The sequence below is a fragment of the Streptosporangium sp. NPDC050284 genome, assembly GCF_044459525.1.
Lineage (GTDB): Bacteria > Actinomycetota > Actinomycetes > Streptosporangiales > Streptosporangiaceae > Streptosporangium.
The window spans coordinates 1-56190 of record NZ_JBITIZ010000010.1 but is presented as its reverse complement, the minus strand read 5'-3'; the positions used below and the strand labels follow the sequence as shown (position 1 = coordinate 56190).

At 69.1% G+C, this 56190-nt stretch carries 56 protein-coding genes and 1 pseudogene (1 of these 57 only partly in view); 25 read left to right on the top strand and 32 right to left on the bottom strand.

The genetic code is table 11. The features are described 5' to 3' along the window. On the bottom strand, window positions 1-164 hold the 5' end (the start) of the coding sequence (locus tag ACIBH4_RS23240; protein WP_362515362.1) for a redox-sensing transcriptional repressor Rex. The gene continues 544 nt to the left of window position 1, outside the view; 164 of the gene's 708 nt are visible here — the first part of the coding sequence; the start codon lies at window positions 162-164; the stop codon falls past the left edge of the window. Between the two features lie 393 nt (window positions 165-557). Here ACIBH4_RS23240 and ACIBH4_RS23235 point away from each other — a divergent pair, with 393 nt between their 5' ends. Further along, on the top strand, window positions 558-806 hold the full coding sequence (locus tag ACIBH4_RS23235) for a glutaredoxin family protein (protein WP_362515365.1): 249 nt from the start codon (window positions 558-560) through the stop codon (window positions 804-806). A 248-nt stretch (window positions 807-1054) separates the two neighbouring features. Here ACIBH4_RS23235 and ACIBH4_RS23230 read toward each other — a convergent pair whose 3' ends face one another. Then, a complete protein-coding gene (locus tag ACIBH4_RS23230; RefSeq protein ID WP_362515369.1) occupies window positions 1055-2902 on the bottom strand; it encodes a hypothetical protein in 1848 nt (615 codons plus the stop codon). A 202-nt stretch (window positions 2903-3104) separates the two neighbouring features. Here ACIBH4_RS23230 and ACIBH4_RS23225 point away from each other — a divergent pair, with 202 nt between their 5' ends. The 3 genes from ACIBH4_RS23225 to ACIBH4_RS23215 all read left to right on the top strand — a co-directional run bounded on the left by ACIBH4_RS23225 (window position 3105) and on the right by ACIBH4_RS23215 (window position 5620). Continuing rightward, window positions 3105-3749: a sigma-70 family RNA polymerase sigma factor gene (locus tag ACIBH4_RS23225; RefSeq protein ID WP_362769159.1), complete on the top strand. Its 645-nt coding sequence runs from the start codon at window positions 3105-3107 to the stop codon at window positions 3747-3749. 252 nt (window positions 3750-4001) lie between these two features. Further along, complete coding sequence (locus ACIBH4_RS23220; protein ID WP_362515374.1) at window positions 4002-4589, top strand: DUF5667 domain-containing protein; 588 nt, start codon at window positions 4002-4004, stop codon at window positions 4587-4589. Between the two features lie 233 nt (window positions 4590-4822). Then, window positions 4823-5620, top strand: coding sequence for an HAD-IB family hydrolase (locus ACIBH4_RS23215; RefSeq protein ID WP_362515498.1), 798 nt, complete (start codon window positions 4823-4825; stop codon window positions 5618-5620). A gap of 55 nt (window positions 5621-5675) precedes the next feature. On the opposite strand, the gene ACIBH4_RS23210 is transcribed toward ACIBH4_RS23215, so the two are convergent. The 7 genes from ACIBH4_RS23210 to proC all read right to left on the bottom strand — a co-directional run bounded on the left by ACIBH4_RS23210 (window position 5676) and on the right by proC (window position 11571). Continuing rightward, complete coding sequence (locus ACIBH4_RS23210) at window positions 5676-6545, bottom strand: lysophospholipid acyltransferase family protein (RefSeq protein WP_362515377.1); 870 nt, start codon at window positions 6543-6545, stop codon at window positions 5676-5678. After that, window positions 6542-7567 carry an NAD-dependent epimerase/dehydratase family protein gene (locus ACIBH4_RS23205; protein WP_362515379.1) on the bottom strand — a complete coding sequence of 342 codons (1026 nt, stop codon included), beginning with the start codon at window positions 7565-7567 and terminating at the stop codon, window positions 6542-6544. Before ACIBH4_RS23205 ends, ACIBH4_RS23210 begins: the two co-directional genes overlap by 4 nt. Before the next feature lie 20 nt (window positions 7568-7587). After that, window positions 7588-7686 carry a 30S ribosomal protein bS22 gene (locus tag ACIBH4_RS23200; RefSeq protein ID WP_018654693.1) on the bottom strand — a complete coding sequence of 33 codons (99 nt, stop codon included), beginning with the start codon at window positions 7684-7686 and terminating at the stop codon, window positions 7588-7590. A 301-nt stretch (window positions 7687-7987) separates the two neighbouring features. Next, a complete protein-coding gene (locus tag ACIBH4_RS23195; RefSeq protein WP_012887307.1) occupies window positions 7988-8191 on the bottom strand; it encodes a helix-turn-helix domain-containing protein in 204 nt (67 codons plus the stop codon). Window positions 8192-8513: 322 nt separating this feature from the next. Then, on the bottom strand, window positions 8514-9308 hold the full coding sequence (locus ACIBH4_RS23190; RefSeq protein WP_362515383.1) for a phosphatase: 795 nt from the start codon (window positions 9306-9308) through the stop codon (window positions 8514-8516). Window positions 9309-9327: 19 nt separating this feature from the next. Then, entirely contained in the window at window positions 9328-10491 is a 1164-nt protein-coding gene (locus tag ACIBH4_RS23185) for an acetoin utilization protein AcuC (protein WP_362515386.1), read from the bottom strand. A gap of 285 nt (window positions 10492-10776) precedes the next feature. Further along, a complete protein-coding gene (gene proC, locus ACIBH4_RS23180; protein WP_362515389.1) occupies window positions 10777-11571 on the bottom strand; it encodes a pyrroline-5-carboxylate reductase in 795 nt (264 codons plus the stop codon). A 180-nt stretch (window positions 11572-11751) separates the two neighbouring features. Between proC and ACIBH4_RS23175 the strand changes: the two genes are divergently transcribed. From ACIBH4_RS23175 to ACIBH4_RS23145, 7 genes and pseudogenes are all read left to right on the top strand, one after another. Continuing rightward, complete coding sequence (locus ACIBH4_RS23175) at window positions 11752-12240, top strand: hypothetical protein (protein WP_362515393.1); 489 nt, start codon at window positions 11752-11754, stop codon at window positions 12238-12240. A gap of 418 nt (window positions 12241-12658) precedes the next feature. Next, window positions 12659-14530 carry a molecular chaperone DnaK gene (dnaK, locus tag ACIBH4_RS23170; protein WP_362515395.1) on the top strand — a complete coding sequence of 624 codons (1872 nt, stop codon included), beginning with the start codon at window positions 12659-12661 and terminating at the stop codon, window positions 14528-14530. Between the two features lie 28 nt (window positions 14531-14558). Next, window positions 14559-15176: a nucleotide exchange factor GrpE gene (gene grpE, locus ACIBH4_RS23165; protein ID WP_362515397.1), complete on the top strand. Its 618-nt coding sequence runs from the start codon at window positions 14559-14561 to the stop codon at window positions 15174-15176. A gap of 34 nt (window positions 15177-15210) precedes the next feature. Next, window positions 15211-16413 (top strand): molecular chaperone DnaJ, encoded by a 1203-nt coding sequence (gene dnaJ / locus ACIBH4_RS23160; RefSeq protein ID WP_362515399.1) that lies wholly within the window; start codon window positions 15211-15213, stop codon window positions 16411-16413. Between the two features lie 2 nt (window positions 16414-16415). Further along, window positions 16416-16668 (top strand): annotated as a pseudogene (locus ACIBH4_RS23155) (heat shock protein transcriptional repressor HspR); the annotation flags it as partial. A 226-nt stretch (window positions 16669-16894) separates the two neighbouring features. Next, a complete protein-coding gene (gene clpB, locus ACIBH4_RS23150) occupies window positions 16895-19477 on the top strand; it encodes an ATP-dependent chaperone ClpB (protein WP_362515401.1) in 2583 nt (860 codons plus the stop codon). A 213-nt stretch (window positions 19478-19690) separates the two neighbouring features. Then, the gene (locus tag ACIBH4_RS23145; RefSeq protein WP_362769162.1) at window positions 19691-21193 is read left to right on the top strand and encodes a hypothetical protein; all 1503 of its coding nucleotides are present in this window, start codon (window positions 19691-19693) and stop codon (window positions 21191-21193) included. Window positions 21194-21347: 154 nt separating this feature from the next. Here the strand turns inward: ACIBH4_RS23145 and ACIBH4_RS23140 are convergent, their stop codons facing one another. Then, window positions 21348-21887 (bottom strand): hypothetical protein, encoded by a 540-nt coding sequence (locus ACIBH4_RS23140; protein WP_362515406.1) that lies wholly within the window; start codon window positions 21885-21887, stop codon window positions 21348-21350. A gap of 169 nt (window positions 21888-22056) precedes the next feature. Here ACIBH4_RS23140 and ACIBH4_RS23135 point away from each other — a divergent pair, with 169 nt between their 5' ends. Next, window positions 22057-22761: a hypothetical protein gene (locus ACIBH4_RS23135; RefSeq protein ID WP_362515408.1), complete on the top strand. Its 705-nt coding sequence runs from the start codon at window positions 22057-22059 to the stop codon at window positions 22759-22761. A gap of 51 nt (window positions 22762-22812) precedes the next feature. Here ACIBH4_RS23135 and ACIBH4_RS23130 read toward each other — a convergent pair whose 3' ends face one another. The 5 genes from ACIBH4_RS23130 to ACIBH4_RS23110 all read right to left on the bottom strand — a co-directional run bounded on the left by ACIBH4_RS23130 (window position 22813) and on the right by ACIBH4_RS23110 (window position 26665). Then, on the bottom strand, window positions 22813-23451 hold the full coding sequence (locus tag ACIBH4_RS23130) for a TetR family transcriptional regulator (protein ID WP_362515501.1): 639 nt from the start codon (window positions 23449-23451) through the stop codon (window positions 22813-22815). Between the two features lie 258 nt (window positions 23452-23709). Further along, the gene (locus tag ACIBH4_RS23125; protein ID WP_362515410.1) at window positions 23710-24816 is read right to left on the bottom strand and encodes a CapA family protein; all 1107 of its coding nucleotides are present in this window, start codon (window positions 24814-24816) and stop codon (window positions 23710-23712) included. A gap of 282 nt (window positions 24817-25098) precedes the next feature. Next, window positions 25099-25281, bottom strand: coding sequence for a DUF397 domain-containing protein (locus tag ACIBH4_RS23120; protein ID WP_362515412.1), 183 nt, complete (start codon window positions 25279-25281; stop codon window positions 25099-25101). A 267-nt stretch (window positions 25282-25548) separates the two neighbouring features. Beyond that, window positions 25549-25755, bottom strand: a complete 207-nt coding sequence (locus ACIBH4_RS23115) for a DUF397 domain-containing protein (RefSeq protein WP_362515414.1) — start codon at window positions 25753-25755, stop codon at window positions 25549-25551. 49 nt (window positions 25756-25804) lie between these two features. After that, complete coding sequence (locus ACIBH4_RS23110) at window positions 25805-26665, bottom strand: helix-turn-helix transcriptional regulator (RefSeq protein WP_362515416.1); 861 nt, start codon at window positions 26663-26665, stop codon at window positions 25805-25807. 465 nt (window positions 26666-27130) lie between these two features. On the opposite strand from ACIBH4_RS23110, the gene ACIBH4_RS23105 reads away from it, so the two are divergent. The 5 genes from ACIBH4_RS23105 to ACIBH4_RS23085 all read left to right on the top strand — a co-directional run bounded on the left by ACIBH4_RS23105 (window position 27131) and on the right by ACIBH4_RS23085 (window position 32150). After that, window positions 27131-27391, top strand: coding sequence for a hypothetical protein (locus tag ACIBH4_RS23105; protein WP_362515419.1), 261 nt, complete (start codon window positions 27131-27133; stop codon window positions 27389-27391). Further along, window positions 27378-28187 (top strand): hypothetical protein, encoded by an 810-nt coding sequence (locus ACIBH4_RS23100; protein ID WP_362515421.1) that lies wholly within the window; start codon window positions 27378-27380, stop codon window positions 28185-28187. Before ACIBH4_RS23105 ends, ACIBH4_RS23100 begins: the two co-directional genes overlap by 14 nt. Before the next feature lie 174 nt (window positions 28188-28361). Further along, window positions 28362-30542: a molybdopterin-dependent oxidoreductase gene (locus ACIBH4_RS23095; protein ID WP_362769165.1), complete on the top strand. Its 2181-nt coding sequence runs from the start codon at window positions 28362-28364 to the stop codon at window positions 30540-30542. A gap of 101 nt (window positions 30543-30643) precedes the next feature. Next, window positions 30644-31198: an HD domain-containing protein gene (locus ACIBH4_RS23090; RefSeq protein ID WP_362769181.1), complete on the top strand. Its 555-nt coding sequence runs from the start codon at window positions 30644-30646 to the stop codon at window positions 31196-31198. Window positions 31199-31238: 40 nt separating this feature from the next. Then, window positions 31239-32150, top strand: a complete 912-nt coding sequence (locus tag ACIBH4_RS23085; RefSeq protein ID WP_362515426.1) for a Rieske 2Fe-2S domain-containing protein — start codon at window positions 31239-31241, stop codon at window positions 32148-32150. A gap of 170 nt (window positions 32151-32320) precedes the next feature. Here ACIBH4_RS23085 and ACIBH4_RS23080 read toward each other — a convergent pair whose 3' ends face one another. The 4 genes from ACIBH4_RS23080 to ACIBH4_RS23065 all read right to left on the bottom strand — a co-directional run bounded on the left by ACIBH4_RS23080 (window position 32321) and on the right by ACIBH4_RS23065 (window position 35276). Beyond that, window positions 32321-32548 (bottom strand): hypothetical protein, encoded by a 228-nt coding sequence (locus tag ACIBH4_RS23080; protein ID WP_329088968.1) that lies wholly within the window; start codon window positions 32546-32548, stop codon window positions 32321-32323. 30 nt (window positions 32549-32578) lie between these two features. Further along, complete coding sequence (locus ACIBH4_RS23075; RefSeq protein WP_362769184.1) at window positions 32579-33334, bottom strand: sulfite exporter TauE/SafE family protein; 756 nt, start codon at window positions 33332-33334, stop codon at window positions 32579-32581. Between the two features lie 77 nt (window positions 33335-33411). Next, window positions 33412-34368, bottom strand: coding sequence for an SPFH domain-containing protein (locus ACIBH4_RS23070; RefSeq protein WP_362515431.1), 957 nt, complete (start codon window positions 34366-34368; stop codon window positions 33412-33414). 113 nt (window positions 34369-34481) lie between these two features. Then, complete coding sequence (locus ACIBH4_RS23065) at window positions 34482-35276, bottom strand: ABC transporter ATP-binding protein (RefSeq protein ID WP_350942557.1); 795 nt, start codon at window positions 35274-35276, stop codon at window positions 34482-34484. A gap of 66 nt (window positions 35277-35342) precedes the next feature. Between ACIBH4_RS23065 and ACIBH4_RS23060 the strand changes: the two genes are divergently transcribed. Further along, complete coding sequence (locus ACIBH4_RS23060) at window positions 35343-36062, top strand: hypothetical protein (protein ID WP_362515433.1); 720 nt, start codon at window positions 35343-35345, stop codon at window positions 36060-36062. A gap of 23 nt (window positions 36063-36085) precedes the next feature. Here ACIBH4_RS23060 and ACIBH4_RS23055 read toward each other — a convergent pair whose 3' ends face one another. Both ACIBH4_RS23055 and ACIBH4_RS23050 read right to left on the bottom strand, forming a co-directional pair. After that, complete coding sequence (locus ACIBH4_RS23055) at window positions 36086-36736, bottom strand: response regulator transcription factor (RefSeq protein ID WP_362515505.1); 651 nt, start codon at window positions 36734-36736, stop codon at window positions 36086-36088. A 140-nt stretch (window positions 36737-36876) separates the two neighbouring features. Further along, window positions 36877-38007 carry a GAF domain-containing sensor histidine kinase gene (locus tag ACIBH4_RS23050; protein WP_362515435.1) on the bottom strand — a complete coding sequence of 377 codons (1131 nt, stop codon included), beginning with the start codon at window positions 38005-38007 and terminating at the stop codon, window positions 36877-36879. Between the two features lie 123 nt (window positions 38008-38130). On the opposite strand from ACIBH4_RS23050, the gene ACIBH4_RS23045 reads away from it, so the two are divergent. The 4 genes from ACIBH4_RS23045 (at window position 38131) to ACIBH4_RS23030 (ending at window position 41488) form a co-directional block, all read left to right on the top strand. Further along, a complete protein-coding gene (locus tag ACIBH4_RS23045; protein ID WP_362769167.1) occupies window positions 38131-38796 on the top strand; it encodes an SDR family NAD(P)-dependent oxidoreductase in 666 nt (221 codons plus the stop codon). 73 nt (window positions 38797-38869) lie between these two features. Continuing rightward, a complete protein-coding gene (locus ACIBH4_RS23040; protein ID WP_362769170.1) occupies window positions 38870-39934 on the top strand; it encodes an S-adenosylmethionine:tRNA ribosyltransferase-isomerase in 1065 nt (354 codons plus the stop codon). A gap of 85 nt (window positions 39935-40019) precedes the next feature. Then, window positions 40020-40559, top strand: a complete 540-nt coding sequence (locus ACIBH4_RS23035) for a hypothetical protein (RefSeq protein WP_362515444.1) — start codon at window positions 40020-40022, stop codon at window positions 40557-40559. Window positions 40560-40807: 248 nt separating this feature from the next. Next, a complete protein-coding gene (locus ACIBH4_RS23030; protein ID WP_362769173.1) occupies window positions 40808-41488 on the top strand; it encodes a response regulator transcription factor in 681 nt (226 codons plus the stop codon). Window positions 41489-41670: 182 nt separating this feature from the next. Here ACIBH4_RS23030 and ACIBH4_RS23025 read toward each other — a convergent pair whose 3' ends face one another. Then, a complete protein-coding gene (locus ACIBH4_RS23025) occupies window positions 41671-42540 on the bottom strand; it encodes a lysophospholipid acyltransferase family protein (protein WP_399172778.1) in 870 nt (289 codons plus the stop codon). Beyond that, a complete protein-coding gene (locus ACIBH4_RS23020; RefSeq protein ID WP_362515449.1) occupies window positions 42537-43382 on the bottom strand; it encodes a GNAT family N-acyltransferase in 846 nt (281 codons plus the stop codon). Before ACIBH4_RS23020 ends, ACIBH4_RS23025 begins: the two co-directional genes overlap by 4 nt. Before the next feature lie 116 nt (window positions 43383-43498). On the opposite strand from ACIBH4_RS23020, the gene serB reads away from it, so the two are divergent. Further along, window positions 43499-44722, top strand: a complete 1224-nt coding sequence (gene serB, locus ACIBH4_RS23015) for a phosphoserine phosphatase SerB (RefSeq protein ID WP_362515451.1) — start codon at window positions 43499-43501, stop codon at window positions 44720-44722. Window positions 44723-44840: 118 nt separating this feature from the next. Here the strand turns inward: serB and ACIBH4_RS23010 are convergent, their stop codons facing one another. From ACIBH4_RS23010 to ACIBH4_RS22995, 4 genes are all read right to left on the bottom strand, one after another. Next, on the bottom strand, window positions 44841-45314 hold the full coding sequence (locus ACIBH4_RS23010) for a histidine phosphatase family protein (RefSeq protein WP_362515454.1): 474 nt from the start codon (window positions 45312-45314) through the stop codon (window positions 44841-44843). A 180-nt stretch (window positions 45315-45494) separates the two neighbouring features. Then, a complete protein-coding gene (locus tag ACIBH4_RS23005) occupies window positions 45495-47825 on the bottom strand; it encodes a sodium-translocating pyrophosphatase (RefSeq protein WP_362515458.1) in 2331 nt (776 codons plus the stop codon). Between the two features lie 761 nt (window positions 47826-48586). After that, on the bottom strand, window positions 48587-49033 hold the full coding sequence (locus ACIBH4_RS23000) for an ATP-binding protein (protein WP_350942543.1): 447 nt from the start codon (window positions 49031-49033) through the stop codon (window positions 48587-48589). Window positions 49034-49035: 2 nt separating this feature from the next. Beyond that, window positions 49036-49386 (bottom strand): STAS domain-containing protein, encoded by a 351-nt coding sequence (locus tag ACIBH4_RS22995; protein WP_030916965.1) that lies wholly within the window; start codon window positions 49384-49386, stop codon window positions 49036-49038. Window positions 49387-49649: 263 nt separating this feature from the next. On the opposite strand from ACIBH4_RS22995, the gene ACIBH4_RS22990 reads away from it, so the two are divergent. After that, on the top strand, window positions 49650-52118 hold the full coding sequence (locus ACIBH4_RS22990) for a DEAD/DEAH box helicase (RefSeq protein ID WP_362769187.1): 2469 nt from the start codon (window positions 49650-49652) through the stop codon (window positions 52116-52118). 71 nt (window positions 52119-52189) lie between these two features. On the opposite strand, the gene ACIBH4_RS22985 is transcribed toward ACIBH4_RS22990, so the two are convergent. The 5 genes from ACIBH4_RS22985 to ACIBH4_RS22965 form a co-directional block, all read right to left on the bottom strand. Further along, window positions 52190-52573, bottom strand: coding sequence for an Rv3654c family TadE-like protein (locus ACIBH4_RS22985; protein ID WP_362515462.1), 384 nt, complete (start codon window positions 52571-52573; stop codon window positions 52190-52192). A 7-nt stretch (window positions 52574-52580) separates the two neighbouring features. After that, on the bottom strand, window positions 52581-52913 hold the full coding sequence (locus tag ACIBH4_RS22980) for a TadE family type IV pilus minor pilin (RefSeq protein WP_362515464.1): 333 nt from the start codon (window positions 52911-52913) through the stop codon (window positions 52581-52583). Window positions 52914-52972: 59 nt separating this feature from the next. Beyond that, complete coding sequence (locus ACIBH4_RS22975) at window positions 52973-53209, bottom strand: DUF4244 domain-containing protein (protein WP_362515467.1); 237 nt, start codon at window positions 53207-53209, stop codon at window positions 52973-52975. Window positions 53210-53859: 650 nt separating this feature from the next. After that, window positions 53860-54339, bottom strand: coding sequence for a hypothetical protein (locus tag ACIBH4_RS22970; protein WP_362515470.1), 480 nt, complete (start codon window positions 54337-54339; stop codon window positions 53860-53862). A gap of 28 nt (window positions 54340-54367) precedes the next feature. After that, on the bottom strand, window positions 54368-55363 hold the full coding sequence (locus ACIBH4_RS22965; protein ID WP_362769178.1) for a hypothetical protein: 996 nt from the start codon (window positions 55361-55363) through the stop codon (window positions 54368-54370). Window positions 55364-55975: 612 nt separating this feature from the next. Between ACIBH4_RS22965 and ACIBH4_RS22960 the strand changes: the two genes are divergently transcribed. Beyond that, on the top strand, window positions 55976-56190 hold a 215-nt coding region (locus tag ACIBH4_RS22960), incomplete at its 3' end, for a hypothetical protein (RefSeq protein WP_399172772.1).

Sequence of the window (56190 nt, the reverse complement as noted above, 5' to 3'; positions counted from 1 at the left end):
AGCTTGGCCGAGTTGACGCCCGCCGCGACGGCGAGGTCCTCCGAGCTCACGGTCGCCAGGCCACGCTCGGCCATGCCGTTCAACGCTCGCAGATAGAGCGGCAGCCGGGCGACGGTCGCCTCGGGGATGCCGCGTTCGCGGGCTTGGGACAGACGGCGGATCACGTGCCGGAGCTCCAGGGGGACAGGCGGCCGGCGCGGCCCGGACGCGACGGATGACGAGGTGAAACCACTGTCATTCAGGTTAGTCCTTTTGTGAACCGATGCACAAAGTGAGTGTTCACAATCTTGGCCGCGCCCCCCGCCGGTCCTCTCCCCGCCCCCTCCTCACGCCCCGCCCCTGCGCGTCTTCGCCCCCTCCTCACGCCCCGCCCCTGCGCGTCTTCGCCCTCTCGTCAGGCCCAGACCTGTGCCTCTTCGCCCGCTTGCCAGGCCCAGGACCCGCACCTCCCACGGGCACGCACACCCGGTTCGCCGGGTTTTCCCTTCGTCGTCCCGGATCTTCGCCGCTCGCCACAAGGAACGGCGCGGCGCCGCGATTCGGCTACCGTGACGGTCATGTCACCGCGAGACCATCGCATCACCCTGCTCGGCAAACCCGGTTGCCACCTGTGCGACGACGCACGGGCGGTGATCGAGCGGGTCGCCACCGAACTCGGCGTCCCGTGGGAGGAACGCGACATCACGGCCTCCGCCGAGGATGAGGCCCGCTACTGGGAGATGATCCCGGTCACCCTCATCGACGGGGTGCAGCACGACTTCTGGCGCGTCGACGAGAACCGCCTCCGCGCCGCCCTCGGCGCCTGAGGACCTCGACGCCTGAGGACAGGGACGTCCTCTGCCCCTAAATTGGTGCCGCTCGTCCCCATGGTCGTTCCCGCGTTTCCCGCGACACGACCGCAGCGCCCCGGCGGGTGAGCGGCCGACGTGGTCGCCCCCGGCCGTCGCCGGAAAAATGTGATCGTCCCCGGCCTGGTGGAAGGTCGGTCCGATCATCACCATCGGAACGTGATCATCCCCCGCCCGTCGGCCGGCCCCACGCGGCCGGCCCGCGCTCACGACCTGAAGGCCATCGGAAGCGGCATCACCTTCGCGGCGTTCACCGTGAGTTCGATCACATTGGTGGCGAGCACCATCGTCTGACGCTCGGTGACGAAACGTTGCGTGTGGGATTGGCGCTGGTGATCGGCGTAGGCGACCTCGTCACGGTAGAGCTCGTAGACGATCCGCTGAAGAGGCGCCGACTTCACCGAGTGACAGGTGTAGACGAGCGTGTCCGGCTCGGAGCGCCGTACCGAATCGACGGTCTCCTCGGCGAGCCGGTCGAACCTCTCGCCCGTGCCGTCGAGCAGCGTGAAGACGGTGAGCAGGCCGAAGATGCTCGGTGAGGGACGGTTCGAGCCGCCCGGCAGGTCACCGGCACCGCCCGGCGTTCCCGGCCCGCCCGCTCCGCCCGGATACAGAGCTCCGGTCGAGGGAGCGGCACCGCCGAACGCCTGGTCGTAGCCGAGGGAGCCTCCCCGGTCACGTCCCCTGGACCCTCCACGTCCCTGCTCGGAGCCCGGGGAGGGCGCGCCGCCGAAGGCCTGGTCGGCGGGCATGGGCTGGAGACTGCCCGGCCTGCCGGTGCCCGGCATGCCGAACTCCCCGGTGCCGGGACCCGCGGACCTGCCGAACTCCCCGGTGCCCCCGGGTCTGCCGAACTCCCCGGTACCTCCTGGCCTGCCGAACTCCCCGGTGCCGGGACCCGCGGACCTGCCGGAACCCGGGGCACCGTGCCTGCCGAACTCATGGGCGGGGATGTTGTACTCGCCTGTCGCAGGGCCGGGGCTCGGCATGCCGAACTGGCCGGTCACCGGTGGCGGTGACTGCCTTCCGGGATCACCGCCGCGCCTGCCGGGGTCGGCTGCGGGCGGCTGGTCGGCGGGCGGCATTCCGTACTCGCCCGCCATGAACATCCCCGTGGCCGGACCACCGAACCTGTCGTCGCCCGGGGAGGGTTGCTGCCGCATACGCGCAGCGTAGTCGACGTCCTGCTCACCCGCCCGGTACTCGGCCACGAGGTCGCCGAGGCCGGAGCGGCGCGGCGTCTCCTCAGCCGGAGTCCGGGCGGGAGGGGTCTCCGGGGTCACGCGGCGGCCGGCGACCTGCACGTCACGGGGCTGGTGCTCGGGGCGGCGGGGCGGGGGGCGGTCCTCCCACTCGTCGCCCTCGTCCTCGTCGTCGTCCTCGTAGGGCGCGAGCGGGCGCAGCACGACGTACCAGACCGCGGCGGCGGTGACGAAGAGCAGAAGCGCGGTGAACATCCCGGGCACCGCGAAACTGACGGCACCGACGAGGGCGAGGCCGGTGGGACCGAGCACCAGGAGCGCGTGCATGTTGTCGGCGTCGTAGTCGTCACCGCCGCGCCAACGGAGGACCGCGAAGACCAGCCCACCCAGCAGCACGAGCGCGACGATCACATGGACGGCGAGGAGCAGGGAGGCCGGGGGCAGGCCCCAGTGGCGACTACCCGGCGGAAGGGCCTTGGTGAAGTCCTTCTCCTGCAGGACGGGGTCGACCGCGAGGATCACCGTGGCGATGACGGTGAAGGCGATCCCCAGGAGCCAGGAGGAGAACCTGACCGCGCTCTTACGGGCCAGTAACTGGATGACCCCGACGATCAGCCACAGGGGCGCCAGCATGGATCCGGTCAGTTGATAAATCCGGAACGTGCCCGTCCCAAACCCGATCAAATAGCCGGTGGCGATTACTCCCAGTGAGACGGCGAGAGACGCCGTCGTGATACTCCAGGCGATCAGCCAGCCCTTGGGCTCACTGCGGAGACGGCTGACGAGGGCACCGGTGGCGATGGCTGCGAGCAATGCACCGGCGAAGGCGATGACAGCGACGAGGACTTCCATGGTGTCTCCAATGCTGCCGGACATTACCCCCCAACCGGTAGCCGAACCCTGAGTTGGCTACCGGAGCCGGTCCGAAACAACCGACCCCACACCGTATACGGCGGTTACCCCCAGTCACGACGTTCCAAAGTGGATTGTGGAATTTCCGCTTCATTTCTAGAGTGATCGAGCACGCCGTACCCCCTCCCCTCAGGGATACCGGATGCCTGAAACGTGGCCGCTCGCCGGACACCTCCCCTCGACAGCCGGGGTAACCCGGCCCGTCCGCAGTAGCGACCTCACCGTGCGTGAGGATGCCTCCGAAGAACTCCGGAGGCTCGTTTTGCGTGCCAAGACCGGAGACTCGGATGCTTTTGGCACGCTCTATGATCGTTACCTCACCCTGGTATACCGCTACATCTACTTCCGGGTCGGCTCACATCCGCTGGCCGAGGATCTCACGAGCGAGACCTTTCTCCGCGCGCTCCGCAGGATCACGGACTTCACCTGGCAGGGGCGTGATTTCGGCGCCTGGCTCGTGACCATCGCGAGGAACCTGATCACCGATCACTTCAAGTCCGGCAGATACCGTCTTGAGGTCACGACGGCCGAGGTGATCGACACCCCGCTCGACGGCCCGCACATCCCGGAGAACGCCGTCGTCACCGCGATGATCAGCGACCGGGTGCTCACCGCCGTCCGCGATCTCGGTCCCGAGCAGCAGGAGTGCGTGGTGCTGCGCTTCCTGCACGGCATGTCACTGGCGGAGACCGCGCTCATCATGGGCAAGAAGAGCGGCGCCATCAAGGCGCTCCAGTTCCGCGCGATCCGCGCCCTCGCCCGCGCGCTGCCCCCGGACCTCAGCTGATCCCGGCACGCCGGCTCCGGCCGACGCCGGTCGGCATCGCCTCCCGGTGCGGGCCGCCACACCCGGGATGAGGTTCCCCATGCCGATACGGCGCAGCGCGTAACCTGCCGTGCCGAGTCGTCGTTAGGCAAGTGACACCGATGGATCATGAGCTGGGGGCGGCAGGGAGCGTTCATGGGGAAGTGGCTGCCTGGATTCTCGCGGAGGTCGCAGGCACGCATCCAGAACCGTGTTTCACGGCTGGGAGCCCGCATGACGGCCGGCCCCCAACCCGAGTTCAACGCCAGGCTCCGTGAGCAGCTCACCCGATCCCCTCAGGGAGAGGGCACCGCCGAGCGGCGCCCGGCGGGCCCCCGCCACTCCCGGCGGAGATCCCGTGCGGGACTTTTCCCGCAACTGCTCAGCGCCGCCCTGGTGGTCGCGATGATCGCGTCCGTGATGGGAACCTACCGGTCGATGCCCGGTGACACCTTCTATCCGCTCAAGCGCGCCGCCGAGAACACGCTGTTCCACCTGAGCAGCGACGACGCCGAGCGGGCCGACCGCTCCTTCGGCTACGCCGAGACCCGCGCCCGTGAGGTCAAGGAGCTCCTGGGCTCCGGCGAGGGCGAGAAGGTGATCGGGGAGACCCTGCAGGCCATGGAGGAGACCACCCGCTCCGCGGTGACCTCCCTGCGGCAGATGCGGCGCCGCGACTCCACGCGCGCCGGAGAGCTCAAGCGCTTCGTCCAGAAACAGCGCACCCAGATCACCGGGATGATCCCCAAGATGGGTGCGGAGAACCAGCGCAAGGCCCACGTCTATCTCAACTACATCGAGGGCCTCGCCCCGCCCGAGTAGCCGATGGCTCGGGTCGGTGAAGCAGGAAGCCACAGGGGTGTCACGAGAGCGGCACGGGCTGAGTCTCCGGCATTCATGCCGAAGAGCGCGTCAACGATCTCACCGCCCTGTCGCGGTTAAGCTGAGTGGCTATGAGGCGGTTACTACGACGGCGGGACCAGGCGGGAACGGCCAGTCGGGCGACGGTGGGAGAGATCGCGGCCGGTGAGGTCGCGGCCGCGGCCGCCGTCGCGATGCCGATGGCCGAGCCCGACCCGGTGTCCGCGGCCTTCTTCGACGTCGACAACACCATGATGCGCGGCGCCTCCATCTACCACTTCGCCCGCGGTCTCGCCTCCCGGGGCCTGTTCACCAGCAGGGATCTGTTCAGGTTCGCGCTCGGCCAGATGATCTTCCGGGTCCGCGGCGACGAGAACCCCGCTCACATCGAGGAGGCCAGGGAGACCGCGCTCGCGTTCGTGGCGGGCAACAAGGTCGAGGAGATCGTCCGGCTCGGTGAGGAGATCTACGACGAGGTGATGGCCGATCGCATCTGGGCGGGCACCCGCGCCATCGCGCAGGCACACCTCGACGCCGGCCAGCGGGTCTGGCTGGTCACCGCGACCCCGGTGGAACTGGCCCGCGTGATCGCCCAGCGTCTCGGCCTGACCGGTGCGCTCGGCACCGTCGCGGAGACCGAGAACGGCGTCTACACCGGCCGCCTCGTCGGTGACCTGCTTCACGGCCCCGCCAAGGCGGAGGCCGTGAGGGCCCTGGCCCGCAGGGAGGGTCTCGACCTGTCCCGCTGTTCCGCCTACAGCGACTCGGCCAACGACCTGCCCCTGCTCTCCCTCGTCGGCCACGCCACCGCGATCAACCCCGATGCCGAGCTACGCGAGTTCGCCCGGCAGAACAGCTGGGACATCAAGGACTTCCGTACGGGACGCAAGGCGACCATGGTCGGCCTGCCCATCGCGGCGGGCGCGGGGGCCCTTGCGGGCGGTATCGCCGCCGCCGTCGCCCTGCGTCGCCTCTACCGCTCCGGCCGCTGAGGACTGTTTCTCCCTTCGCGGTACGCCACGGTGCCGTGAGAGACCTCGGAAAGGCTCAGAAGAAGGGCGGGAAGGCGTGGCCGCGCCTGAGCCTGAGCTCGTCGAGCTGCTGCTGGACGGACTCCCTCACCTGGTCGGTGAGGTTGAAGACCAGCATGGGGTCGTCGGCGTCGGTGGGGTCGAGTTCGTCGGTGCGGATCGGCTCGCCAAAGCCGATCATCCATTTGGACGGGAGCGGGACCAGCCCGAGAGGCCCGAACCAGGGAAAAAGCGGCGTGATCGGCAGATAGGGCAGGCCGAACGCCCTGGCGAGGAAGCGCAGGTCGCCGATCTTGGGGTAGATCTCCTCCGCGCCCACGATGGCGCAGGGAACGATCGGCACACCCGCGCGGATGGCGGAGGCGACGAACCCACCCCGGCCGAAGCGCTGTAGCCGATAGCGATCGGAGAACGGCTTGCCGACCCCCTTGAACCCTTCGGGGAAGACGCCGACGATCTGGCCCTTGCGGAGCAACCGGTCGGCGTCGTCGCGGCAGGCGAGGGTGTGGCCGGTCTTGCGGGAGAGGTGGCCGAGCACCGGGAGCCGGTAGACCAGGTCGGCCCCCAGGAGACGGAGCGCGCGACGCTCGGGGTGGTCGTCGTACAGGGCCACCTGGAGCATGAGTCCGTCGAGCGGGAGGGTGCCCGAGTGGTTGGCCACGATCAGGGCTCCGGAGTCACCGGGTACGTTGCGCATGCCGAAGGTCTCGGTGCGGAACCAGTGGCGGTACAGCGGGCGGATCAGCTCCAGCAGCACCTTGTCGGTGAGCTCGGCGTCGAACCCGAACTCGTCGACCTCGTACTCTCCGGTCAGGCGACGGCGCAGGAAGGCGAGCGTCTCGGCCAGCCGGTGATCGTCCCCGCTGCCGTCCGCCGTGTCGCTCACCCCGTCACCGGCCGGGACACCATGTCCGCCAGGGCGGAGGGCAGGCCCCCTGCCAGGTCACGTGCGTGGATGAAGTCCTCGAAGGCCGCCGCGGTGGAGAATTTCGGCTTCCAGCCGAGGGCCGTGGACAGCGCGGTGGTGTCGACCACGCGTCCGTGGCACATCAGGCGGAGTTGCTCGGGAGAGAAACCGACCAGTCCCGCGCTCCGGGCGAGCTCGCCCATGAAACGGAAGACGGGAGAGGGGACGGGCATCGAGAGCAGGTCCGCCCTGCGCGCGCACTGCGACAGCAGCAGCACGCCGTCTCCGGCCACGTTGAACGTGCCCGGGTGGTCTTCCATCGCCATCCGCCTCAGCACCTCGACCGCGTCGTCCTCGTGGACGAACTGCAGCCGCGGGTCGAACCCGAGCACGGTCGGCAGGACCGGCTGGGTGAAGTAACGCGTCAGCGGTGAGTCGACGCCGGGTCCCATGAAGTTGGCGAACCTGAGCGTCGACACCGCCACATCGCGCCGCCGTCTGGCGAAACCGCGGACGTAGCCCTCCACTTCGGAGGCGTCCTTGGCGTAGCCACGGCTCGGAGGCTCTCCCGGCTCGGCGTCCTCGGTGAAGACCGCGGGATCGTGCGGGGAGGAACCGTAGACAGCGGTGGTCGATCGCACGACGACACGGCGCACCGTCGCGGACCGCTGACAGGCACCGAGCAACTGCATGGTGCCGATGACGTTGTGTTCCTTCATGAGCGCTCGGCCACCACTCCGGGGAGGGGCGCTCACCAGACTCATGTGAACGACGATGTCGACGTCGGCGGCCGCGATCACCTGGGCGATGTCGGGGCTGCGCAGATCAACGCGGACGAACTCCGTCCGGCCGAGAGGTACGCCGCCATCACGTGAGAGCGAGGGCGGCGGCACCGTATCCACTCCGATGACCCGGTCGATGTCCGGGTCATCCGCGAGAACGCTCGCCACTCGGGCGCCGATGTGGCGCGAGACCCCGGTGACAAGCACGGTGTGGGTCATCGGCGCCTCGCAGATCCGCGCTACTTCTTGTTACGCCGCTGGATGCGGGTCTTCTTCAGAAGCTTGCGGTGCTTCTTCTTCGCCATGCGCTTACGGCGCTTCTTGATCACAGAGCCCACGGGACCCCCAGGTAGCTGGTAGCCGAGATTGTCGAACCGGTGCGCGAGAGCACACCGGCACAACAGACTACCGGCGATCCACGGTAGATCGCCCCTGGGGGGACCCCGGGCGCATGAACTCACGACGTGGCGACCACGTCGCTACCCCGATGAGGCACGGACCGGCTCTTGCGCGGCCGTACCGGAGATCGTGCTCCGACAGACCGGAAAAGAGCAGGACCGTGAGCGGCCTGGCGCCTTCACCTCACGACCGGAACGCTTCCCCCGGTCGCTCGGCTCGACGCGTCGAGCTCACCCTGCCTCAACCTGCCTCGATGTAGGCATCCCTGAGATAATCGTGTACCGCCTGCTCCGGCACTCGGAAGGATCGACCGACCCGGATGGCCGGCAGCTCGCCCGAATGCACGAGTCGGTACACAGTCATCTTGGACACCCTCATGACAGTGGCCACTTCTGCCACCGTCAGGAACTTCACCTCGCTGAGAGGTCTTTCGCCTGCACCCATCGGACGCCTCTTCCGCACGTGTATCCGGGTTATCCCCACTGGTGCCATTGCTCACGCACGTGTACTGCCGTCAGCGTAAGTCGGGACCCCTGTCACGCAAACCCCCTATTTTCTCAGCCCACGGGGTCCCACGTCAGCGAAACGCATGAAAACGCTGGCCAGCAGCCTGATCGTGCCTCTCACATTGATCTTGGAACGGACCAACTGTCTCCCATTAGAGTCGCCCACAATCCCCAAAAAGTTGGCAAACGGGCGGCGAGGTAGGTGGAATGCAGGCGCGAAATGCCCGTATAGGGATGACCTAATTTGCGCATCCCCCGTCTCAGAGGGCTCGCACGACCCTCTCGACCAAGTGGTGCGTCAGCGGTTCGTAATACCTAGGTAGCACGTTGTCATCGAGCGGGACGGTGGCCGCGATCTTGCCTTCGGCCTCACCGACGAAAAGTGCGGGATCGTTGCTGTCGGCGAATCCGACCGTGAGGATGCCCGCCTCGCCCGCGGCCCCGGCCCAGCCGTGGTCGGCGATCACCAGATCGGGACGGTCGGAACCCAGTTCGGCGATCATGGCGCGCATCGGGGCGGGGTCGTGCGTGTGCACGAAGGCGCCCTTGTCGTCGAGCATCGCGACGTCGTCCATGTAACGGATCTTGCGCCTGCGCCCGAATCCGCTGCCCCAGTACGACCAGCCCTCGGCCGGTGCCATCAGGGTCGCGCCGCGCGCCCTGAGCATCCGGCCCAGGGCCATGTGAACGGTGAGCAGGCCGGTGGGGTGCCCGGTGGCTATCAGGATCCTGGGGTTCTCCCCCCGGAGCACACCGGCGATCGTGTCGCCCATCTTCTCCGTCGCCTCGATCGTGCGATCGGGATCGATGGTGTCCTGCCCCTCCCGGTGCTCGGGATCGGCCACGACCCCCGCCGACTTGGCCATCAACTCCAGCACGTCCCGGTAGGACCACGCGCCGTCCATCGTCAGCCCGAACATGTAGTGCGGATCACGGTTGGAAAGCGACCGGTAGTGGTCCAGGTTGTTCTCCCGACTGGTCGCCACATCACCGGCGATCCGGGTACGGATCAGGTGCTCACGAAGCTCGGCGCGGGTCATCGGTTCCTCAGTCATTTTGCCGGGGGGTCATGGGTCACGGGAGGGGATCGAGCCCGTGGAAGGGGAAGACGGAATTCCTCGTCGCCATGATGGCCCGGTCGATCGGGTCTGCTGGGTCATAACCAGCGGAGAAATCCTGAAATTCCGGATTTCGGCCATCGGTGAGCGTCAACGGCGCCGTCTGGCCGGTCCGCTCCTTGACGAACTTGCGCCACGCCTCGGGAGTGGCCGTCCGGGGATCGAGGGGGTGGCCCGCCACCTCCGCGATCAGGTGGGTCCACGCCCGGGGCACGACCTGCACCAGCTCGTATCCCCCGCCACCCGTCACGATCCACCGCCCGCCCGCGGTCTCGTGGGCCAGCTCGTGCAGCGCCGCGTACGTGGCCCGCTGGCCGTCCAGGCTGAGCATGAGGTTGGCCAGCGGGTCGAGGGCGTGGCTGTCGCAGCCGTGCTGGGTGACCAGGATCTCGGGGGCGAACTCCCGCAGCAGCGGCGGGACCACCGCGTGGAAGGCCCTGAGCCAGCCGCTGTCGCCGCATCCGGCGGGCAGGGCCACATTGACCGCGCTGCCCTCCGCGCCACGCTCCTCGGGAAAACCGGTGCCCGGGAAGAGGGTGCGGGGGCTCTCGTGCAGGCTGATGGTGAGAACCCTGGGGTCGTCGTAGAACAGCGCCTGCACGCCGTCGCCGTGGTGCACGTCCACGTCCACGTAGGCGATCTTGGACGCGCCCTGGGAGAGCAGCCACGCGATCGCCACGCCCGGGTCGTTGTAGACGCAGAAACCGCTCGCCGTGCCGGCCATCGCGTGGTGCAGGCCCCCCGCGACGTTGACCGCGTGCTCGGCCTCACCGCTCCACACCGCGCGGGCCGCCGCCAGGCTGGCACCGGTGATCAGTGCGGACGCCTCGTGGACCCCGGCGAAGGCGGGGTTGTCCGTGGTGCCGAGCCCGTAGGCCACGTCGGGCCGGCCGGTGGCGGAGACCCGCCTGACGGCCTCGATGTAGTCGCGCCGATGAACGAGGGCCAGCTCGTCGTCGGTGGCGGGCGCGCAACCGCCCATCTGCACCTGGTCCAGCACGCCGAGCTCCCCGGCCAGCGCCATGGTCAGCTCCACACGTACGGGCGCGAGCGGGTGTTCGGGGCCGAAGTCGTACGAGGTGAGCGCATCGTCCCAGACAACCCGCACGGACCGGCTCATGGGCACTCCCTGTCTGGCCGCGACGCCAGACGTCACGGCCCGATCTTCCTGCTCCCGGCTCGACGTTACCGCACGTGTACGGAATGGCGTTTACGCAGCCGCCTTGGAGGACGTGCCCGTTTTCATCTGAGCGAAATATCTTGATTTATTGCTTTAACAGGCACGTTGAGCAGGCCACCCTGGACGGTCGGACGTCCCCGGGATCCCACGTCCCCTGACGAGGAGATCGGGCGGAGGAGACCCTTGCGGCCCCCTGACGGTGGGGACCGGCAGGAAGGGACGGGCTCAGCCCTCGGCGAGCTGGCGCCCCCGGTCCCTGGCGGCCTCGATGGCGGCGAGGAAGGCGGCACGGACGCTGTGCCGCTCCAGCTCGGCGATGGCCGCGATCGTCGTACCGCCGGGGGAGGTGACCGCCTCGCGGAGGATCACGGGGTGCTCCCCCGAGTCACGAAGCATGATCGCCGCCCCGACGATCGACTGGGTGACCATGTCGAGGGCGGCGGCACGGGGCATGCCGAGCAGGATGCCGGCGTCGACCATCGCCTCGACCAGGTAGAAGAAGTAGGCGGGACCGCTGCCGGAAAGGGCCGTGGCGGCGTCCTGCTGCGACTCGGGGATGCGCAGCACCTTGCCGACCGGGCTGAACAGGTCCTCGGCACGCCTGAGGTGCTCCTCGGAGGCGTGGGCACCCGCCGAGATCACGCTCATCGCCTCGTCGACCAGCACCGGCGTGTTGGACATGACCCGGACCACCGGGATGTCGGCGCCGAGCCTCGACTCGACGAACGAGGTCGTGATCCCCGCCGCCGCCGAGACGACCAGGCGGTCGGCCGGGATGTGCCCCGCGATCTCGGCGAGCAGGGACCCCATGTCCTGCGGCTTGACCGCGAGGATGATCGTGTCCGCGTCCTTCGCCGCCTCGGCGTTGGAGGCGATCCGCACGCCGTACCGCTCCGCGAGGGCCTGGCCTCGCTCGGCACGCCGTGCCGTCGCGATCACGTCGCCCGGCTTGAACCCGGCCCTGAGCAGCCCGGACAGCAGGGCCTCCCCCATCTTGCCGGTTCCAAGAATCGCGATCATGTGAGCACCTCGAAATCGTGGATCGGAACTCCCCGCAGCCTATCGGCCCCGCCACCGGCGGGAATCATCCCGTGTATGAGTCGAAGGCGATGGGTGACCATCCGTCCCGGCCGTCTTGCCGGGACGACATCGGGGTGTCCTGAACCGCCCGGGAGCCCGATCCGTCTTAGGGGTATGCGTATGATCGCGACCTCTATCCTGGCCGGAAGTCTTCTGCTGGCACTGGGCTGCGGCACCGAACCCAGCGCCACGGTCACCACCTCCCCCTCGCGTCCGGCGAGTCAGACCACCTCCGTCCCCGGCAACCCCTCCGAACCGGCGGCCCACACCGTGGCTCCCCGGGAGGAGCCCACGACGAGCGGCACCCCCAAACCGACGAAACCCGAGGGCCACACCGACAATCCCCGCAAGGTGAGGTGGCTGACGGCCAAGCCGTCCAAGGACGGCCGTAGCCTGCGGATCGTCTGGTGGTCCGGAGTGGAACCGTGCAACGTGCTGGACCGGGTCACCGTGCGCGAGACCTCCAAGCGGGTGACCGTCACCCTCTGGGAGGGCCCGAGCAGCAAGGCGCAGAACGTCGCCTGCATCGAGATCGCCATCCAGAAGGTGACGACCGTCAAGCTCAAGAAGCCCCTCGGCGCGCGCAAGGTGGTCGACGGCGCCCGCTGACACACCCCACCCGCGCGAAGACACGGGAAGGGCCGGAGGCACCGCATCGGAGTGCGTCCCGGGCGGGCGATGATCGACCCTTCCCCGCCCGGTCGGGGCCACCCGCCGTCGAAGGCGGGGTCGTACGAGCCCCGCGGGCGGTGGCCGGGGCCATGCCGCGCCTCCCCGCAAAGATCGGCGCCCGGGTCGTACGAGCCCTGCGGACGGTGGTTCGGTTTGCCCCGTCGCCGACCGGGAACGATGACGCCCTTTCCCTCGTCAGAGGGGGTGGCGGACAACACTTTGCCTTCCCCCGGAAATCGGGAATGCCGCCGCGCGTCAGAAGGTTGAGCCCAGTAGGCTCAAGTCGTTTGACAAACGTCACACGAGGTTCCACTATGAGTCCCATCGACTCAACTTTGACTACAAGGACGTACTCATGGCACGTGCGGTAGGTATCGACCTGGGGACGACCAACTCCGTCGTCTCGATTCTCGAGGGCGGTGAGCCCACCGTCATCGCCAACTCTCAGGGTTCGCGGACCACGCCGTCCGTGGTCGCGTTCGCGAAGAACGGCGAGGTCCTCGTCGGCGAGGTCGCCAAGCGGCAGGCCGTCACCAACGTTGACCGGACGATTCGCTCGGTCAAGCGCGAGATGGGCAGCAACTGGTCCGTCGAGATCGACGGCAAGAAGTCCAACCCGCAGCAGATCAGCGCGTTCGTCCTGCAGAAGCTGAAGCAGGACGCGGAAGCCTACCTGGGCGAGAAGATCACCGACGCGGTGATCACCGTTCCCGCCTACTTCAACGACGCCCAGCGCCAGGCCACCCAGGAAGCCGGCACCATCGCCGGCCTGAACGTGCTGCGCATCATCAACGAGCCCACCGCGGCCGCGCTGGCGTACGGCCTGGACAAGGACAAGGACGAGACCATCCTCGTCTTCGACCTCGGCGGCGGCACCTTCGACGTGTCCCTGCTCGACGTCGGCCAGGAGGACGGCCACGGTTTCGTCGAGGTCAAGGCCACCAGCGGCGACAACCACCTCGGTGGTGACGACTGGGACCAGCGCGTCGTGGACGAGCTGGCCAACCGGTTCAAGAACGCGCACGGTGTCGACCTGACCAAGGACAAGATGGCCCTGCAGCGCCTGCGCGAGGCCGCGGAGAAGGCCAAGATCGAGCTCTCCAGCCAGTCGGAGACCTCCATCAACCTCCCCTACATCACCGCCTCGGCCGAGGGCCCCCTCCACCTGGAGGAGAAGCTCACCCGCGCCGAGTTCCAGCGGATCACCGCCGACCTCCTCGAGCGGTGCAAGGGCCCGTTCAACCAGGTCGTCAAGGACGCCGGGATCAAGGTCTCCGACATCGCCCACGTGGTGCTCGTCGGCGGCTCGACCCGCATGCCCGCCGTGGCCGAGCTCGTCAAGGAGCTGACCGCGGGCCGGGAGCCCAACAAGGGCGTCAACCCGGACGAGGTCGTGGCCATCGGCGCCGCCCTGCAGGCCGGTGTGCTCAAGGGCGAGGTCAAGGACGTCCTGCTGCTCGACGTGACCCCGCTGAGCCTGGGCATCGAGACCAAGGGCGGGATCTTCACCAAGATCATCGAGCGTAACACCACGATCCCGACCAAGCGCTCCGAGGTCTTCACCACGGCCGAGGACAACCAGCCGTCGGTGCAGATCCAGGTCTACCAGGGCGAGCGCGAGATCGCCGCGTACAACAAGAAGCTGGCCACCTTCGAGCTGACCGGCATCGCCCCGGCGCCGCGCGGCATCCCGCAGATCGAGGTCACCTTCGACATCGACGCCAACGGCATCGTCAACGTCTCCGCCAAGGACCTCGGCACCGGCAAGGAGCAGACGATGACGATCACCGGTGGCTCCGCGCTGCCGAAGGACGACATCGAGCGCATGATGCGCGAGGCCGAGTCCTACGCCGAGGAGGACAAGAAGCGTCGCGAGGAGGCCGAGGTCCGCAACAACGCCGACTCGCTCGTCTACCAGACCGAGAAGTTCCTCGGCGAGAACGCCGAGAAGGTTCCGGACGACATCAAGACAGAGGTCAACGAGGCCGTCGCCGAGCTCAAGAAGGCTCTGGAGGGCACCGACTCGTCCGTGATCCGCACCTCCGCGGAGAAGCTCGCCACGGTCAGCCAGAAGATGGGATCCGCCATCTACGCCCAGGCGCAGGGGTCCGAGAACCCGACCGGCGCTCCCGGCGCGGACGCCACCGATGGGCAGAAGGCCGACGAGGACGTGGTCGAGGCCGAAATCGTGGACGACGAGCCGAAGCGCGACAACGGCGCCAAGTGACGGCCGGAACGCCGAGGGGAGCACCAGCGTGAGCACGCGCGAGAACGGTTCCGAGGAGGAGCCGGTGATCCGCGACAACCGGAAGATAGACCCGGAGACGGGTCAGATTCGCGAGACGAAGCCGGCCGAGACCACGGGCCAGAACGACAGGGAGCAGACGGCCGACAAGTCGTCGTCCTCCCTCTCGTCCGACCTGGCCTCGATCGAGCTGGCCACCCAGCTCGCCGAGCGCACCGCGGACCTGCAGCGTCTTCAGGCCGAGTATTCCAACTATCGCAAGCGGGTCGAGCGAGACCGCGTGGCCGTCAAGGAGCAGGCGGTGGCCGGCGTGCTGGCCGAGTTACTGCCGGTCCTCGACGACATCGGCCGGGCCCGTGACCACGGGGAGCTGACCGGCGGCTTCGCCAAGGTGAGCGAATCACTGGAGGCGGCCACCGGGAAGCTGGGGCTGAGCGCCTACGGCACCAAGGGTGAGCCGTTCGACCCGACGGTGCACGAGGCTCTGATGCACAGCTACTCCCCCGACGTCACGGAGCCGACGTGCGTGGAGATCCTGCAGCCCGGTTACCGGATCGGCGAGCGAGTGCTCCGCCCCGCGCGCGTCGCGGTCGCGGAGCCAGAAGAGCCCGCCGCGGACGACAACTGACACCCCCACATCTGATCTCTGAGAAGGAACGTAGATGAGCACCAAGGACTACCTGGAGAAGGACTACTACGCCGTCCTTGGTGTGCCCAAGACCGCTACGGCCGATGAGATCAAGAAGGCGTACCGGAAGCTGGCCAGGCAGTATCACCCGGACGCCAACCCCGGAAGCTCGGCGACCTCCGAGAGCACCGCGAAGTTCAAGGAGGTCTCCGAGGCGTACGACATCCTTTCCGACACCAAGCGCCGCAAGGAGTACGACGAGGCGCGGACGCTGTTCGGATCGGGTCTCGGCGGCTACTCCGGTGGTGGGGGTGCTCCGCGCTCGGGTGGCTTCCCGTTCGACCTGGGGGACCTGTTCGGGGGGACCGGCCAGCAGCAACAGCAGGGCGGCACCGGAGAGCGCATCGGCGACATCTTCGGTGGGCTCTTCAACCGGGGCGGCGCGAGCCGCCCCGGGGGGACGACGAGCAGGGCGCGGCGTGGCCAGGACATCGAGTCCGAGGTCACGCTCTCCTTCTCCGAGGCGGTGGAGGGCACCACGGTGTCGCTCCGCCTGACCAGTTCCTCCGCGTGCACCGGATGCGGAGGCACGGGCGCCAAGGCCGGAACCACCCCGCGGGTCTGCCCCACCTGCGAGGGCACCGGGGCGGCCAGCCGCAACCTCGGCAACTTCGCCTTCTCCGAGCCGTGCCGCGACTGCAAGGGCCGCGGCCTGCTGGTGGACGACCCGTGCCCGGTGTGCGACGGGAGCGGGCGGGGTAAGAGCACCCGCACGATCCAGGCCCGCATCCCGGCGGGGGTCGGCGACAACCAGCGCATCAAGATCAAGGCCAAGGGCGCGCCCGGCGAGAACGGCGGCCCTGCCGGTGACCTCTACGTCCAGATCCACGTCAAGCCGCACCCCGTGTTCGGCAGGACGGGAGAGAACCTGACGATCACCGTCCCGGTCACCTTCACCGAGGCCGCGCTTGGCGCCGAGATCAAGGTGCCGATCCTCAAGGGGCTGCCGGTCACGCTGCGCATCCCCGAGGGCACCCCGAACGGCCGCACCTTCCGGGTGCGCGGCAGGGGCGTGGCACGCAAGGACGGCACCAAGGGCGACCTGCTCGCCACGATCGAGGTTCTGGTGCCGCAGCATCTGGAAGACAAGGCGAGGGGCGCCCTTGAGGACTTCCGCGACGCCACCTCGGGTGGTGACCCGCGGGCGGACCTGATCGAACAGGCCAGAAGCGAGTAGCCATGGAAGCCAACTACTTCGATCTGTCGGACGACACACCCGTCTACGTGATCTCGGTGGCCGCCCAGCTGTCGGGTCTGCACCCGCAGACCCTGCGCCAGTACGACCGTCTCGGCCTGGTCAGTCCAGGCCGTACGGCCGGTCGCGGACGCCTGTACTCCACCCGCGACATCATGATGCTCCGCGAGGTCCAGCGGCTCTCCCAGGAGGAGGGCATCAACCTCGCGGGCATCAAGCGAATCCTCGTCCTCGAAACGGAGGCCATGCGCCTGCGTGACGAGAACCACCGCCTGCGCGCGGAGATGAACACGATCCGCGCGCTCATCCAGTATCAGCTGCCCCCCGCCTGAGACTCCGTCCCACACCTTGAGGACGCGTCTGTGACCGGCCGTGAGAACGCGCCGGGGGCACACGCCCCGTGAGGACCCGCCGGGCCGGCGTCGCCATATGACACAGCACTTTCGAGTGAGGCCTGACAAGCATGGACTACAAGCTCACCCAGAAGAGCCAGGCGGCGGTCTCCTCCGCCATCAGGCGGGCGGCCGCCGAAGGCAATCCCGAGGTCGCCCCGGCCCATCTGTTCACCGCGCTGCTCACCCAGACCGGTGGCACCGCCGTGCCCCTGCTCGAAGCGGTGGGCGCCGACTGGAAACAACTGCGCGTCGAGGCCGAGAAGCAGCTCGCGGCCCTGCCGAAGGCACAGGGCTCCACCGTCAGCGCCCCGTCGAGCTCCCGGCAGCTCCTCACCGTGATGAACACCGCGGCCCAGCGTGCCCGCGGGCTTGAGGACGACTACGTCTCGACCGAGCACCTGCTGGTCGGTCTCGCCACCGACGGCGGCTCCATCGCCACGCTGCTCAAGTCCAACGGCGCGAGCCCGAACGCGCTGCTCGACGCCTTCGAGAAGGTGCGCGGGCACGCCAGGGTGACCAGCGAGACGCCGGAGGACACCTACCAGGCGCTGGAGAAGTACGGGATCGACCTGACCGAGCGGGCCCGCGCGGGCAAGCTCGACCCGGTGATCGGCCGCGACTCGGAGATCCGGCGCGTCGTCCAGGTGCTCAGCCGCCGTACCAAGAACAACCCGGTGCTCATCGGCGAGCCCGGCGTCGGCAAGACCGCCGTGGTGGAAGGGCTGGCCCAGCGGATCGTCGCGGGCGACGTCCCCTCCAGCCTGCGCGACAAGCGTCTGATCGCCCTCGACCTCAGCGCGATGGTCGCCGGCGCCAAATACCGCGGCGAGTTCGAGGAGCGCCTCAAGGCGGTGCTCGCGGAGATCAAGGAGAGTGACGGCCAGGTCGTCACCTTCATCGACGAGCTGCACACCATGGTCGGCGCGGGCGCCGCGGAGGGCGCGATGGACGCGGGCAACATGCTCAAGCCCATGCTCGCCCGCGGCGAGCTGAGGATGATCGGCGCGACCACGCTGGACGAATACCGTGAGCGCATCGAGAAGGACCCCGCGCTGGAGCGGCGGTTCCAGCAGGTCTACGTGGGCGAGCCCACCGTCGAGGACACCATCGCCATCCTGCGCGGCCTCAAGGGCCGCTACGAGGCACACCACCAGGTCCAGATCTCCGACGGCGCGCTCGTGGCCGCCGCCGCGCTCTCCGACCGTTACATCACCTCCCGCTTCCTGCCCGACAAGGCGATCGACCTCGTCGACGAGGCGGCCTCCCGGCTCCGCATGGAGATCGACTCCCGTCCCGTGGAGATCGACCAGCTCCAGCGGAACGTCGATCGGATGAAGATGGAGGAGCTGGCGCTCGCCAAGGAGACCGACGAGAGCAGCCTGCAGAGGCTGGAGCGGCTCCGCGGGGAGCTCGCCGACCGCCAGGAGGACCTCAACGCCCTGGTCGGCCGCTGGGAGCAGGAGAAGGCGGGGCTGAACCGGGTCGGCGACCTGAAGAAGCAGATCGACGAGGTGCGCGGCGCCGCCGAGCGGGCACAGCGCGACGGTGACTTCGAGGCCGCCTCGCGGCTGATGTACGCCGAGGTGCCCAAGCTGGAGGCCGAGCTCGCCGAGGCGAGCAAGGCCGCCCAGCCCGAGGACCCCATGGTCAAGGAGGAGGTCGGCTCCGACGACATCGCCCAGGTGATCTCCTCCTGGACCGGTATCCCCGCGGGCCGGCTGCTTGAGGGCGAGACCAGCAAGCTCCTCCGTATGGAAGAGGAGCTCGGCAGGCGACTGATCGGCCAGCGGCAGGCGGTCGAGGCGGTCTCCGACGCCGTACGGCGGGCGCGGGCGGGCATCTCCGACCCTGACCGGCCCACCGGCAGCTTCCTGTTCCTCGGCCCGACGGGCGTCGGCAAGACGGAGCTGGCCAAGGCGCTGGCGGACTTCCTGTTCGACGACGAGCGGGCGATGGTCCGCATCGACATGAGCGAGTACGGCGAGAAGCACAGCGTCGCGCGCCTGGTGGGGGCACCTCCCGGCTACGTGGGCTACGAGGAGGGCGGCCAGCTCACCGAGGCCGTGCGGCGCAGGCCCTACGGCGTGGTGCTGCTGGACGAGGTCGAGAAGGCCCACCCCGAGGTCTTCGACATCCTGCTCCAGGTGCTCGACGACGGGCGGCTCACCGACGGACAGGGCCGGACGGTCGACTTCCGCAACGTGATCCTGATCCTCACCTCCAACATCGGCTCGCAGTTCCTCGTGGACCCGGGCCTGGAGAAGGAGGCACAGCGGGCCGCCGTGATGACCGCGGTCAGAAGCTCGTTCAAGCCGGAGTTCCTCAACCGGCTCGACGACGTGATCCAGTTCGACGCGCTCGGCACCGAGGAGCTGTCCAGGATCGTGGACCTGCAGGTGGCCCACCTGGCGAGGCGTCTGACGGACCGGCGGCTCACGCTGACCGTGACCCCGGCCGCGCGCGACTGGCTGGCACTGACGGGCTACGACCCCCTGTACGGCGCGCGTCCGCTGCGCCGCCTCGTCCAGTCCGCGATCGGCGACAAACTGGCCAAGGAGGTCCTCTCCGGCGAGGTCCAGGACGGCGACGAGGTGCTGGTCGACCTCGACGAGGCGAGGGACTCCCTGTCCATCGGCCCGGTGAGGGCCTGACGGCGACCGTGCGATGAATCGGCAGGCCGTGTGGCGATCGGGTGGAGGTCAGCGGGAGCCGACGGCGGTCGGCTGGAGACCGGTAAGGACCTGACCGCCTCCGACGCGGCCCGGTAATGGCTTGACCACCATTGAGCTAAGCCCGCCCCTGAGCGAGACCCCCCTGTTACGTTCGGTTTTCGTCGGATTACCGAACGCAACAGGGGGATGCGAATGTCGAATTCATCACGGAACATCCGGGGAATCCTCGCGATGGCGGTGCTCACGGTCGGCGCCGGCCTCACGATGGCCTCCCCGGCGTCGGCGGAGATCGTGCCCTGCCAGGAGCAGGGCACGGCGACGGCTCTGGGAACGCCCGGACCGGTGGAGCCCGCGTGCGAGGAGACCGGCGCCGCCGGAACCGCCGCGACACCCGAGGGGGCTCCCACCACGGACAGCGCCGTCACAACATCGACGACGGACAACACCGTGACACCTCCGATCACTGACAGCACCGTGACCTCATCGATCACGGACAACAACGCGAGCCTGCCGACGACGGACAGCACCGTCACCCCGCCGACCACGGACGGCACCACGAACCTCTCGACGGACAGCACCGCGACACCACAGGCCGCAATCAGCGGCGAGGCGCCGATGACGGACAGCACCGTCACCCCGCCGACCACGGACGGCACCACGAACCTCTCGACGGACAGCACCGCGACACCACAGGCCGCGACCAGCGGCGAGGCGCCGGTGACGGTGAGCGACACGGAGCTGCCTACTCCGGGAACGCCGGTGACGGTGAACAGCGAGCAGGCGCCGGCGGCCGTGGCCGGTGCTGAGGCGCCGGTGACCGCGAACATCGGCGAGACGTCCGTGACCGCGGACCGGCTCGCACGCGTCACCGGTCTGCCCCAGCTCTCCCAGCCCTCCGCCGTGGTCGGCTTCGCCGACGCCGGGGTCCTCGGCCTGTCGAGCCTTCCCGGTCACGAGTGGACGAACTCGTGGGTGAGCATCATGGCCGAGGCACCGGAACTGCCGGGCACGCCGGGCGCCCCCGGTGACGGCATCAGCTGGCTGCGGGCCCCCGCACCGCCGGCACCCGGTGAGCTCGTCGAAGTGCCGGACGCACCGGACGCACCGGGCGCTTCGGACGCACCGGTCAACGAGCCCGCGCCTCCGATGCCCGACCTCGTCCCGGCGGAGGCCGTCACCGAGAACCTGCCGACCACGGACGCGCCCGCCGCTGACGCAACCACCGCCGAGGCACCCACCACCGACGCGCCAGCTGCCGACGCAACCACCACGGACATGCCGGCCGCAGACGCGCCCGCCGCCGAGGCACCCACCACCGACGCGCCAGCTGCCGACGCGCCCGCCGCTGACGCAACCACCACGGACACGCCCGCTGCCGACGCGCCCGCCACCGAGGCACCCGCCGCAGACACCCACACTGCGGACATGCCGACCGCGAACGTGCCCGCCGCAGACGCGCCCACCGCGGACATGCCGACCGCGGACGCGCCCGCTGCCGACGCCCCCACCGCGGATATGCCCACGGTGGAGCCGCCGGCCGCTGTGCGCCCGGAGGCCCCCGTGCCGCCGGACGCCCCCGCGGCCGGCGAGGCCACGTCGGAAGGCGGCGCGAACGGCACCACGGTGCAGGGCGCCGCAGCGGCTCCCGTTCTTCCCGCGCCTGAGGGAACGCTCCCGAACCTCAACGTGGAGTAAATGCGGAGCCAGGAGGCGGTGGACCGGCCGCCGATCCGCGGATCAGCCCGCGGGTCGGCATAGATCCACCGCCGAACCATCGCGGGGGAGGGCCGTGCCTCACGGGGCACGGCCCTCCCCCGCCGCATGTCAGGTCGGCGGGACCGGGGCGCCGTCAGTGCGAGGCGTCCAGGAGGGCGTCGAGGTCGTCCTCCGGGAGACCGAGGTCCACGCGAATCCGGTAGCGGGTTCTGAGCAGGGCGATGTGCTCGCCGCTCCCCTCCACCGCCCGGTGCGCCCCCTCGGTCGCCCACTTATGGGCCTCTCCGAGGTCGCCGTAGGCGACGAGGGTCTCGGCGACCGTGAGGGCGGTGGCCGCGGTGACATCACCGACGGCGCGGATCGCCGCGATCACCTCCCTCGCCTCGTCAGGCCGTTCGAGCTCGAAGAGGGTGTCGGCGATCCCCGCCCGGGGGTCGACGCTCACCTCGCCGCCGTCGTCCACCGCCCGCTGGAAGCAGTCGAAGGCCCGGGCGGGCTGTCCGGCCTGCCGCCACTCCTCGGCGGCGAGCACGAGGATCGCCGCCCGTGATATGTCGCCGGACGCGTACGTCTCGACCAGGTCTTCGAGTCGCCGGGCCAGGTCTTCGTGATCGTCGGCCAGAAGTGCCTGCTCAAGCAATCGATCAAGTTGCTCACGTGTCACATGCGCCACATCGCGAGAGTACCGAGCGACGCTCGACCGCGTACGGCCAACGGCAGGTATTGGCCACGTTACCTTAGGCAAACGAACGACTACGCTGCGCGTTTTTCCCCAGCAAAACGGGCATATGAGCAACGACTACTGACAGAGGAGCATGTCACGGGAAGGAGTCGCGATGGGCATGTCCAAGCAGACATCGTTCACGTTGATGCTCCTTCTGGTCTTCTCCGTGGTCGTTCCCGGGTCCGCCGGATACCTTTCGGTCAAGATGGAGGCGATCGGGCAGGCACACCGGGAGCTGGTCACCCTGGAGAACCGTATCCGTGGCGAGAGGCTCGCCGCCCGGATCAGAAAAGTCGAACGAATCTACCGGGAGAGGCGGCTCCGGCCGATCATCTCGTCCGGCCGCGAGCCCTGTGATTCCTCGGGGTGGCCTCGCGAGGAGCCGAGGACACGGCCACCCGGACTGTCCGCGGTCGTTCCCGTTCCGGTGGCGGGTACGGAACAGCGGCAGGAGAAGCGGTCGCGTGCGCGCGGACACGTCGTCAGGAAAAGCATCCCGCAGGGACAGGGACCGATTACTCGGGAACGGGACATGCGAGGGCGGGAAACGCCGGGGCAGGGTGTCCAGGAGCCCGCGCAGCAGAGGCTGACGGCGCAGGGGCGCCCCGAGGCAGGGATGGCCGGCGAGGCCGCCTTCCCCGAGCGGTGGTCCCAGCTCGAACGCCGGGGCAGACGGCACCAGGAGGGGGACGTGCCCAGCGCACCGGACGTGCTCACCGCACCGGACGCGCTCGGCGTCGAGAGCCCGCCGGAGGGCACCGGCACATCCCCCGTCGAGGCTTCCCCTTCCCTACCCCCTCAGCCCGGAACACGGGCGCGGTGACGGCTCGACCCCTCGCGCGGCCAACGCTTCATCAGGGGGTGCCGCTGGCTCTCAGACCGAGACGCGGGCGAACTGGCGGTTCAGGTAGCCCCGGATGAGGCGCTTCGCCTCGGCCACGATCTCCGGGGCGCCGTTCGGATCGCGCCGGAAGGCCAGCTTGAGCACGGCGTCCCCGGCCTCGACAGCGACGAGGATCGCCAGGTCGAACTCCTCGCTGTCGGCCAGTCCGTACTCCTGCAGGAGGAGACCGCGCAACCGTCCGGCGATCACCGTGTTGTTCTCCGACGAGGCGTCGAGCAGGTTGAGGTCGACCACGTCGCCGAAGTGCAGGGACCGGAAACCCGGCACGGTCCTGTGCATCTCCACGTACTCGTCGATGATCGCGTCGACCGCGTCCCACCAGCCCTCGTAGTCCTCCAGCAGGAAGCGCCTGCCGATACGGGCGACGAACCCCTCCACGTGGCGCCGGGTCACCGCCTGGGTGATGGCTCGCTTGTCGGGAAAGAACTGGTAGACCGAACCGATCGCGACCCCCGCGCGCTCGGCGATCCTCGTGGTGGAGAGCGCGTCGTAGCCGATCTCGTCCAGCAGGTCGGCACACGCGTCGAGCATCCGCTCGACACGTCGCGCGCTCCGTCGCTGGGTGGGTTGGCGCCGCAGTGGAGCCTCTCCGTGCTCCTCGCAGGACATGGTGGACACCACACCATCTTGCCCCTCTGGCACGTCAGGGTCAGTACTTATTCACCAATCACGAGTTTTCTCCACCCCGGGGTGGACCGGACGAACCTCGCAACGTCGCATGTGAGGCGGTGTGTGAACGCCGATGGGACGTCGCCTGGCTCCTCCACCGGCGTCACGCCTCCTGCCGCACGAGACGCCCGGAACCTTTTCCGCGCCTCCTCCGGAATATCGGGAGATGTCCGGAACCTTCGCCGGGCCCGCTCCGAGTCACTCGGAGCGGGTGGGCCTGGCGGCGAGGCCGGTGCAGCCGCGCAGCGCCTTCCAGTCCGCGATCGCCTGCTGCCGCCCGGTCCCGGTGATCGGGACCGGCACCCCGCCCTGGATGGTGGCCGGGGTCCACTGGTCCTTGAGCACCCTGCGGCCGTTGATCGTCAGGGTGAGCACACCGGTCCTGCCGGTCTCCGGCCCCCAGTTGTAGAAGACGAAGTTCCCCAGACCGTAACTGACGTAGCTGTTCTTCAGGTATCCGGCACCGAGCAGGATGTGCGCGTGGCCGCCGACGACGACGTCCGCGCCGGCCGCGACCAGCTTGGGCGCCAGGCCGCGCTGCGCCTCGTTGGGGCACTTCTGCAGCTCGGTACCCCAGTGCAGATGGACGATCACGGTGTCCGAGTTCTTGCGTGCCCTGCGCACCTCCTGGAGCAGTCTCGCCTCGTTCTTCGCCGAGGCGAGGCCTCCCTGGTCGCCCGAGGCCGTCCACGCCTGGATGAACTCCGCGTCCAGCACCTGGGTCGCGCCGATGACGGCGACGCGGTTGCCGTTCACGGTCGTCCGCCACGGCTTGTACGCCTCGGCCTCGTTCCTGCCCACACCCACGACTGGGAACTTGGACCGTTTGATGGCGGCGAGAGAGTCCGTCAGCCCGCTCTGCATGTAGTCCATGCCGTGGTTGTTCGCGAGGGAGGCGACGTCCACCCCGGCCGCCTTCAGCGCGGTGAGCGCCGTCGCCGGGGCACGGAAGGTGTACTGCTTGCCGGGGGCCGGGGTGCCGCCGGTGGTGATCGCCGTCTCCAGATTGATCATCGCCAGGTCGGAGCTTCTCAGCACCTTGGCGATCGGGCCGAGCGCGGTCTTCGGATCGGCGTTCAGCCGGTTTCGCAGCACGCCCTCGAAGTGCACATCCCCGCCGAAGGAGATGGTGTACGGCTTGCGCTCGGGCGTGGGGGTGGCCTCGGCCGGTTCGGTGGGCTTCTTCACGGCGTCGGAGGACGGTTCGGGGGCGGCCGACTCGGCCGCGGAGCAGGCCGCGAGAAGCACGGCTGAGGCGGTGACCGCGGCGACCAGGGCGAGGCGGCGAGCTGTGTACGTGTCCATCGGTATCCGAGGATGCCATCTCGTCCATCCCCGTGTCACAACTCGCGCCGCCGGATTCGTTTCCGCGAAAAGCCGGAGCCGGTCGCCGGTGCCCGGCGTCGCGGGCCGTCCGGACAGGGTGTTCCGGGGCCGCCTGTCCTCGCACGGCTCGCTTCTCCCTCGGAAGAACGTGGGCCCTACGGCTGTCCTACCGCCTCAGGTGGCCGTCCGGACTGTTCCCTGGAACACGAAAGGGGGCTGTCCCGCCGTTGGGCAAGCCCCCGGTCCTGAAAGGACGGTCACTCAGAGATCGAAGTCTCCGCTCTTCACCGCCGCGACGAACGCGCTCCACCCGGTCGTGCCGAAGAGCAGCACCGGTCCGCGCCTGTCCTTGCTGTCTCTGACCGCGAACCCTTCGTCGGCCAGGCGGGCCACCTCAACGCAGTTGCCACTCGCGGCACTGAGCCCACTCTTTCGCCAGATCACTCCACATTGGTAAATATCGGACATATCTCACCTCCTCTCCCATAGATAGCCATAGGGCACCTTAAGAATGAAGGCGTGATGGAAAACGTGCAAGGTATTGGACATGTCCAGATAGGGCACCATGTCCGGCGCGCTCCCCCGGTGTGCGATGATTCTCCCCTGCTCCACCGGCGGGCGGTCAATCCATCCGGTGAGCAGAGCCAATGAAACGCGGTAATCGCAGCGGGGCGGCTCTTTTTCTCCAGGCGAGCACTGGAGCCGCTTCTGCTATATGTCGAACTCTCCGTCCTTCACTCCGCCGACGAATGCCTTCCACTCATCGGGAGTGAAGACCAGCACGGGCCCGGATCCGTTCTTGCTGTCCCGGACCCCTACGCCGCCTCCGCTCAGCGTCGCCACTTCGACGCAATTGCCGTTCGGAGAGCTGTGCGCGCTCTTCTTCCACATCGCACCGCTGAAATCAGTCACGTTCATTTTTTCTTTCCATAAAAATGACGGTAGTCGCCGGTTGCCAAGCCGGTCGCTACCTGCCCCAATGCTCGCTTACCTCTTTGATCAGTTCCTGCGAGCCGACCTCTGGAAGAGCACGTTCCATCAAATGCTCAAAGGCACGCTCATACCCGTACACTTTTTCCACATCATCCACGTACCGTCCACCGAAAAGCGATTCAAGGTAGACCGTGTCCGGAAAATCGGAAAAAGTGAGGTGCACGAACGGTCCCGTGGACACCGGTGGCGGAACATCCTTGGAAAGAATTCTCATATCTACGTGTTCCAGCTCCGACACCTCGATCAGGTGTCGCAGCTGATCTCGCATGACGCGAGCGTCGCCGTACTGACTTTTCAACACGGATTCGTTGAACACCGCCAGCAGGGTCAGCGGTCTGGAGTCGTACAGCAACGTACGCTGACGCGCCATCCGCACCTCGACCCGATCCTGGAACCAACTCGACGGCACCTGGCTCGCATGCTGCCCCACCGAGATGACCGCACGAGCGTATTCCTCTGTCTGGAGAAGCCCCGGCACGATCTGGGGTTCCCAGTTACGCATCTCAGTGGCCTCCGCCTCCATCCCGATGAGCGTGATGTAGTCATCGGGAACGGAGTTTCGATATCTCTCCCACCAGCCCTTCCTGGAGGCCTCGCGCCGTAGCGCGACCAGGGTCTCCCTGAGCCGCTCGTCTACGCCGTAAAGCTCGGCGAGCGCCTCGACGTCCGCCTCCTTGGCCAGCGTCTTGGCGGTCTCTATCCGGCTGACCTTCGCGGTCGACCACCCCAGGCGACCCGACACCTCGTCGCCCGTCATGTTCAGGCCTTCGCGGAGCCGGCGCAGCTCCATGCCCAGCCGACGCTGACGGAGCGCTGGACTGCCACGTTCCGACATCACGACCTCCTCACCATGACGGGCGAGCGGCTGTCACGGCCTCAACAGGAACTCGATGAATAGTAGTGCAAATTACACCGATGGTTGCAGTGCATCTGCGGAAGTTTATTGCTTTTTTCCTTACGGCAAGTCTTGCCGCCAAATCTATGCTGAGCGACTATCAGAACAGGAAGGTCCTCGCAAGATCGGGGGAGCCACCGGTGATCATCCGGAGGGCGTCTTCGAGGGCATTCGTGAGCCGCGGGTGTGAAACAGACACGCGGCTCTTCGGCAACGGCGCCGTCTTCGAAGAAACGGAGTTGACACGGGGAGGCCGACAGGGGAGCAGCGGTAATCGGCCGGCGACGGCCCAAAGTCGCACGCACTCAAGAAAGTGTCCTGACCGGACACAAAAAACACCGGGTCGGCGGCCACCGACCCGGTTGGCACAAGAACTCCGCGTCAAAGCCACGAAGGGAGTCTCCTATGTCCTTCCACCGTACCAACAGAACCCACGGAATCAAGACCTTCATCCTCGACCTGATCTATGTGACCGACCGAGAGCTCTGCATGGACCAGGACGAGTGGGCCTACCGGCTCGGCTGGAGCGTGACCCGGACCGGTTTCGGGGCCAGGCACTACCGCGAGCCGCGGTTCGACCTCCTCAGGGCCGAGCGGACGGCCACCCCCGCCCTCACCCTGGCGCCCGTCCACGACAAGGGGGCGGGCGGCGATGTCGCGGCGTGATCTCCGCGGCAGCCGCTACGGCCACCCCGGCGGCCGTCCTCCCAGCCGTGCGGGGCTCATCGTCCGGCTGTGGCGCTGGCGGACGGAGGTCCTCCTGCTCGCCGTCGCCTCGTTCCTCATGGTCATCGTGGTCCTCTCGCTCCGCGAGGGCGACTGGTGGCCGTTTCTCGTTGTGCTCTGCGCCGCCGTCGCCCCCGCGGCCTCCGGCTTCGGGAGAAACTGGGTGACGGCACATGTGTGGTGCCTGGTCTCCCGGCACCGCCTCCAACGGGCGTGCGCGGAGACCGGGATACACACCCGCTTCGGCAGGCTGCCGCTGATCCTGTGGATCACCCCCACCGCCGACGGGGAGAAGGCGCTCGTCCTCGCCAGGGCGGGAACCTGCGCCGAGGACTTCGACGCCTTTTCCGCCGAGATCGCGGCGGCGTGCTACGCCCGCGACGCCGTGGTGTCCCGGCACCTCAGGTGGGGGAACCTGCTGACGGTCGAGATCATCCGCGGGGGCGAGGTCTCCGGTCCCCCGGTGGGTCTCGACCGGCTCTACGGGCGGACGAACTGGGTGTGCCTGCGGGCCGGCCACGCCACGGAGACCGACCGTGCCGCGGAGGCCCTCCATGCGGCAGAGGCCCGCCGTGCCACGGAGACCGGCCGGACCACGGAGACCGGCCACCCCCGACAGGCCCGCCGCACCACAGAGGAGGAGCCCGATATCCACCGCGCCACCGTCCCGTTCTCCGGACCCGGCGAGTTGCCCGGATCCGGCGAGCTTCCCGGGAGGCGCCGACAGGCCGCGTGAACCTCCACCCGGCCGCGAAGGAAAGCCCCGGAGCCCAGGCGGTTTCAAGGGGTCGTCGCGACTCCTCGGATCGAGATGTCGCGACGACCACGTGAATCCAAGCCACGCTCCGGGGCTTTCCCCGTGCCGGACCGACGGCCATGATGAGTTCATTCGCCGAACCCAGGAGCGCCGATGAGAACAGCCCACAGGACCTGCCCCCTCTGCGAGGCCGTCTGCGGCCTCCGGCTCACCCTCGACGACGCCGGACACGTCACCTCGGTCAAAGGCGACCCGGACGACCCCTTCTCCAGGGGTTTCGTCTGTCCCAAGGGCGCGAGCCTGGGCCGCCTCGACGAGGACCCCGACCGGCTCGGCGTCCCGATGATCCGTACGGGTGAGGAGTGGCGCGAAGCGTCCTGGGAGGAGGCGTTCCGCGCGGTCGAGGAGGGCCTCGGCGGGGTGATCGACGCCCACGGCCGCGGTTCGCTCGCCGTCTACCTCGGCAATCCGAACGCCCACTCCATGGCGGGAGCCCTGTACGGCGGGCCGCTGATCCGCGCCCTCGGCACCCGCAACGTCTTCTCCGCGAGCACCGTCGACCAGATGCCCAAGCACGTCTCCTGCGGTCTGATGCTCGGCGACCCGATGGCGATCGCGGTGCCCGACCTGGACCGTACCGACCACCTGCTGATGCTCGGCGCCAACCCGCTGGAGTCCAACGGCTCGCTCTGCACCGCCCCCGACTTCCCCGGCCGTCTCAAGGCGCTGCGCGGGCGCGGCGGCAAACTCGTGGTCGTCGACCCGCGCCGCACCCGCACCGCCGCCCTCGCCGACGAGCACCTGTTCGTACGCCCGGGCATGGACGCCTACCTGCTGTTCGGCATCGTCCACACCCTCCTCGCCGAGGACCTCACCTCGGTCGGCGCCGACATCGGCGGCATCGGGATCGACGGGCTGGAGGAGGTGAGGCGGCTGGCACAGGACTTCGCCCCCGAGGTCGTGGCCCCGATGTGCGGGATACCGGCCGGGGAGATCGTACGGCTGGCGCGCGAGCTGGCGGCGGCCCCGACGGCCGCCGTCTACGCCCGCATCGGCACCTGCACCGCCGAGTTCGGCACCGTCGCGCAGTGGCTGGTCGACGTCGTCAACATCCTGACCGGCAACTTCGACCGTCCCGGCGGGGTGATGTTCGCGAAGACCGCCGTGGAGAACGGCCGCCGGAGCAGGCCGTACGTCACGGGACGCTGGCACAGCCGCGTCCGGGGGTTGCCGGAGGCGAACGGCGAGATCCCGGTGGCCACCCTCGCCGACGAGATCGAGACGCCGGGAGAGGGGCAGGTCAGGGGGCTGGTCGTGGTGGCCGGCAATCCGGTGCTGTCGGCGCCGGGCGGACCCCGGCTGGACCGGGCCTTCCGCGACCTGGAGTTCATGGTCTGCGTGGACCCGTACCTGAACGAGACCACCCGGCACGCGAACGTGATCCTGCCGCCGCCGCGCGTGACGCAGTCGCCGCACTACGACCTGACGCTGCTCGCCTTCGCGGTCCGCAACTACGCGAGGTTCTCCCCGCCGGTCCTGCCGCTGGAGCCGGGACGTCCGTCGGAGGCCGAGATCATGGCACGGCTGGCGATGATCGCCTCGGGTCAGGGCGCGGACGCCGATCCGGCCCTGCTCGACGAGCTGATCCTCGACCGGATGCTCCGAAGGGCCGTCGAGACGCCCGGATCTCCGGTGCAGGGCGCGGACCCCGCCGAGCTGCGCGCCTCCCTGGACGGCGGCAGCGGGGCGGAGAGGCGGCTGGACGCCATGCTCAGGCTCGGACCGTACGGACTCTCCCTGGCCACTCTCCTGGCGAACCCGCACGGCATCGACCTGGGAGCGCTGGAGCCCCGGCTGGCGGAGATCGTCCGTACGGCCTCGGGACGGGTGGAGCTCGCCCCGCCACAACTGGTCGAGGACGCCGCGCGGCTGCGCGAGCGGCTCGCCGTCCCGCCCGCGGAGATCGTGCTGATCGGACGGCGCCACCTGCGTTCCAACAACAGCTGGCTGCACAACGTGGGACCGCTGGTCGGCGGGACCAACCGGTGCACCCTGCAGATCAACCCGGACGACGTGAGCAGGCTCGGGCTGGGCGAGCACGCCGTGGTGCGCTCGGCCGCCGGAGAGCTGGTCGTGCCGCTTGAGCCGACCGACACGATCATGCCGGGGGTGGTGAGCCTGCCCCACGGATGGGGGCACTCCGGCACCTCGCAACCGGTGGCAGCCAAGCACGCGGGAGTGAACGCGAACACGCTGACAGATGATTCCGTCGTGGACATACCCTCGGGAAACGCCGTGTTCAACGGGGTTCCCGTCACCCTCGGCCGGGCGTGATCCCATGATCGCTCGGAAAAGCGGGATCGACGCGCATTAGGCTTGCGCGCGTGACCACCCCTCCAGCACAGGACCGTCTGCACGCTCAGCTCACCTTCGCCATGGAGATCGACAAGCTCAGACGCATCGTCCGCCGCAACACCCTCATGGACGGGTCGCGGCGTGAGAACGACGCCGAGCATTCCTGGTACGTGGGCATGCTGGCGATGGTCTTGGCCGAGCACGCACCACCGGGCACCGATCTCGACAGGGTCGTCGCGATGCTGCTTGTCCACGACATCGTCGAGATCGACGCGGGAGACACGTTCATCTACGACGCCTCGGCCGTCGAAGCCCAGCTGGACATCGAGCGCAAGGCCGCCGACCGGATCTTCGGGCTGCTCCCCTGCGACCAGGCCGCGCGGTTGCGCGAGCTCTGGGACGAGTTCGAGGAACGCAGGACACCGGAGGCCAGGTTCGCCAAGGCCCTCGACCGGATCGCCCCCATCATGGCCAACCACCACAACGAGGGCGGCACCTGGTCGCTGTACAAGGTGACGGCCGAGCAGGTGCTGGAGAAGGTGAAAATCATCGAGGAGGGATCGGCGACACTGGGCGCCTACGCCACCGAGATCATCGCCCTCTCCGTCAGCCGAGGGCATTTGGCGCGTGCATAACGCCGTTCTCGGGTAGGTCCCTATGGTCAAGGAGGGGGCAATGGTGAAGGAAACTGTCAAAACAGGGCGTCGGACCAGGCGTCTGGTGTCCGGGGTCGAGCTCACCGATCGGATCGAGCGCTCGCCCAAGGCCGACAGACCGATCCGCGTGCTCGCCAAGGCCGTGCGCCGGCGGATCGGTCCAGGACCGCTGCGTGACCTGCTTCACGGGGTGCCGATCGGCAAACCGCTGCATCCACCGCTCGCCAACGTCAGCCTGGGTCTCTGGACGGCGACGGCGGTGCTCGACGTGACCCGCGCCGATCCGCGGGCGTCGCGGATGCTGGTCGCGGGCGGGCTCGCGGCCGCGATGCCCGCGATGGCGGCGGGCATCACCGACTGGTCGGCGCTCCACCGTGAGCAGCAACGGGTGGGGTTCGTGCACGCGATCGCCAACCTGACCGCTTTCGGGCTCTACGCGGGTTCGCTGGTGTTGCGGATGGCCGGGCGTGACCAGACCGGGCGGGTGCTGTCGTTCGCCGGGCTGAGTGCCGCGAGCGTGGGCGGCTACCTCGGCGGCCACCTCGCCTACCGGCAGGCGGCCGGGGCGAACCACGCCGAGTCCGTCGCCCACCTGGTCCCGCTGGGCTGGCACGACCTGTGCGACGTCGGCGACCTGCCGGACGGGCGCCCGGTGACGCGGAGGCTGGGTTACATCGATCTGTTCGTGCTGCGCGTCGGCGCGAACGTCACGGTGCTCGCCGACCAGTGCGCACACCTGGCGGGTCCGCTCCACCAGGGGCGCCTGATCTCGGAGGGAGGGACCGCCTGCGTGGTCTGCCCGTGGCACGGGAGCACCTTCAGGCTCTCCGACGGAGCCGTCGTACACGGCCCGGCCACCGCTCCCCAGCCGTCCTTCGAGACCCGGATCCGCCGCGACGGGATGCTCCAGGTCCGTCCCGCGCAGACCTGACCGGGCACCCGCGAGAACAAGTCCACGCCCGTCTCCAGGACCTGGTAGGAAACCCGGGGACGTGTCCGGGCGCGGCGAACCCGGGTCCGGGCGGGCGCTGCGCCCCGCCCAGGCGTGACCGTACGTCCCACCCGGGCGTGACGAGAACCGGCTCCCGCCGTCGGCCCGGCCTAGGCCGGCTTGCCGTCGGCGGGGTGTTCGACCAGGGCGAGAATACGGCTGGACATGAAGCGGGCGGTACGCACGGCCGTTCCGCTTCGGGTGACCTCGCTCACCTCGACAACGCCGCCTCGGGCGTTGGCCACCTCAACGCGGCGCCCCGCTCTGGTGGCGCTGACCTCGTAGGTACGGGAACTGTCTCCTGCGTCGATGACAACCTCGACTTTGTCACCTTTCATACCTGAATAAGTACCCGGTAGCAGGCAGGTTCACCCGTACACCAGTTTGACTATCGCCACTATTCCGACGCACACCACGAACCAGCGCAGCACCGGGGCCGGCAGTCGCCTGCCGATCTTCGCGCCGAGGAAACCGCCGATCGCGGCGCCCAGCGCCACCATCAGGGCCGCCAGCCAGTCGACCTCCGCGACCACGATGAACAGCAGCGCGGCGCACGCGTTGACCAGCAGCGCGAGCACGTTCTTGGCCGCGTTGATCCGCTGCAGGCCCTCGTCGAGGAAACTGCCCATCAGCCCGATGAGCAGCACTCCCTGGGCCGCGCCGAAGTAGCCGCCGTACATGCCGCACACGAGAACGCCACCCCAGAGCCAGGGGCCGCCGTGCGGATGGGGGTGCTCCCGTCTGGCGCTCAGCCAGCTGTTGAGCCTCGGCTGGATCACCACCAGCACGCACGCCATGGCGATCAGGACGGGCACGACGATGTCGAACGTCTCCGCGGGAAGGTAGAGCAGGAGCACCCCGCCGATCATCGCCCCGACCAGCGCGGGAACCCCCAGCCTGATCAGCCGCGGGCGCTGCCCCCTCAGCTCCTCCCGGTAGCCGAACGCGCCGGTCAGCGACCCCGGGACCAGGCCCACGGTGTTGGAGACGTTCGCGATGACCGGTGGCATGCCCAGCGCGACCATCGTCGGGAACGTGATCAGAGACCCGGAACCGACGACGGCGTTGATGCCCCCCGCCCCGACGCCGGCCACGAAGATCGCGACCGCCTCCCACGGTGTCATGCGCTTCCCCTCACTCGTCAGGCTCGCGCCCATAGGCAGGTGCACGGCCCTCACCGGATGGTAGGAGGAGATCGAGATCATCCGGTGGCGGGGGTGTCCTTAACGTCGGAAACGCCCTCCTCGCCCGGGGCCTCGTCCCTGTCCGGGAGAAGGTCCGCGAGGCTTTCGAGGGTCCGCCTCAGGTCCGGCGGGACGATCCACAACCTGCCCGCGTCCCCCCTGGCGATCTCGGGGAGCGCCCGCAGATATTCGTGGGCGAGAAGCTCCGGGTCGGGCCTGCCGTCACGGGCGGCGCGAAAAAGCATGTCGATCGCGTCGGCCTCCCCCCTGGCCCGCGTCGCCCTGGCCTCGGCATCGGCCCGCGCCCTGAGCACGGTCGCCTCCGCCTCGCCGCGAGCGGCCAGTACGGCGGCCTTTCTCCGCCCCTCGGCGGCGAGGACGGCCGCCTGCTTCTCCCCCTCGGCCGCGAGCAGCGCGGCCCGCCTGTCGCGGTCGGCGCGGTAGTGCCTCTCCATCGCCTCCTGGATCGAGACGGGCGGGTCGATCGTCTTCACCTCGACCCGGCTGGCCCGCAGACCCCATCCGCCCGCCGCGTCGTCGAGCGCCCGGCGCAGCTCGGTGCCGATCTCCTCGCGGGAGGCCAGCACGCGGTCCACACTCATCCCGCCGACCACGTCGCACAGCGTGGTCGCGACGAACTGCTCGACGGCGACCAGGAAGTTGGCGATCTCGTAGGTCGCCGCGCGGGCGTCGGTCACCTGGAAGGAGACGGCCGTGTCGACCGAGACGACGAGGTTGTCGGAGGTGACGACCGCCTGCGGCGGGAAGGCGACGACCTGCTCACGGAGGTCGACCATGTCCTTGATCCGGTCGATGAACGGCACTACGAGGTTCAGCCCGGGACCGAGCGTCCTGTGGTAGCGCCCCAACCGCTCCACGACACCCGCCGTGGCGTGCGGCACGACGCGAACCATCCGATGGACGGCGAAAGCCGCCACGACCACGATGACGAGTGCGGCGACAAGCGCTTCCATGAACCACCCCGGGCGGTCGAGTCACGTGGAACTCTTGACCCGGCAGGATATTTGCTTTTCCCTTCACCGGCCTTTGAACGACCGAAACGATCTCGGAACCTCTCAGGGCTCTCTCAGAGCTGGTGCGCCCGCGCGTACCAGCGACCCTCGCGCCCCCGATCCAGGGTGAGCGGGACGCTGAAGGTGTGCGACAGGTTCTCCGCGGTCATCACCTGGTCGATCGGGCCCTGAGCCACCACCGAGCCGTGCCGGAGCAGCAGGGCGTGGGTGAACCCACTGGGCACCTCCTCCACATGGTGGGTGACCAGCACCATGGTCGGCGCCTTCGGGTCGTGCGCGAAGGTCGCCAGGCGGCGGACCAGGTCTTCGCGCCCGCCCAGGTCGAGGCCCGCGGCCGGTTCGTCCAGCAGCAGCAGCTCCGGGTCGGGCATGAGCGCGCGGGCGATCTGGACCCGCTTGCGCTCCCCCTCCGACAGCGTGTTGAAGCGGCGCCGGATCAGGTGGGCGCAGCCGAGCTGGTCGATCAGCTCGACGGCACGCGTGACGTCGTGGGAGTCGTACTCCTCCGTCCAGCGGCCGAGGATGGCGTACGAGGCCGTGAGAACCAGATCGATGACCTTCTCGTCCGGCGGCACCTTCTCCGCCAGCGCGGCGCTCGCGAGCCCGATGCGGGGCCGCAGCTCGAAGACGTCACTCTGGCCGAGCCGCTCGCCAAGGATCTCGACGACGCCCTCGGTGGGGAACAGCATCGCCCCGACCACCTGCAGCAACGTCGTCTTTCCCGCGCCGTTGGGGCCGATGACGACCCACCGCTCGTCCTCGTGAACGGTCCAGTCGATCTCCCGCAGCAGGACCGCTCCGTCCCTGCGGACGGTGACGTCCTGTAGCCGAAGCACCTGACCGCCCATCCCTTACGCCTCCTTGTGAATCGCTCGAACAAAACCTATTGCAGGACAAGCGCATATCGTGGATCGGTGCACCCTGATTCACCGATCTCGGCCACCCTGGTCTGCTGGGGCAACGCCTGGCTCGCCGGACAGGTCGGCCTCGACGAGGCCGCCGACCGCGTGGAGCGGCAGGCAGGCCCCCAACTCGTCGCCGGCGAGACCGGCGACCTCGCCCTCCGCGGATTCCTCGCCGACCTGCGGATCGAGGGCATGAAATCGCTGCGACTGGCCCTTCCCGTCGCGGGCGACCCACTCGGTCTCACCGGACCGCCCCCTTTCAACTCCGCGGCCATCGAGGCCGGGCAGGCGGCGACAGCCGTGCTTCCCGACAGATGTCTCGGCCTGATCCCGGTAAACGACCGCCGCGGGTCATCGTACGCCGGGGTTCGCTGGACCGTGCTGGAGGCCCGTACCGCGGCCCCCGACCTGCCCTCCCTCGCCGAGGCCGAGCACGAGCTGACCCGCGCGATGCGGGTGGCCACCGACGCCCTGCTCGGCGTGGAGGGTCCGGCCCAGGGCCACCGGCGGCTGGAGATCGTGGACGACGGCCTGGCCCCCGGCTACCCCGCCAGGGCCCACCGGGTCGCCGCCCTCGCCGCCCGCCTCGCCGCGGTGCTCCGCGTCGCCGACGACCGCGGGCTCACCTCGGGCCAGATCGCCGTACGCGGTGGGGCCCTGCGTGAGCTCGACCGCGCGGTGCGCCGGGCCAGGGTGGTCGCCCACCACGCCATCACCGAGCTGGTCTGAGGGCCGGGCCACCGGGACCACCGTCAGGCCAGACCGTTTCTCACCGCGTAGAGAGCGGCCTGGGTCCTGTCCTGCACGCCCAGCTTCATCAGCACGCTGGAGACATGGGTCTTCACCGTCTTCTCCGCCACCGCGAGCTGCCTGGCGATCTCCCGGTTGGAACGGCCCGAGGCGATCAACGCGAGCACCTCGCGCTCCCGATCGGTCAGCGGCGCCACATACCTGTCCTCCTGTCCGCCCTCCCTCGCGACCCGGACGGGTTCGGGACCGGCCAGCATCGCCTCGGCGGCCTCGGGGGCGAGCAGCACCTGGCCGCCGTACACCGCCCGGATCGCGCGTACGAGCGCGACCGGTTCGACGTCCTTGTAGAGGAAGCCCGCCGCGCCCGCTCGCATCGCCGGGGCCACGTCGCCCCTGTCGCTCACCGAGGTCAGCACGAGCACCCTCGGCGACAGCCCTCGCTCGCCCAGCAGCAGCAGCGCGCCGAGCCCGTCGAGCACCGGCATCTTCAGGTCGAGCAGCAGCACGTCGGGGGCGAGAGACTCCACCAGGGCGACCGCCTCGGCGCCGTCGGCGGCCTCGCCGACCACGTCGAGATCCTCCTGCAGGTCCAGGAAGGTGCGAAGGCCCTGCCTCACGACCGGGTGGTCGTCGGCGATCAGGACGCGGATCACCCGGTCGTCGCCGTCAGGACCGCGTACGGCCGGCCCCGAGGACTCACCCGGCCGACGGACCGAACGATCATCGTCAGGACCGCGTACGGCCGACTCCCCCTGACGACGGGTCAAACGATCATCCTTCTCCGCACCACGGGTCACGCGGGCACCTCCAGTCGGACGAGTGTGCCCCGTCCCGGCTCCGAGGTCACCCGCACGTCGCCGCCGACGGCCTCCGCCCTGTCGCCCATCGAGGCGATTCCCAGACCTCTCCCCGCGGCGGCGGTCACGTCGAAACCGGCCCCGTCGTCACTCACCTCAAGAACCACGCGCCCGCCCTCGCAGCCCAGCCGCACCTCGACCGCACGCGCCGCCGAGTGTCTGGAGGCGTTGTGCAGCGCCTCCTGGGCCACTCGCAGGACGGCCACCTCGATCACCGGTTCGAGCTCGCACACCGGAGACTCCTCGAACGAGAACGAGGCCGGGTGCAGCCGGTCGAGCAGGCGGACATGCTTGCGGAGCGTCTCGGCCAGGCCGTGCCGGTCGAGTTCGGCCGGGCGGAGTTCCACGATCACCGCGCGCAGCTCGGCCAGCGCCTCTCCCGCCAGCCGTTCCACCTGGCCGAGCTCCCGCAGCGCCCGCACGGGATCGTCGACGACCAGCGACGCGGCGGCCTGCGCGGTGAGGCGCAGCGAGAACAGCTTCTGGGTCACCGCGTCGTGCAGCTCCCTCGCCATCCGGGTGCGCTCCTCCACCAGCGTGAGCTCCCGGCCGCGCTCGTACAGGCGGGCGTTGGTGAGGGCGATCGCGGCGTGCGCGGCGAACATGGTGAGCAGCCGCTGGTCGGCCTCGGTGAAGCCTCCGGGGGCACGCTTGTTGGACAGGAAGATGATGCCGAGCACCTCGTCCCCGTCGAGTATCGGCACCCCGAGGAAGTCCTTGAGCACCGGATGGGCTCGCGGCCAGTATTCGAACCTGGGGTCCCTGCGGATGTCGGGCAGCCGGACCGGCGTGCCCTCGCGCAGCATCGCGCCGAGCATGCCGTGCTGGCGGGGCATGGGCCCGATCGCGTCCCACTGCTCGTCGGAGATGCCCTCGGCGACGAACTCGGCGAACGCCCCCTGGTCGTCGGGCACGCCCAGGGCGGCGTAGCGTGCGTCCAGCAACCGTCGCGCCGACCGCACGATCACCTGGAGCACCTCCCGCACCGACAGGTGCCTTGTCACCGCGAGGACGGCCGAGCTCACCGCGTGCAGCACGGCGTCCCTGCCCTCGCTCTCGGAGTTCACGAGACGACTCTAGGCGGCGGTGGAGGCCCGCCGCCTACTCCATCGGTCCTAGGCCCATCGGCCCACCTCCGGCAGGGTCCGGCGGCCGATGTACGACGGGCGCGCGGCTCCTAGCGTCGAGGCATGAAGAAGACCGCACTCATCACCGGCGCCTCCCGTGGCCTCGGCCTGGCACTCGCCCGCTCCCTCGCCGCCGACGGCTGGCGGCTCATCCTCACCGCGCGGGGCGAGGACGCGCTGCGATCCGCCGCGGACGAGCTCGGCGCCCTCGCCCTGGCCGGAGACGTCACCGACCCCGCCCACCGGGATCGGCTGGCGCGGGTCGTACAGGAACACGGCGGGCTGGACCTGCTGGTCAACAACGCCTCAGGGCTGGGCGCGGTCCCGCTGCCGCCGCTGGCGGGATACCCGCTCGACACGCTCCAGGAGCTGTTCCAGGCCAACGTACTGGCCCCGCTGGCACTGATCCAGGCGAACCTGCGCGGGCTCAGGGAGCGGCGCGGCGCGATCGTGAACATCTCCTCCGACGCGGCGGTGGAGGCGTACGAGGGCTGGGGCGGGTACGGCGCGACCAAGGCCGCCCTGGAGCGGCTCTCCCACGTGCTGGCCGTCGAGGAACCCGACGTCGCGGTCTGGTGGGTCGATCCGGGCGAGATGTCCACCGCCATGCTCGCCGACGCCGTCGGCGCCAAGGAGGCCGAACAGGCCCCGGCCCCCGCGACCGTCGTTCCCACCCTGCGGCGGCTGATCGCCGACCGCCCGGACAGCGGCCGGGTGAGGCACGGATGAACGGGCGGGTCACCGAGCGAGGAGGACCTGTGAGAAAGGCGACGGAATCCGTACGTGCGTGCGGGGAGGGGGCGTGAGCGCGCCCGCGGCGGACGCGATGGCCGCGGACTTCGTGCTCCCGCGCGAACTGGAGGCGCACGAGCCTCCGGAGGCCCGAGGGCTGGCCCGTGACGGGGTGCGCCTGCTGGTCTCGGAGCGGGGCATCGGACAGATCGGGCACCACGCGTTCGCCGATCTTCCCGGTCTGCTCGGCCCCGGCGACCTGCTCGTGGTGAACAATTCCGGCACGCTTCCCGCGGCCGTCCGGCTCGATCGGCTCGCGGTGCACTTCTCCACCGAACGTGAGGACGGTACCTGGCTGGTCGAGCTCCGCAGGCTCAGGGGGCGGACGGGCCTCGCCGGAGGCCCCGAGAACACGGAGACGGCCGGCGAGCCCTACCGGGGCGGTGCGGACGGGGAGTGGCTGCCGCTGCCGGGTGGGGCGACCCTGCGGCTCCTGGGACGCGAGACGCCGCGCCTGTGGCGGGCGAGGCTGGACCGCGAGGTCACGGGCTACCTCCGCCGGTACGGCGTGCCGATCCGATACTCGTACGTGGACAGGGACTGGCCGCTCGCCGACTACCAGACCGTGTTCGGGGTGCGGCCGGGCAGCGCGGAGATGCCCAGCGCGGGGCGACCCTTCACCACCGGGCTGGTGACCTCCCTGGTGTCGCGCGGGGTCGGGATCGCGCCGATCACCCTGCACACGGGGGTGGCGTCCCCAGAGAAGGACGAGCCGCCGTATCCGGAGCGGTTCGAGGTGCCGGAGACCACCGCGCGGCAGGTGGAGCTCGCTCGCGAGTCGGGCGGCCGGGTGATCGCGGTCGGCACGACCGTGGTCAGGGCGCTGGAGACGTCCGCGCTGGCCACCGGCCGTGTCCGGGCCGCGGACGGCTGGACCTCGCACATCGTCACCCCCGAGGTCGGAGTGAGGGTGGTGAACGGCCTGCTCACCGGGCTGCACGAGCCGCGCTCCAGCCACCTGCTGATGCTGTCGGCGATCGCCGGCCGCGACCTGCTCTCGCGGTCGTACGCGGAGGCGCTCGGAGAGGGCTATCTCTGGCACGAATTCGGCGATGTCCACCTGATCACCGGTTAGCGGATAGTCAACCGCAAGAGGTTTACAAGTCGGATCTCCCATGATGATCCGTAATCAACGGGACGAAATCCGACTGGAGTTAAAAATGCGCCGGCACCTGGCCGCCATCGCCGCCATCGCCCTGGCGGGAGGCATGCTGCTCACCCCCGCGACCGCGAACGCCTCGGCCCCTCAGATCACCGCACCGCAGAAGGTCGCGGGCCCGCCGCTCGCGCCGCTGAAGACCACCGTCTTCTATCCGCGCAGGGCCTGGGCGGGCGACTCGTACGTCTACACGCTGAAGATCAAGAACACCGGCAAGTGGTACACCGACATCGCCTACGTCGGTGGCCGCCTTTCCCCGCACGTCTCCAAGGTCCGCATCGTCGGCAAGCCCGCCGGCTCGTACTGCGAGATCTCGGGGCGCGAGGTGGGCTGTCTGCTCGACACCCTGAACCCCGGCAAAACGGCCACCCTCAAGGTCAAGGTCTGGCTGAAGAACGGTGCCCGGGGCACCGCGACCGCCAATTTCGGCTCGGTCTCGATCGACGTCCCCGCGGGCGGGCTGGACACCCTCGACATCTACGGCATCGACGTCGGCACCGACATCAAGTACGTGCGGGTGAAGACCCGAGTGCTTCGCTGACCACGCGTTCCGCGCCTCTCGCCTGCTGACCGTCCACCTCTCCCGCTCCCGGGTCCGGGTCCGGGTCCGCTCCCGGATCCGGATCCGGTTCGTTCCGTTCGTTCTCGCCACCGGCTCCGTTCCCGGATCCCGGCGACGGCGACGGCGACGGCGACGGCGACGGCGACGAGTGCGGGCAACCTCATATACACGGCGCCCGCGCACCGTGCAGGATCTCCCCATGGCGAGTTCCGGACGGTGCGCGATTCATGGCTGAACTGAGAGTCGTCCTGGCCGAGGACCACTACCTGGTGCGTGAGGGCACCCGCAGGCTCCTGGAGACCTCCGGCGAGATCGAGGTGGTCGCCGCCGTGGGCACCGCGGACGATCTACTCGACGCCGCAAGACGGCTGCGCCCCGACGTGGTCGTCACCGACATCCGGATGCCGGGCTCGGCCGATCTCGTCCGCCCGGGAATGGAGGGCATCGACGCGGCGCACCGCATCCGCGCCGCCTCACGGGACATCGGGGTCGTGGTGCTCTCCCAGTTCTCCGACGCGATGTTCGCCCTGGACCTGTTCAGGGACGGCACCGAGGGCCGTGCGTACCTGCTCAAGGACCGGGTCGGTGACATCGACGAGCTGCTCGGCGCGATCAGGTCGGTGGCGGGAGGCGGCTCGGTGATCGACCCCAAGGTGGTGGAGGGCCTGCTCGCCAAGCGCGGGGTACGCAGCGGCCCCCCGCCCGCGGAGCTCACCCCCAGGGAGCTGGACGTGCTCAGGGAGATGGCGCACGGCCTGTCCAACGGAGGAATCGCCCGTGCCCTGCACCTGTCGGTCTCCGCGATCGAGAAACACGTCAACTCGATCTTCATGAAACTGGCCCTGGAGAACAGTCCCGACACCCACCGCAGGGTGGCGGCCGTCATCACATACCTGGGTTCGGCCTAGCCGGGCCGGGACTTTCCGGGTTCGGTCCAACCGAAACCGGAACCGGGAGCGGGAGCGGTCCTGGGGCGCGAGGGTGCAACCGGGATCGAAACGCGGGGAACGCTCGCAAGCGGTCCCGTTCCCAATGGAGACGGTCCTTCGCCTCGAATCAGGCCGCAGCGGAGACGGTCTTCCGCCTCGAATCAGGCCGCGGCGGGAACACTATGCGCGGCCCCGGCGACCAGCACAGAGGCGACGGACGACTCGGCCGCCCAGGCCAGCTCCCCGCGGTCGCGTCCCCGTACTGGGGGCAGCATCGTCACCTCCACCGTCAGCCGCCGGACGGCCACCACGCGGCGGATCGACGCCCACAGGAGGTCGTCACCGACATAGACGGGTCCGCTGGCCAGGACGTTCTCCCCCTCCAGATATCTGATCGCGACCGGTCTGACCGGGGCCCCCGCGTCCAGGGCCGCCTGGAACACGGCGGGCCTGAACGAGCCCATCCCGCGCCCGCACCAGGTCGTCCCCTCGGGGAAGGCCGCCACCGGATGGCCGTCGGCGAGCGCCGCGGCCACGTCGCCGACGGCCTCGGGCAGCGCGGAGAGCCGGTCCCTGTCGATGAACAACGCGCCCGAGCCCGTCGCGAGCAGGCCGACAACCAGCCACGCCCGGACCTCCTGCTTGGCGAGCACCCGGCACGGCAGGACCGCCGCCATCACGAGCGGGTCCAGCCACGACACGTGGTTGGCCACGACCAGCGGGGCAGCCCCGGACGATCCGTCGACGACCGGACAGGGCCCGGCGACCGAGCCGGCCATGAACGCGAACCCCCGCCTTACCTCGATCCGTACACCGACCGCCCGCAGCACCAACCGGGACCAGGCGCTCGTCAGCCGGATCCTGCTCGTCGTACCGAGTCCACGGGCCGCGAGCGCGAGTACCACTCCCGCCAGGACGACCAGCCCGACCGCCGCGAGTCGCAGCGCCCTGCGCGGCGCCTCGGCCCTCGATCCCGGCGGGAACAGGCAGGTGGCGGGCGTGCACGGCGCCACAGGCATCCACGGGCTCACGATGCGGCTCCCAGGAAGTGGCGCAGGTAGCGGGGGTCGGCCTCGGCCATCGAGAGCAGGACGAAGAAGTCGGCCGTACCGAAGTCGAGGTCGTGGGCGGGCGGGCCGCAGACCCAGGCGCCCAACCGCACGTACCCGCGCAGCAGCGGCGGTAGCGTCGCCCCTCCCTGGCTCGTGGCGGCCGTACGCTTCGAGGCGCCCTCCCGCTGCGACCGCACCACTCCGGCTCCCATCGGGAAGACCGGAACAGACCCGGAAGCGGCCGAGGGGGCCGACCCCCCTCTCCGGCGCGGAGAGCCTGAGACCGGGCCCGCCCGCCAGGGGCGGTGCGGCGTGACGCGGTAGCCCGGCGGTGAGAGCGGCACCCGCTCCATGATCCCGGCCGCGTCGGCCAACGGCACCGAGCAGCACCCGGCCAGCCAGCCGTACCCCCCGGCCATCATGTAGCGGGCGATGCCCGCCCACATCAGCCCGAGCACCGCGCCGCCCCGGTGTTCCGGGTGTACGCAGGCCCTGCCGGTCTCGACCATGTTCCCCCGGATACCGGCCAGCGCGCTGAGATCGAACTCGGAGTCGGAGTAGAGACGATCGGCCCTGCGGGGGCCGAGCAGCCGGTAGGTGCCGACGACCTCACCGGTGTCGTCGCACCTCACCAGAAGGTGATCGCAGTAGGCGTCGAGCGGATCGACGTCCAGGCCGGTGATGGGACTGTCCAGCCGGGCGCCCATCTCCTCGGAGAAGACGCGGTGGCGCAGGCGCTGGGCCTCGCGCATCTCGACGGCGGTAGCGGCCAGCCCGACGCTGTAGCGGGCGAGGCGCGACTCCACGGGAAGGGTCGTCATGAGGTTCATGAAGACAGTCGCAGATGACGCGGGACCGGAGTGCCCCGCGAACTCCAGGCGTCCGGATGATGAACCACATTCACGGTCGAATCCGGAGCCAAGTACCGTAGGAACCGATGAACCAGCGCACGCTTCTGATCACGTTGAACGGCCCCGACCGACCGGGCGTGACCTCACGCCTCTTCTCGGTCCTGGCCGGCTTCCCCGTCATCGTCGCCGACGTGGAGCAGGTCGTCATCCGCGGCCGACTCACCCTCGGCGTCCTCGTCTCGTACGCGGGCGACACACCGACCGGCACCGGCGGCACCCTCGGGGCCCTCTGGACCGCCGTCGAGCGGGCCGCGGAGGACCTCGGACTGCACGTGGAGCTGTCCACCGGCTCCGACTCGAAGGAGAAGCGGCGCAGAGGGCGGCTCGACGTCACCGTGCTCGGCTCACCGCTGCAGCCCGCCGCCATGGCGGGGATCGCGGGGCGGATCGCCGCGGCCGGTGCCAACATCGACCGGATCGAGCGCCTGTCCAGCTATCCGGTGACCTGCATCGAGCTCTCGCTCTCCGGCGCCGACCCCGACACCCTCAGGGCGGAGCTGGCCATCGAGGCGCACGCCCAGCAGGTCGACGTCGCCGTGCAGCGGACGGGCCTGCACCGCAGGGCGAAGCGTCTGATCGTGATGGACGTCGACTCGACGCTCATCCAGGCCGAGGTGATCGAACTGCTCGCGGCGCACGCCGGCTGCCTGGAGGAGGTCGCTCGGGTCACCGAGGAGGCGATGCGCGGCGAACTCGACTTCGCCGAGTCACTGCGCCGCCGGGTCGCGCAGCTTGAGGGCCTCTCCGAGGAGGTCTTCGAGAAGGTACGCAAGGAGCTCGTGCTGACTCCCGGCGCCCGGACGCTGGTACGGACGCTCAAGCGGCTCGACTACCGGTTCGCGATCGTCAGCGGCGGGTTCACGCAGCTCACCGACGCCCTCGTCGATGACCTCGGGATCGACTACTCCGCGGCCAACACCCTGGAGGTCGTCGACGGCGTGCTGACCGGACGGGTCGTCGGCGAGATCGTCGACCGGCCGGGCAAGGCGCGAGCACTGGAGCGCTTCGCCCGCGAGGCGGGGATCCCGATCAGCCAGACCGTGGCCATCGGCGACGGCGCCAACGACCTGGACATGATCGCGGCGGCCGGTCTCGGCATCGCGTTCAACGCCAAGCCGGTGGTCCGCCGCGCCGCCGACACCGCGGTCAACGTCCCCTACCTCGACTCGATCCTCTACCTGCTGGGCATCCCGCGCGCCGAGGTGGAGGACGCCGACGCCGAGGACGGTGTCACCGCCGCCGAACGTTGACCGTGATCGGTGGGGTGGGCCTCCGCGAACGTGATCACCGTACGGCTGTCCCGAGGCGTCACCGAAGAGCTGAGACGCCGTCGTGTCTCAGCTCTCGCGTGCCCCTGACGCTCGGTTCTCAGTGCTTTCTGGGGGTCCAGTGGACGATGCCGCGGCCGGTGTCGAGTTCGGCCCACTCGCCGTCGACCCCGATGACGGCGAACGCGCCGGGCGGGAACCCGGCGTCGCCGTCGGCCGAGGTGAGCTGCATGACAAGCTCCTGAACCCCGGGGTTGTGGCCGACCAGGACCAGCGTGCGCGCCTCGGGATCGCTCCGCCGGATCAACGCGAGCAACTCGTCGGGATATGCCTCGTATATGGCCGGCTCGATGAGGATCTCCGCACCGGGGAGTGCCAGGTCGGCGGTCTGCCTGGTCCGTACCGACGGCGAGCAGAGCACCAGGTCGGGGGTGAGGTCCATACCGACGAGGGCCGCACCGACCTTGAGGGCGTCGCGCTCGCCGACCTCGGTGAGGGGACGTTCTCTGTCGGCGAGGCCGGAGGTGTGAGCCGCCTTGGCGTGGCGCAGGACGACGAGCGTGCGCGCGGTCATCGGGACGCCCACACGGCCAGACCCACGATCACCGCGAACATCGCGGCCATCGCCAGCAGGATGAGGACGAGTGTCTTGCCTCCGGAAGGCTGCTGTTCCATACGAGCAGTTTCCCACCGGGGTGGCCCGCACATGCCGAAGGGGTGCACGCGGCCCGTGCACCCCTCCGTCAAACATTGCTCAGCTGGAGACCTGCTCCGGCTCCCGGTCGGAGTTGCTCTCCTCCGTCGGGGCGATGCCCGCCGAACGACGCTTGGAGATGACGACCGCGGCGACGACGATGCCGACCGCGACCACCGTGATGCCGATGCGCAGCGCCGGGTTGTCGGCGTAGGTCACCACGGCGGGGGCGATCAGCAGCGCCACGAGGTTCATCACCTTGAGGAGCGGGTTGATCGCCGGTCCTGCGGTGTCCTTGAACGGGTCGCCGACGGTGTCACCGATGATGGTGGCCTCGTGGGCCTGCGAGCCCTTGCCGCCGTGGTGGCCGTCCTCGACCAGCTTCTTGGCGTTGTCCCAGGCACCACCGGAGTTGGCCAGGAACACCGCCATGAGCGTGCCGCACGCGATGGCACCGGCCAGGAACGCGCCGAGCGGAGCGTACCCGAGGGCGAAACCGACGGCGATCGGGGTGAGGACGGCGAGCAGGCCGGGCGTCGCCAGCTCCCGCAGCGAGTCGCGGGTGCAGATGTCGACGACCCTGCCGTAGTCGGGAAGCTCCGTCCCCGCCATGATCCCCGGCTTGGTACGGAACTGCTCACGCACCTCGAAGACCACCCGTCCGGCCGCGCGGCCGACCGCCATGATCGCCAGGCCGGAGAACATGAACACCACCGCGGCGCCGATGATCAGACCGACCAGCACGTTCGGGGAGTCGACGCTCAGGCTGAACGCGCTGAACGAGCCCAGCGCCTCCTTCACGCTCGCCGTCGCGCCCACCAGCTCGCCCTCGACCGCCGTACGGAACGCGCCGAACAGCGCGGTCGCGGCGAGCACGGCGGTGGCGATCGCGATGCCCTTGGTGATGGCTTTGGTGGTGTTACCGACGGCGTCCAGCGAGGTGAGGACCTGAGCGCCCTCGCCCTCGACGTCGCCGGACATCTCGGCGATGCCCTGGGCGTTGTCGGAGACGGGACCGAAGGTGTCCATCGACACGATCACGCCGACCGTGGTCAGCAGACCGGTGCCCGCCAGCGCCACGGCGAACAGCGCGATCGTGACGTTGCCGAAGCCGAGCAGGAAGGCCCCGTAGACGGCGGCTCCGATGATCAGCGCGGAGTAGACCGCCGACTCCAGGCCGACGCTGATGCCGGACAGGATGACCGTGGCGGGGCCCGTACGGGAACTCTCGCCGATGTCCTGCACCGGGCGACGGTTCGTCTCGGTGAAGTAGCCGGTGAGGATCTGGATGGCGCTCGCCAGGACCAGGCCGATGAGCACCGCCCCGATCGCGATCAGACGCGGGTCCGAGGTGACGGCGGCGATCTCCGGGCTCACATTGGTCAGACCGGAGAAGCTGGCCGGCAGGTAGAGGTAGGCCGCGCCGGCGACGAGGACCGCCGAGATGGCCGCCGAGATGAAGAACCCTCGGTTGATCGCGGCCATCGCGTTGCGGTCACCGGCGCGCGGGGCGGTGACGAAGATGCCGATGATCGCCGTGATCACACCGATCATGGGCACGATCAGCGGGAACACCAGTCCCTCGACGCCGAAGGCCACCCGGCCCAGGATCAGGCTGGCGACCAGCATGACCGCGTAGGACTCGAACAGGTCGGCGGCCATGCCCGCGCAGTCACCCACGTTGTCGCCGACGTTGTCGGCGATGGTGGCGGCGTTGCGCGGATCGTCCTCGGGAATGCCCTGCTCGACCTTGCCGACCAGGTCGGCGCCGACATCGGCGGCCTTGGTGAAGATGCCTCCGCCGACTCGCATGAACATCGCGAGCAGCGCGGCACCGAAGCCGAAGCCCTCCAGCACGGCCGGGGCTTCGCCCCCGTAGGCGATCACCACCACGGCCGCGCCGAGCAGGCCGAGGCCAACGGTGATCATTCCGGCCACACCGCCGGTGCGGAAGGCGATCCGCATGGCGACCTTCTCACCGGACGTGCGGGCGGCGGCGGCGACGCGGACGTTGCCACGGACCGCGAGCCACATGCCGATGAATCCGGTCAACGCCGAGAACAGCGCGCCGACGACGAAGAACGCCGACCTGCCGATCCTCACGCTGGTCGTCTCGGCCGGGAGAAGGTACAGCAGGAACGGAATCAAAATGACGAATAGCGCGAGCGTCCGGAACTGCCGCGCAAGATACGCGGAAGCCCCTTCCTGGACGGCTCTCGCGATGTTCTGCATGCGTTCGGTGCCTTGGTCGGCGGACAGCACCTCCCGCACCAGTGTGCCGGCGACGGCGAGTGCGAGCAGGGCGACGGCGGCGACCACGATGACGATGGTGAAGTGGTGACCACTTAGGGAAACCGCTGGCTCCGCAGCGGCGAGATGGAGCACAGACATCCGACTCTCCTTGGCAAGACGGGAACACGTCCTGCCCGGAGTGCGCTGCGGTGATTGTCAGGCGGCTGAGGCGGCGCACTCCGGGATGGTGGGCAGTGCCGCTTCCAGTTGCAGACCCCCACGGAGTACGGCTCGCGTGCGGGCCGCTCCGAAGGATAAACCTTGGCCGGTCCCGGGAGTCTACGCAGCGACGACGCGGATATGAAGCCTCTGCCCCCGCCCAATTGACGACACGAGCGGCGCCCTCTGACAGCCGACCTGCTTATGGGGTCATTTCACCCGTCACATCCGCCCCTCAGCTCCGGTTTCCTCCCAATTTCAGTCAAGAAACATCCACGTTAAGTTTTGACCGAAATTGAAATCTCCTCGGGGAACGGCCGGGCCCACCCACCGGACATCACGGACGATCCTCCGGGCGGCCCCTCTCCCCTCCCTCCGCCCTCAGCCCCGGTAAACGGTGAGGCAGGCGGAATGACGTTGCGGCGCTGGGTCTCAGCGGCCTCAGCCCCGGCGAACGGCGAGGCAAGCCCGGCGAGCGCCATCGGCGGCCCTCCGGCGGGGCGAGATCATCCGGCCTCCGGACACGTCTCCAACGGACGCACCTCGGGTCGATGACCACCACAACACGGACGACACGGACGACACGGACGGATGGCGACCACAACCCGGACGTCATCACAGACGACCTCGTGGCCGCCCTCTCCCAACAAAAACAGCCGGGCGTGTCCATATGGACACGCCCGGCTGTCGAAGTCTGCTTTTCAGACCGGAGACATTCCGTTCGTCGCCGCCGGCCAGCTCATGCGGATGCACATGCCCTTCTGGCTCGGGTAGACCTGAACGTCGTCGGCCAGCCCCGCGATGACCGCGATGCCGAAACCGGCCATCAGGTCATCGGGAAGCTGCCCGAACGGATCATCGAACCCCAGAAGGGCACGATCATGCTCCAGCTCATCACTAGGGGCGGAGTCGGTGACTGTCACCTCAAAACGCCCTAAGTCATCACGTAGCTCGATCCGGATCGGCTCTCCCGGACAGTGGAGGCGATGTGCCTCCACAGCCCGCGAGCACGCCTCTCCAACAGCGAGCCGTACCTCGTCCAGCAGCGACTCCTGTACGCCGGTACGCCTGGCGATGGCCGTGGCCACCAGGCGTGCCGTCCGCACATGCGCGGGGAGAGCGCTGAACGTCAGCTCGACGGTAGCCACGACTACTTGTCTCGACCGTGAGCTTCCTTGGCCTCGTCGACCGAGGCATAGATCCCGAAGACCTTCGTCAGTCCAGTGATCCGGAAAATCTTCAGGATGCGCTCCTGGGTGCAGACAAGCTCCAGTGAGCCATCGTGCGCCCTAACTCGCTTGAGCCCGCCGACCAGGACACCAAGGCCCGTGGAGTCAAGGAAGTCGACCTTCTCCATGTTGACGAGCAGGTGGAAATTCCCCTTGTTGACCAGGTCGATCAGGAGCTCACGCAATCTGGGCGCGGTGTAGACATCGATCTCACCCTCAACCTCAACGATGGTGAGACGGTCCTCGGAATGGTGGTCCAACTTCAGATCCACAGATCCTCCAGCGCCTTGCCTGCGCAAGTACCGATTAGAGCATGCCTTCCTGGGACCGAGTGACCCCCGGACGACAAGCCCCGACGCGCGGCATTCAACCATGCGTACGCTCAGTGTCTATACGAAATCACGATTCCCGGCGACTCTGCCCACAGATGTGAGACTGGAAACCAGTGACCCCGCCCTCATCCTCGCCCCTCAGCGCGGGCACCGCCCTCAGCCGCCTCCTCGACGTTCCCGCACGTCGGGCGCGTGTTACCCATGTGGAGCACGTTCCCGCACGTCAGGCCGGTGATACCGGATGGCCGGACTGGGTCGACCAGCGACTGGTTACGCGCTGGGCGAACCTCGGTATTTCCGGCCTGTGGCCACATCAGGCCGAGGCCGCGGATCTGATCCACCGTGGCCAAAACGTGATCATTTCCACAGGGACAGCGTCGGGCAAGTCCCTCTCTTACCTGGTCCCGGCACTCTCCTCGACGCTCGACGGCGGCACGATCCTCTACCTGTCGCCCAGCAAGGCACTCGCCGCCGACCAGCTCCGCGCGCTGCGCGAGCTCGACCCTCCCGGCCTCCGCGCCGCGACCTACGACGGCGACACCTCCTTCGAGGAGAGGGCCTGGGTGCGCAAGCACGCCAACTACGTCCTCACCAACCCGGACATGCTTCACCGCGGCCTGCTGCCCCGTCACGCTCAGTGGTCGCTCTTCTGGCGGCGGCTCCGGATGGTCGTCGTGGACGAGTGCCACGGTTACCGGGGCGTGTTCGGCTCCCACGTCGCGCAGATCCTGCGCCGCCTGCGCCGGATCTGCGCGCGGTACGGCTCCCGCCCGGCGTTTCTGCTCTCCTCGGCGACGGCCAATGAGCCCGGAGTCTTCGCGCAGCGCCTGACAGGCCTCCAGATGGCCGAGGTGACCACGGACACCTCTCCTCGGGGCGCGACCACCTTCGCACTGTGGGAGCCACCCCTGACCGATCTGCGCGGTGAGGGCGGCGCCCCCGTCCGGCGCCCCGCGACCGCCGAGAGCGCGGATCTCCTGGCCGATCTCGTCGCCTCCGACGTGCGGACCCTCGCCTTCGTCCGTTCCCGCAGGGCCGCCGAGACCGTGGCCCTCACCACTCGGGCCAAACTCCAGGACCTCGTCACCGACGGGGAGGCGACCCCGGATCTGCCCGGCAAGATCGCGGCCTATCGGGCCGGATACCTGGCCGAAGATCGCAGGAACCTGGAAAGGGCCCTGCGCTCCGGCGAACTGCTCGGCCTGGCGACGACCAACGCGCTGGAACTCGGCGTCGACGTCTCCGGACTGGACGCCGTGCTCATCGCGGGGTGGCCCGGGACCCGCGCCTCTCTCTGGCAGCAGGCCGGGCGGGCGGGACGGGACGGGCAGGACGCGCTGGCGGTGCTGATCGCGAGGGACGACCCCCTGGACACCTACCTCGTCCACCATCCGGAAGCCCTGTTCGGCCGTCCCGTGGAGACGATCGTGCTCGACCCCGGCAACCCGTACGTGCTGGGGCCTCATCTGTGCGCGGCGGCGGCCGAGATCCCGCTCACCCACGACGAACTGGACATCTTCGGTCCGACCACCAAGGAGGTGCTCGCCGATCTGGTCGGGGACGGCCTGCTCAGGGAACGCGCCACAGGCTGGTTCTGGACCAGCCGGGAACGCGCCACCGACCTCGCCGACATCCGAGGGGCGGGCGCCGCGCCCATTCAGGTCGTCGAGATGTCCACCGGACGGCTGCTCGGCACCGTGGACGAACCTTCGGCCCACTCGGCCGTGCACACCGGCGCCGTCTACGTGCACCAGGGAGAGACGTTCCTGGTGGCCGAACTCGACCTGGAGGCGGGGGTCGCGCTGGTCGAGGCGGGAACTCCCGACTACACGACCTTCGCCAGGGATGTCACCGATATCTCGGTCATCGAGTCCCTTCGCTCGCACCCTCTCGGTCAGGGAGAGCTACATTTCGGCGCGGTCGAGGTGACGAGCCAGGTCGTGGCCTATCTCAAGCGCCGAGCCCAGAGCGGTGAGCTCATGGGGGACGAACCTCTCGACCTGCCCCCGCGCACGCTACGGACCCGGGCCGTCTGGTGGACGCTGCCCACCTCGGCGATCCTCCCCCTCGCCGAGGAGGGCCTGGACCTCGGCGGCGCCGCGCACGCGGCCGAACACGCCTCCATCGGCCTGCTGCCGCTCTTCGCGACCTGCGACCGCTGGGACATCGGAGGCGTCTCCACCGAACTCCATCCCGACACCGGGGTGCTCACCGTCTTCGTCTACGACGGCCACGAGGGGGGCGCCGGCTTCGCCGAACGCGGCTACGCCCGCGCGCGCGACTGGCTCACGGCCACCCGCGAGGCCATCGCCTCCTGCGAGTGCGAGCGCGGCTGCCCGTCGTGCATCCAGTCTCCCAAGTGCGGCAACGGCAACGAACCTCTCGACAAGGCCGGAGCCCTCCGGCTTCTCGCCGTCCTGCTCTCCCCTGAGCCCACGGACCCACCCCCGCTCCCGCAAGAGCCGGCGAACGGCTCCCCGCTCTCCCGGGAGCACACGGACATGCCCTCGCCCCTCCCGGAACCCTCGGATACGTCCCCGCTCCCGCAGCAGCCGGTGAACGTGTCATCGCTCCCCCAGGACTCTGCGGACGTGCTCCTGCTTTCCCAGAGAACTCAGGACACCTCGGATGTGACGGGTGGGAGAGCCGCCGGGGTGGCGGACGGCGGATGAGCTCTTCCCCGCTGTTTTACTCAATGCTGCTTTACTCAATGCCCTTCACCGTTGCTTTGCTCGATCCGCCGTCAAGGTCCTGGATCAGCGATGTGAACAGGTCCCGCACGTGCCCTGGAGGTGATCACCACCGGCCCTTTCAAAGGTAGCGAGACCTCCATGACCACCTCGATATCCGCGACACCGCCCTCGCTGAGAGAGCAGCGGGTGATCCTGGCCTTGTTGTCCGCAGCGAGCACGGAGGCCCTCAGGCAGCTCCGGTCCGGATCCGCGAAGGCGAGTCGGGCGGCGGCGAGCGCACTCAGGTCGGCGGCGCTCTGCGCCCGGTGGCGCGCGACCCTGGCCATGCCCGCGAACACGACCGCCACCGCGACCGCGAAGACCAACGCCATGAGCCCGACCGTCCAGATCGTCGCCGACCCCCGCTGCGCGTTCTCCCTCCCCGTACCGGCCATGCCCGGCCTACCGTTCCAGCCCTGGCTCGGTGATGGACACGGCGGTCGCATGGACGGTCACGCCCGGGAGTGAGGCACCCCATCGGGGTTTGACGTTCGCGGACACCTCCACCCGTGTCACCTCCGCGCTCCGGGTCACCGTGACCGCGGCGCCCGGCGGAGCGACCGACAGGACACCTCCCCGGACCCGCTCAAGGGACTCGCCGCGCGAAGCGGCCCTTGCCCCGGCTCGCGCGGCGTCCACACACTCCAGTCGCGCCTCGACCGCCGCCACGGCCCACAGCCCGGCTCCCAGAACGACCATGAGGGCGGGCAGCGCCGCGGCCGTCTCCGCTGTCACCGAACCCCTCGACCGGCGGGAACCTGACCGGCGGGAGGGGATCAACGGCGTCGGGAGGGTCATCCGGCCACGGTGAGTGCTCGATTGATCAGACCTGTGATCATCTGTTGGACCTCGGAACTCGTCACCACCTTGAAGAGAAGGGCGGCGAAAGCACAGGCGGCGATCGTTCCGACCGCGTACTCGGCGGTGGACATGCCTCGGTCACGGTGCGCGCCGGCGATCAGCAGCGCCCATCGGTCGCGCAACCACCGCGACCGGTCGCGCCGCGCGTCCACAGCACTCGTTCGAGCCATCTACTCCTCCTGGAGATCTCCACCGGACCCACCGCCCGGCATCGGTACCGTCAGGGTTCTCCATACGCCCGAGGCCCCGCCGACCCGAACCACGTTCTGGGGAAAGAGCCTTCGGTTATCCACAGCTCGGCAAGCGAAAAAAGGCTCAGCAGCACGAAGTGCCCCTTCGGCCGACAGGAGCCTTTCCAGGTCCTCAATGAGGAAATTTCCTGACGTTTATCCACAGGCGGCGCCATTTTCCTGTGGATAACCCCTCCGGGCGGGGAAAACCCTGTGGATAACTCAAGGAAGCGGTGCCTCACCGGCGACCCCTACCGCGACAAGACTGCTCGTGAGATGGGTCCTGGCGGCTTCGCGTAAGGGCACGAGCAGAGGGTTGTCATCGCCTGCGCGAGTGGCGAGGACGACCTGACTCGGTTTCACACCGTGCACGGGGATGCCGGTGACGTCGGGGTGGAGGGTCTCGGCGCGCAGGATGTCCGCCAGCTGAAGGTAGGGCGCCTGTACCCCTCGTGATCAATTGTCACGGGCAAGAGGTTAGGTAGCCCCAGAAGGCCGAATATGGCCCCGGCTAGCCAGGGCCAATTTGGCATACGGTTCCGTCAGGCGCGGCGGCAAGCTCCCTTCCCAGGCGTGCGCCGCCGCGCTCATCACTCCCTAGCGGCACCCTCGGGCCAGATCACGGTCACCCGCACGCCACGGCGGCGAGCATCCTCCACAGCGCCCGCCGTCCCGCCCGCATCCACAGGCGCCTCGCCATCCCACACCGCCACGAGCTCGTCGACCGACCCCAGCACCGCCTCGTTGGCCGCGACGTACGCGTCCCGGCTGGCGTGGTCGAAATCCATCACCCGTACCCGGGCGGCCTTGCCCAGCAGCCGGTCGAACTGCTCTGCGTGATCCGGCTTGACCTTGGCCTCCCGGTAGTCCCGCGACGGCAGGACGACTTCGAGAACACCACCGGTCTGCAGAACGGCCTCAGCGAACAGCGAGTCAGCACCGCGGGCGATGCAGGACACTCCCGTCACGTCACCGGCCACCGCTTCCAGATGCGAGCGCAGCGCATCGGACACGAGGCGAGTCGTATCCGGAGTCAGGTTCATGTGGCCGGTCACACCGATACGCACCATCAGCGCCTCCTGATCGACAGCGATCTTCTCAGCGCGCCAGTGTCTCCTGAAGGTGCTCCCTCAGGCCAGCCATCGCGGGGTCCCGCCGCGTTGCGATCTCCGCGTGCAGCTCGCGCAGCTGGACACGAACTCGATCGGACTGCACCTGACCAGCCGTGTCCGCGGCAGCACTTCCCACCGCGACCGCCTCGTTCAGGTCGCCGTTACGCAGGTGCGCCTGGGCGAGCCCGACCTGGTCCAGGGCGAGGCTTCGCATGCTGGTCCGTCGGCGAAGTTCCAGCGCCCGGCCGATGTGGGTCACGGCGACGGCCGCATGCTGACTGCTGCGGCGCGACATCTCCAGATAGCGCCCCCCGGTAACACCGGCGAGCTCGGCCTCGTCAAAGTAGGTGATCCAGTTGGGGTCGGAATCCCCCGCGCGGATTGCGCCGAAGGCATCCTCGGCCGCATCCGTTGCCCTCCGGAACGCCTCGGGCCTGCCCAGCGCCGCGTACGCCCACGCCTCGCGGGTGTGCAGCATGGCCCGCAGCCTGGGGGTGCCGGCCACCTGCACCCCGTCCAGCGCCAGGCGGACCAACTCCAGCGCGTCGTGCGGCCGGTCGAGGTAGAGCAGTTGGCGGGCCATGGACGCCAGGACGCTGGCCCCGAAAGATTTGTTCTTGGCGGGCTTGGACGCTTGCAGCGCCAGGGCGTAGTACTTCTGCGCCGCGGTCTGCATGCCGCAGTCCCAGCTCATCGTGGCGGCGATCTTCGCGAACTCGGCCATCACGTGGAACAGCCGCACCGTGATGGCCTGCGGATGCGACTCTCGCAGCAGGTCGGCGACCTCGTTGAGCTGGCCGATCACCGCCTTGCGTGCGAGGCCTCCGCCCTGGGAGTCGTCCCACGTCCTGAAGACATCCGCGGTTCTCTCAAGCTGGGCCACCTCGTCGACGCCGATACGGCCCGCCGGGAGTGCGGAGGGCAGGTCGTCCGGGGTCCTGGCGAGCCAGCGCTGAACAGGGTCAATGAGGGGAATTCCCACCGTAATGGATAGCGCTTTGACGGCTTGGCGACGGTCAAGCATTAGATCACTTCTACTGAAGTCGTAAACGGCACATGCTGTAGATCGCGGTTCCCATACCCACGGAAGGTCTGGTTCCACCACAACGCCCACCAATTCGTCGCTTTTGACAGGAGCCGAAAGCGCAAGCGGCGAGGCATCGAAGAGAGCGACCTCATCAAGATCAAAGGCTCGGGCACATAGCTTCGGATACGGATCCTTCGGCTGATGCTTGCCCGTTTCCCAATTCTTGATATTGCGAATGATGCTCTCACGTGCAGGAAGGCGACCGCGCGTTTCCTGGCTGGCAGCCTCGGTCAACTTCTTTGCCATGTCCCGGTGAGACCACCCGCGGTTGCGTCGTTCCTCCCGCAATCGCACGGCCCAGGGAGGAGTCTCAGGGGAAGCCTCACCGGTCATTGGGCACCTCTTCAGAGCGAGGGATAGAGCTCTTTCCCTCAGTTTCCCTCACTCTCACCTGGCCATGCGTGCTTTTACAGGGATCTCATGAGGTGACCATCCAAAAAGGCGGAGCCCGCCAACCGGTAGCTGACACCGGGACGGGCCCCTTGATCAGGAAGGCTCTCCTGACCCGTGAACAACTCTATTGCTCCGGTTCTTGACCGGACTACGGCAAGCGGCTGTGCCTGTTTCGCCGACGCGCCGCCGCTGCCGATGGGATGCGCCGTCTGCGGACATGCCCCCTACGCTCACCACTGCCTTGGCCAGGCCACCGACCACGAGTACGCGCAGCCGACCGGCGAGCTGATGGCCCAGCGCCTGGAAGCGCGCCGCCGCACCGGCCCGCA

Excerpts from the sequence above, each read along its gene's own strand:
- ACIBH4_RS23095 (WP_362769165.1), top strand. The coding sequence starts at position 28,362 with ATGAGAACAGCCCACAGGACCTGCCCCCTCTGCGAGGCCGTCTGCGGC.
- ACIBH4_RS23020 (WP_362515449.1), bottom strand. The coding sequence starts at position 43,382 with ATGACGACCCTTCCCGTGGAGTCGCGCCTCGCCCGCTACAGCGTCGGG.
- dnaK (WP_362515395.1), top strand. The coding sequence starts at position 12,659 with ATGGCACGTGCGGTAGGTATCGACCTGGGGACGACCAACTCCGTCGTC.
- ACIBH4_RS23225 (WP_362769159.1), top strand. The coding sequence starts at position 3,105 with ATGCCTGAAACGTGGCCGCTCGCCGGACACCTCCCCTCGACAGCCGGG.
- ACIBH4_RS23215 (WP_362515498.1), top strand. The coding sequence starts at position 4,823 with ATGCCGATGGCCGAGCCCGACCCGGTGTCCGCGGCCTTCTTCGACGTC.
- serB (WP_362515451.1), top strand. The coding sequence starts at position 43,499 with ATGAACCAGCGCACGCTTCTGATCACGTTGAACGGCCCCGACCGACCG.
- ACIBH4_RS23075 (WP_362769184.1), bottom strand. The coding sequence starts at position 33,334 with ATGACACCGTGGGAGGCGGTCGCGATCTTCGTGGCCGGCGTCGGGGCG.
- ACIBH4_RS23065 (WP_350942557.1), bottom strand. The coding sequence starts at position 35,276 with ATGGGCGGTCAGGTGCTTCGGCTACAGGACGTCACCGTCCGCAGGGAC.
- ACIBH4_RS23145 (WP_362769162.1), top strand. The coding sequence starts at position 19,691 with ATGTCGAATTCATCACGGAACATCCGGGGAATCCTCGCGATGGCGGTG.
- ACIBH4_RS22970 (WP_362515470.1), bottom strand. The coding sequence starts at position 54,339 with ATGGTGCGTATCGGTGTGACCGGCCACATGAACCTGACTCCGGATACG.
- dnaJ (WP_362515399.1), top strand. The coding sequence starts at position 15,211 with ATGAGCACCAAGGACTACCTGGAGAAGGACTACTACGCCGTCCTTGGT.
- ACIBH4_RS23195 (WP_012887307.1), bottom strand. The coding sequence starts at position 8,191 with ATGGGTGCAGGCGAAAGACCTCTCAGCGAGGTGAAGTTCCTGACGGTG.
- ACIBH4_RS23080 (WP_329088968.1), bottom strand. The coding sequence starts at position 32,548 with ATGAAAGGTGACAAAGTCGAGGTTGTCATCGACGCAGGAGACAGTTCC.
- ACIBH4_RS23010 (WP_362515454.1), bottom strand. The coding sequence starts at position 45,314 with ATGACCGCGCGCACGCTCGTCGTCCTGCGCCACGCCAAGGCGGCTCAC.
- ACIBH4_RS23005 (WP_362515458.1), bottom strand. The coding sequence starts at position 47,825 with ATGTCTGTGCTCCATCTCGCCGCTGCGGAGCCAGCGGTTTCCCTAAGT.
- ACIBH4_RS23045 (WP_362769167.1), top strand. The coding sequence starts at position 38,131 with ATGAAGAAGACCGCACTCATCACCGGCGCCTCCCGTGGCCTCGGCCTG.
- ACIBH4_RS23035 (WP_362515444.1), top strand. The coding sequence starts at position 40,020 with ATGCGCCGGCACCTGGCCGCCATCGCCGCCATCGCCCTGGCGGGAGGC.
- proC (WP_362515389.1), bottom strand. The coding sequence starts at position 11,571 with ATGATCGCGATTCTTGGAACCGGCAAGATGGGGGAGGCCCTGCTGTCC.
- ACIBH4_RS23115 (WP_362515414.1), bottom strand. The coding sequence starts at position 25,755 with ATGAACGTGACTGATTTCAGCGGTGCGATGTGGAAGAAGAGCGCGCAC.
- ACIBH4_RS23090 (WP_362769181.1), top strand. The coding sequence starts at position 30,644 with ATGGAGATCGACAAGCTCAGACGCATCGTCCGCCGCAACACCCTCATG.
- ACIBH4_RS23230 (WP_362515369.1), bottom strand. The coding sequence starts at position 2,902 with ATGGAAGTCCTCGTCGCTGTCATCGCCTTCGCCGGTGCATTGCTCGCA.
- ACIBH4_RS23105 (WP_362515419.1), top strand. The coding sequence starts at position 27,131 with ATGTCCTTCCACCGTACCAACAGAACCCACGGAATCAAGACCTTCATC.
- ACIBH4_RS23110 (WP_362515416.1), bottom strand. The coding sequence starts at position 26,665 with ATGTCGGAACGTGGCAGTCCAGCGCTCCGTCAGCGTCGGCTGGGCATG.
- ACIBH4_RS23030 (WP_362769173.1), top strand. The coding sequence starts at position 40,808 with ATGGCTGAACTGAGAGTCGTCCTGGCCGAGGACCACTACCTGGTGCGT.
- ACIBH4_RS23100 (WP_362515421.1), top strand. The coding sequence starts at position 27,378 with ATGTCGCGGCGTGATCTCCGCGGCAGCCGCTACGGCCACCCCGGCGGC.
- ACIBH4_RS23135 (WP_362515408.1), top strand. The coding sequence starts at position 22,057 with ATGTCCAAGCAGACATCGTTCACGTTGATGCTCCTTCTGGTCTTCTCC.
- ACIBH4_RS23220 (WP_362515374.1), top strand. The coding sequence starts at position 4,002 with ATGACGGCCGGCCCCCAACCCGAGTTCAACGCCAGGCTCCGTGAGCAG.
- ACIBH4_RS22975 (WP_362515467.1), bottom strand. The coding sequence starts at position 53,209 with ATGGCTCGAACGAGTGCTGTGGACGCGCGGCGCGACCGGTCGCGGTGG.
- ACIBH4_RS23185 (WP_362515386.1), bottom strand. The coding sequence starts at position 10,491 with ATGAGCCGGTCCGTGCGGGTTGTCTGGGACGATGCGCTCACCTCGTAC.
- clpB (WP_362515401.1), top strand. The coding sequence starts at position 16,895 with ATGGACTACAAGCTCACCCAGAAGAGCCAGGCGGCGGTCTCCTCCGCC.
- ACIBH4_RS23125 (WP_362515410.1), bottom strand. The coding sequence starts at position 24,816 with ATGGACACGTACACAGCTCGCCGCCTCGCCCTGGTCGCCGCGGTCACC.
- ACIBH4_RS23190 (WP_362515383.1), bottom strand. The coding sequence starts at position 9,308 with ATGACTGAGGAACCGATGACCCGCGCCGAGCTTCGTGAGCACCTGATC.
- ACIBH4_RS23070 (WP_362515431.1), bottom strand. The coding sequence starts at position 34,368 with ATGGAAGCGCTTGTCGCCGCACTCGTCATCGTGGTCGTGGCGGCTTTC.
- ACIBH4_RS23235 (WP_362515365.1), top strand. The coding sequence starts at position 558 with ATGTCACCGCGAGACCATCGCATCACCCTGCTCGGCAAACCCGGTTGC.
- ACIBH4_RS23205 (WP_362515379.1), bottom strand. The coding sequence starts at position 7,567 with ATGACCCACACCGTGCTTGTCACCGGGGTCTCGCGCCACATCGGCGCC.
- ACIBH4_RS23130 (WP_362515501.1), bottom strand. The coding sequence starts at position 23,451 with ATGTCCTGCGAGGAGCACGGAGAGGCTCCACTGCGGCGCCAACCCACC.
- ACIBH4_RS23085 (WP_362515426.1), top strand. The coding sequence starts at position 31,239 with ATGGTGAAGGAAACTGTCAAAACAGGGCGTCGGACCAGGCGTCTGGTG.
- ACIBH4_RS22985 (WP_362515462.1), bottom strand. The coding sequence starts at position 52,573 with ATGGCCGGTACGGGGAGGGAGAACGCGCAGCGGGGGTCGGCGACGATC.
- ACIBH4_RS23175 (WP_362515393.1), top strand. The coding sequence starts at position 11,752 with ATGATCGCGACCTCTATCCTGGCCGGAAGTCTTCTGCTGGCACTGGGC.